General features: G+C 46.0%; 58 protein-coding genes and 5 tRNA genes. 42 read left to right on the top strand and 21 right to left on the bottom strand.

Translation table 11 applies throughout. The annotated features are described in order from the left end of the window. On the top strand, positions 1–396 hold a 396-nt coding region (locus JWV37_RS09095; protein WP_205459479.1), incomplete at its 5' end, for a response regulator transcription factor. Beyond that, positions 377–1,552, top strand: coding sequence for a sensor histidine kinase (locus tag JWV37_RS09090; RefSeq protein ID WP_240332134.1), 1,176 nt, complete (start codon positions 377–379; stop codon positions 1,550–1,552). The genes JWV37_RS09095 and JWV37_RS09090, both read left to right, overlap by 20 nt. A 3-nt stretch (positions 1,553–1,555) precedes the next feature. On the opposite strand, the gene JWV37_RS09085 is transcribed toward JWV37_RS09090, so the two are convergent. From JWV37_RS09085 to folE, 5 genes are all read right to left on the bottom strand, one after another. Then, positions 1,556–2,404, bottom strand: a complete 849-nt coding sequence (locus tag JWV37_RS09085) for a cache domain-containing protein (protein WP_205459478.1) — start codon at positions 2,402–2,404, stop codon at positions 1,556–1,558. A gap of 21 nt (positions 2,405–2,425) precedes the next feature. Beyond that, positions 2,426–3,415 (bottom strand): iron-sulfur cluster assembly scaffold protein, encoded by a 990-nt coding sequence (locus JWV37_RS09080; RefSeq protein ID WP_205459477.1) that lies wholly within the window; start codon positions 3,413–3,415, stop codon positions 2,426–2,428. A gap of 12 nt (positions 3,416–3,427) precedes the next feature. Then, positions 3,428–4,618 (bottom strand): NifS family cysteine desulfurase, encoded by a 1,191-nt coding sequence (locus JWV37_RS09075; RefSeq protein ID WP_205459476.1) that lies wholly within the window; start codon positions 4,616–4,618, stop codon positions 3,428–3,430. Positions 4,619–4,712: 94 nt separating this feature from the next. Further along, complete coding sequence (gene fliI, locus JWV37_RS09070) at positions 4,713–6,038, bottom strand: flagellar protein export ATPase FliI (RefSeq protein ID WP_205459475.1); 1,326 nt, start codon at positions 6,036–6,038, stop codon at positions 4,713–4,715. Further along, positions 6,039–6,617, bottom strand: coding sequence for a GTP cyclohydrolase I FolE (folE, locus tag JWV37_RS09065; RefSeq protein WP_205459474.1), 579 nt, complete (start codon positions 6,615–6,617; stop codon positions 6,039–6,041). It lies immediately after the preceding gene. A 109-nt stretch (positions 6,618–6,726) separates the two neighbouring features. On the opposite strand from folE, the gene cytX reads away from it, so the two are divergent. The 11 genes from cytX (at position 6,727) to JWV37_RS09010 (ending at position 18,500) form a co-directional block, all read left to right on the top strand. Next, a complete protein-coding gene (gene cytX, locus JWV37_RS09060) occupies positions 6,727–7,950 on the top strand; it encodes a putative hydroxymethylpyrimidine transporter CytX (RefSeq protein ID WP_205459473.1) in 1,224 nt (407 codons plus the stop codon). A gap of 69 nt (positions 7,951–8,019) precedes the next feature. Continuing rightward, positions 8,020–9,324: a trigger factor gene (tig, locus tag JWV37_RS09055; RefSeq protein ID WP_205459472.1), complete on the top strand. Its 1,305-nt coding sequence runs from the start codon at positions 8,020–8,022 to the stop codon at positions 9,322–9,324. Then, positions 9,324–9,911 carry an ATP-dependent Clp endopeptidase proteolytic subunit ClpP gene (gene clpP / locus JWV37_RS09050; RefSeq protein WP_205459471.1) on the top strand — a complete coding sequence of 196 codons (588 nt, stop codon included), beginning with the start codon at positions 9,324–9,326 and terminating at the stop codon, positions 9,909–9,911. Before tig ends, clpP begins: the two co-directional genes overlap by 1 nt. 20 nt (positions 9,912–9,931) lie before the next feature. Further along, a complete protein-coding gene (locus JWV37_RS09045; RefSeq protein ID WP_205459470.1) occupies positions 9,932–10,990 on the top strand; it encodes a GGDEF domain-containing protein in 1,059 nt (352 codons plus the stop codon). A gap of 10 nt (positions 10,991–11,000) precedes the next feature. After that, positions 11,001–11,516 (top strand): peptide deformylase, encoded by a 516-nt coding sequence (def, locus tag JWV37_RS09040; RefSeq protein ID WP_205459469.1) that lies wholly within the window; start codon positions 11,001–11,003, stop codon positions 11,514–11,516. Positions 11,517–11,518: 2 nt separating this feature from the next. After that, a complete protein-coding gene (locus JWV37_RS09035; protein ID WP_205459468.1) occupies positions 11,519–13,027 on the top strand; it encodes a YifB family Mg chelatase-like AAA ATPase in 1,509 nt (502 codons plus the stop codon). Positions 13,028–13,037: 10 nt separating this feature from the next. Beyond that, on the top strand, positions 13,038–14,417 hold the full coding sequence (locus tag JWV37_RS09030) for an NAD(P)H-hydrate dehydratase (protein WP_205459467.1): 1,380 nt from the start codon (positions 13,038–13,040) through the stop codon (positions 14,415–14,417). Further along, on the top strand, positions 14,399–14,971 hold the full coding sequence (gene purN, locus JWV37_RS09025) for a phosphoribosylglycinamide formyltransferase (protein WP_205459466.1): 573 nt from the start codon (positions 14,399–14,401) through the stop codon (positions 14,969–14,971). Before JWV37_RS09030 ends, purN begins: the two co-directional genes overlap by 19 nt. 42 nt (positions 14,972–15,013) lie before the next feature. Continuing rightward, the gene (locus tag JWV37_RS09020; RefSeq protein WP_205459465.1) at positions 15,014–16,309 is read left to right on the top strand and encodes a KAP family P-loop NTPase fold protein; all 1,296 of its coding nucleotides are present in this window, start codon (positions 15,014–15,016) and stop codon (positions 16,307–16,309) included. 20 nt (positions 16,310–16,329) lie between these two features. Next, positions 16,330–17,673: an MATE family efflux transporter gene (locus JWV37_RS09015; RefSeq protein ID WP_205459464.1), complete on the top strand. Its 1,344-nt coding sequence runs from the start codon at positions 16,330–16,332 to the stop codon at positions 17,671–17,673. A gap of 38 nt (positions 17,674–17,711) precedes the next feature. Further along, positions 17,712–18,500, top strand: coding sequence for a thiazole synthase (locus JWV37_RS09010; RefSeq protein WP_205459463.1), 789 nt, complete (start codon positions 17,712–17,714; stop codon positions 18,498–18,500). A 66-nt stretch (positions 18,501–18,566) separates the two neighbouring features. Here JWV37_RS09010 and nrfD read toward each other — a convergent pair whose 3' ends face one another. Genes nrfD through phsA form a run of 3 tightly spaced genes read right to left on the bottom strand, consistent with a single transcriptional unit; the run spans position 18,567 to position 22,395 of the window. Next, positions 18,567–19,520, bottom strand: a complete 954-nt coding sequence (gene nrfD / locus JWV37_RS09005; protein ID WP_205459462.1) for an NrfD/PsrC family molybdoenzyme membrane anchor subunit — start codon at positions 19,518–19,520, stop codon at positions 18,567–18,569. Then, on the bottom strand, positions 19,517–20,092 hold the full coding sequence (locus tag JWV37_RS09000) for a 4Fe-4S dicluster domain-containing protein (RefSeq protein ID WP_205459461.1): 576 nt from the start codon (positions 20,090–20,092) through the stop codon (positions 19,517–19,519). Before JWV37_RS09000 ends, nrfD begins: the two co-directional genes overlap by 4 nt. Positions 20,093–20,106: 14 nt before the next feature. After that, on the bottom strand, positions 20,107–22,395 hold the full coding sequence (gene phsA / locus JWV37_RS08995; protein ID WP_205459460.1) for a thiosulfate reductase PhsA: 2,289 nt from the start codon (positions 22,393–22,395) through the stop codon (positions 20,107–20,109). 240 nt (positions 22,396–22,635) lie between these two features. On the opposite strand from phsA, the gene JWV37_RS08990 reads away from it, so the two are divergent. The 5 genes from JWV37_RS08990 (at position 22,636) to JWV37_RS08970 (ending at position 23,116) form a co-directional block, all read left to right on the top strand. After that, positions 22,636–22,713 (top strand) — tRNA-Pro (locus JWV37_RS08990). Between the two features lie 22 nt (positions 22,714–22,735). Further along, positions 22,736–22,812, top strand: a tRNA-His gene (locus JWV37_RS08985). A 19-nt stretch (positions 22,813–22,831) separates the two neighbouring features. Then, positions 22,832–22,908, top strand: a tRNA-Arg gene (locus tag JWV37_RS08980). A 24-nt stretch (positions 22,909–22,932) separates the two neighbouring features. Then, positions 22,933–23,009 (top strand) — tRNA-Arg (locus JWV37_RS08975). A 22-nt stretch (positions 23,010–23,031) separates the two neighbouring features. Next, a tRNA-Leu gene (locus JWV37_RS08970) sits at positions 23,032–23,116 on the top strand. Positions 23,117–23,225: 109 nt separating this feature from the next. Here JWV37_RS08970 and JWV37_RS08965 read toward each other — a convergent pair. Continuing rightward, positions 23,226–23,720 carry a bacterioferritin gene (locus JWV37_RS08965; RefSeq protein ID WP_205459459.1) on the bottom strand — a complete coding sequence of 165 codons (495 nt, stop codon included), beginning with the start codon at positions 23,718–23,720 and terminating at the stop codon, positions 23,226–23,228. 102 nt (positions 23,721–23,822) lie between these two features. Here JWV37_RS08965 and JWV37_RS08960 point away from each other — a divergent pair, with 102 nt between their 5' ends. After that, positions 23,823–24,269 (top strand): bacteriohemerythrin, encoded by a 447-nt coding sequence (locus JWV37_RS08960; RefSeq protein ID WP_205459458.1) that lies wholly within the window; start codon positions 23,823–23,825, stop codon positions 24,267–24,269. Here JWV37_RS08960 and msrA read toward each other — a convergent pair. Further along, positions 24,266–24,793: a peptide-methionine (S)-S-oxide reductase MsrA gene (gene msrA, locus JWV37_RS08955; protein WP_205459457.1), complete on the bottom strand. Its 528-nt coding sequence runs from the start codon at positions 24,791–24,793 to the stop codon at positions 24,266–24,268. The genes JWV37_RS08960 and msrA overlap by 4 nt on opposite strands. A 121-nt stretch (positions 24,794–24,914) precedes the next feature. Between msrA and JWV37_RS08950 the strand changes: the two genes are divergently transcribed. The 11 genes from JWV37_RS08950 (at position 24,915) to JWV37_RS08900 (ending at position 32,620) form a co-directional block, all read left to right on the top strand. Beyond that, on the top strand, positions 24,915–26,033 hold the full coding sequence (locus JWV37_RS08950; RefSeq protein WP_205459456.1) for an ABC transporter permease: 1,119 nt from the start codon (positions 24,915–24,917) through the stop codon (positions 26,031–26,033). Then, a complete protein-coding gene (locus JWV37_RS08945) occupies positions 26,030–26,752 on the top strand; it encodes an ABC transporter ATP-binding protein (protein WP_205459455.1) in 723 nt (240 codons plus the stop codon). The genes JWV37_RS08950 and JWV37_RS08945 overlap by 4 nt, the downstream gene beginning before the upstream one ends. A gap of 2 nt (positions 26,753–26,754) precedes the next feature. Continuing rightward, a complete protein-coding gene (locus JWV37_RS08940; RefSeq protein WP_205459454.1) occupies positions 26,755–27,747 on the top strand; it encodes an MlaD family protein in 993 nt (330 codons plus the stop codon). Between the two features lie 2 nt (positions 27,748–27,749). Next, the gene (locus JWV37_RS08935) at positions 27,750–28,343 is read left to right on the top strand and encodes an ABC-type transport auxiliary lipoprotein family protein (protein WP_205459453.1); all 594 of its coding nucleotides are present in this window, start codon (positions 27,750–27,752) and stop codon (positions 28,341–28,343) included. Beyond that, entirely contained in the window at positions 28,333–29,406 is a 1,074-nt protein-coding gene (locus JWV37_RS08930; protein WP_240332132.1) for an AI-2E family transporter, read from the top strand. Before JWV37_RS08935 ends, JWV37_RS08930 begins: the two co-directional genes overlap by 11 nt. After that, positions 29,399–29,614, top strand: a complete 216-nt coding sequence (locus tag JWV37_RS08925; protein WP_205459452.1) for a DUF1104 domain-containing protein — start codon at positions 29,399–29,401, stop codon at positions 29,612–29,614. The genes JWV37_RS08930 and JWV37_RS08925 overlap by 8 nt, the downstream gene beginning before the upstream one ends. Then, on the top strand, positions 29,614–30,282 hold the full coding sequence (locus JWV37_RS08920; RefSeq protein WP_369407673.1) for a response regulator transcription factor: 669 nt from the start codon (positions 29,614–29,616) through the stop codon (positions 30,280–30,282). The genes JWV37_RS08925 and JWV37_RS08920 overlap by 1 nt, the downstream gene beginning before the upstream one ends. Continuing rightward, positions 30,239–31,420 carry a sensor histidine kinase gene (locus JWV37_RS08915; protein WP_205459451.1) on the top strand — a complete coding sequence of 394 codons (1,182 nt, stop codon included), beginning with the start codon at positions 30,239–30,241 and terminating at the stop codon, positions 31,418–31,420. Before JWV37_RS08920 ends, JWV37_RS08915 begins: the two co-directional genes overlap by 44 nt. After that, a complete protein-coding gene (locus tag JWV37_RS08910) occupies positions 31,399–31,734 on the top strand; it encodes a hypothetical protein (protein WP_205459450.1) in 336 nt (111 codons plus the stop codon). The genes JWV37_RS08915 and JWV37_RS08910 overlap by 22 nt, the downstream gene beginning before the upstream one ends. Positions 31,735–31,968: 234 nt before the next feature. After that, a complete protein-coding gene (locus JWV37_RS08905) occupies positions 31,969–32,310 on the top strand; it encodes a hypothetical protein (RefSeq protein ID WP_205459449.1) in 342 nt (113 codons plus the stop codon). A 10-nt stretch (positions 32,311–32,320) separates the two neighbouring features. Next, complete coding sequence (locus JWV37_RS08900) at positions 32,321–32,620, top strand: c-type cytochrome (protein ID WP_205459448.1); 300 nt, start codon at positions 32,321–32,323, stop codon at positions 32,618–32,620. A 23-nt stretch (positions 32,621–32,643) separates the two neighbouring features. On the opposite strand, the gene JWV37_RS08895 is transcribed toward JWV37_RS08900, so the two are convergent. Beyond that, positions 32,644–33,144, bottom strand: coding sequence for a ferritin family protein (locus tag JWV37_RS08895; protein ID WP_205459447.1), 501 nt, complete (start codon positions 33,142–33,144; stop codon positions 32,644–32,646). Positions 33,145–33,325: 181 nt separating this feature from the next. Between JWV37_RS08895 and JWV37_RS08890 the strand changes: the two genes are divergently transcribed. Beyond that, complete coding sequence (locus JWV37_RS08890; RefSeq protein ID WP_205459446.1) at positions 33,326–33,772, top strand: rhodanese-like domain-containing protein; 447 nt, start codon at positions 33,326–33,328, stop codon at positions 33,770–33,772. Here JWV37_RS08890 and JWV37_RS08885 read toward each other — a convergent pair. From JWV37_RS08885 to JWV37_RS08875, 3 genes are all read right to left on the bottom strand, one after another. Then, positions 33,769–35,892 (bottom strand): malate synthase G, encoded by a 2,124-nt coding sequence (locus JWV37_RS08885; protein ID WP_205459445.1) that lies wholly within the window; start codon positions 35,890–35,892, stop codon positions 33,769–33,771. The two genes, JWV37_RS08890 and JWV37_RS08885, sit on opposite strands and share 4 nt — an antisense overlap. An 85-nt stretch (positions 35,893–35,977) precedes the next feature. Then, positions 35,978–36,601 carry a class I SAM-dependent methyltransferase gene (locus JWV37_RS08880; RefSeq protein WP_205459444.1) on the bottom strand — a complete coding sequence of 208 codons (624 nt, stop codon included), beginning with the start codon at positions 36,599–36,601 and terminating at the stop codon, positions 35,978–35,980. Next, entirely contained in the window at positions 36,591–37,352 is a 762-nt protein-coding gene (locus tag JWV37_RS08875) for an exodeoxyribonuclease III (RefSeq protein WP_205459443.1), read from the bottom strand. Before JWV37_RS08875 ends, JWV37_RS08880 begins: the two co-directional genes overlap by 11 nt. A gap of 55 nt (positions 37,353–37,407) precedes the next feature. Between JWV37_RS08875 and JWV37_RS08870 the strand changes: the two genes are divergently transcribed. The 9 genes from JWV37_RS08870 to JWV37_RS08830 all read left to right on the top strand — a co-directional run bounded on the left by JWV37_RS08870 (position 37,408) and on the right by JWV37_RS08830 (position 45,143). Continuing rightward, a complete protein-coding gene (locus JWV37_RS08870; protein ID WP_205459442.1) occupies positions 37,408–38,544 on the top strand; it encodes an ABC transporter substrate-binding protein in 1,137 nt (378 codons plus the stop codon). Further along, the gene (locus tag JWV37_RS08865; protein ID WP_205459441.1) at positions 38,537–40,144 is read left to right on the top strand and encodes a sensor histidine kinase; all 1,608 of its coding nucleotides are present in this window, start codon (positions 38,537–38,539) and stop codon (positions 40,142–40,144) included. The genes JWV37_RS08870 and JWV37_RS08865 overlap by 8 nt, the downstream gene beginning before the upstream one ends. Next, positions 40,144–40,809, top strand: a complete 666-nt coding sequence (locus JWV37_RS08860) for a response regulator (protein ID WP_205459440.1) — start codon at positions 40,144–40,146, stop codon at positions 40,807–40,809. The genes JWV37_RS08865 and JWV37_RS08860 overlap by 1 nt, the downstream gene beginning before the upstream one ends. Next, positions 40,806–41,327, top strand: coding sequence for a peptidylprolyl isomerase (locus JWV37_RS08855; protein ID WP_205459439.1), 522 nt, complete (start codon positions 40,806–40,808; stop codon positions 41,325–41,327). Before JWV37_RS08860 ends, JWV37_RS08855 begins: the two co-directional genes overlap by 4 nt. Before the next feature lie 78 nt (positions 41,328–41,405). After that, positions 41,406–41,744, top strand: coding sequence for a P-II family nitrogen regulator (locus JWV37_RS08850; RefSeq protein ID WP_205459438.1), 339 nt, complete (start codon positions 41,406–41,408; stop codon positions 41,742–41,744). A gap of 8 nt (positions 41,745–41,752) precedes the next feature. Continuing rightward, positions 41,753–42,520, top strand: a complete 768-nt coding sequence (locus JWV37_RS08845; protein WP_205459437.1) for an alpha/beta hydrolase — start codon at positions 41,753–41,755, stop codon at positions 42,518–42,520. Positions 42,521–42,529: 9 nt separating this feature from the next. Continuing rightward, positions 42,530–43,192, top strand: coding sequence for a response regulator transcription factor (locus JWV37_RS08840; RefSeq protein WP_205459436.1), 663 nt, complete (start codon positions 42,530–42,532; stop codon positions 43,190–43,192). After that, the gene (locus JWV37_RS08835) at positions 43,170–44,027 is read left to right on the top strand and encodes a sensor histidine kinase (protein ID WP_205459435.1); all 858 of its coding nucleotides are present in this window, start codon (positions 43,170–43,172) and stop codon (positions 44,025–44,027) included. Before JWV37_RS08840 ends, JWV37_RS08835 begins: the two co-directional genes overlap by 23 nt. Before the next feature lie 48 nt (positions 44,028–44,075). Beyond that, entirely contained in the window at positions 44,076–45,143 is a 1,068-nt protein-coding gene (locus JWV37_RS08830) for a PilZ domain-containing protein (protein WP_205459434.1), read from the top strand. A gap of 29 nt (positions 45,144–45,172) precedes the next feature. Here the strand turns inward: JWV37_RS08830 and JWV37_RS08825 are convergent, their stop codons facing one another. The 3 genes from JWV37_RS08825 to JWV37_RS08815 are packed head-to-tail and all read right to left on the bottom strand — an operon-like array spanning position 45,173 to position 47,704. Beyond that, positions 45,173–46,138 carry an amino acid ABC transporter permease gene (locus JWV37_RS08825; protein ID WP_205459433.1) on the bottom strand — a complete coding sequence of 322 codons (966 nt, stop codon included), beginning with the start codon at positions 46,136–46,138 and terminating at the stop codon, positions 45,173–45,175. Between the two features lie 3 nt (positions 46,139–46,141). After that, on the bottom strand, positions 46,142–46,942 hold the full coding sequence (locus tag JWV37_RS08820) for a transporter substrate-binding domain-containing protein (RefSeq protein WP_205459432.1): 801 nt from the start codon (positions 46,940–46,942) through the stop codon (positions 46,142–46,144). 33 nt (positions 46,943–46,975) lie between these two features. Beyond that, positions 46,976–47,704: an amino acid ABC transporter ATP-binding protein gene (locus tag JWV37_RS08815; RefSeq protein ID WP_205459480.1), complete on the bottom strand. Its 729-nt coding sequence runs from the start codon at positions 47,702–47,704 to the stop codon at positions 46,976–46,978. Positions 47,705–47,924: 220 nt separating this feature from the next. Between JWV37_RS08815 and JWV37_RS08810 the strand changes: the two genes are divergently transcribed. Together JWV37_RS08810 and JWV37_RS08805 are read left to right on the top strand one after the other, a co-directional pair. Then, positions 47,925–48,539 carry an acetate uptake transporter gene (locus tag JWV37_RS08810; protein ID WP_205459431.1) on the top strand — a complete coding sequence of 205 codons (615 nt, stop codon included), beginning with the start codon at positions 47,925–47,927 and terminating at the stop codon, positions 48,537–48,539. Positions 48,540–48,704: 165 nt separating this feature from the next. After that, a complete protein-coding gene (locus JWV37_RS08805) occupies positions 48,705–49,604 on the top strand; it encodes a DMT family transporter (RefSeq protein ID WP_205459430.1) in 900 nt (299 codons plus the stop codon). On the opposite strand, the gene JWV37_RS08800 is transcribed toward JWV37_RS08805, so the two are convergent. The 4 genes from JWV37_RS08800 to JWV37_RS08785 form a co-directional block, all read right to left on the bottom strand. Continuing rightward, positions 49,594–50,397, bottom strand: a complete 804-nt coding sequence (locus JWV37_RS08800) for a metal ABC transporter permease (protein ID WP_205459429.1) — start codon at positions 50,395–50,397, stop codon at positions 49,594–49,596. The two genes, JWV37_RS08805 and JWV37_RS08800, sit on opposite strands and share 11 nt — an antisense overlap. Beyond that, complete coding sequence (locus JWV37_RS08795) at positions 50,390–51,163, bottom strand: metal ABC transporter ATP-binding protein (RefSeq protein WP_205459428.1); 774 nt, start codon at positions 51,161–51,163, stop codon at positions 50,390–50,392. The genes JWV37_RS08800 and JWV37_RS08795 overlap by 8 nt, the downstream gene beginning before the upstream one ends. A gap of 58 nt (positions 51,164–51,221) precedes the next feature. After that, positions 51,222–52,466, bottom strand: coding sequence for a nickel/cobalt transporter (locus tag JWV37_RS08790; RefSeq protein ID WP_205459427.1), 1,245 nt, complete (start codon positions 52,464–52,466; stop codon positions 51,222–51,224). Between the two features lie 89 nt (positions 52,467–52,555). Next, on the bottom strand, positions 52,556–53,378 hold an 823-nt coding region (locus tag JWV37_RS08785), incomplete at its 5' end, for an EAL domain-containing protein (protein ID WP_205459426.1).

Raw genomic sequence — 53,378 nt, 5'->3', positions numbered from 1 at the left:
CTTGGCTGTAATGAATACCTCAAAAAACCCTTTGATTTAGTGGAGTTAAAGTACCGTGTGTTGGAGCTGGTTAATACTTTTTATTCCACTAACAATAAAAATTGTGTGGTGATTGATGAGGTGTACCGTTTTGATATTGTTGAAGGACTACTGTATAAAGAGAGTAAAGAAATAGCCCTTACGGCCAAAGAAAAAGAGCTTATCTTGTACCTTGTCCGCAATAAAAACGCATATGCAAGTATCGAAATGCTACGCGAGGAAGTGTGGGAAGGAAAAGCTATCCACCATGCAGATATTCGCATGCATGTGCGAAAAATTCGCCAAAAAACAAGCCCAGATTTTATTGAGTCATTTCGAGGGTTAGGGTATAAAATTAATGTTAAAACAGAGCCTTAAGTCCCCCATTATTTACACCCTCATTATTGGATTGTTATTTTGCATTCCTGGGTTTCAGGTCTTGCAACTCACACTCAAGGAGCAACACACAAATAACAGCCTTGAGCTGATGCAGTGGTCTGCTTTGGCAAAAGAAGCTGTAGCTACTTCGAAGGATAAAGAAGCTTTACATGTAAAGCTTCCAAGTTCTGTGGTGTATACCTTTGGGTTGTATGATAGTGCGCGCAACATTCTCTATTCAACCCTTACACAAGAGCCTTCGACCTTCGCCTTTAGTGCACGGGGGGAAAATGGATATTTTTATTACCAAACCGTACTTGATTCCAACCCGTTAAACGCTTTGTATTTGGTTGTGGCAATGCCTGTAAGCAATACAAAAATTATTCTCATGGGAACAGTTATTTTGTTGCTCACCTTGTGTGTGGTGTATGTTACTGCCCATTTTATGATTATGCACAGCATTAAACCCTACCAGCAAACGCAAGATTATATGAATACGTTTTTTAATGACGCCATGCACGAGCTTAAAACCCCACTAGGAGTCATTCACATTAACCTAGAACTCTTGGAAGCGACCCAGTCTGAATCAAAATACATTGGGCGCATGAAGGCCGCCACAAAGCAAATGCAAATGACCTACGAAGACGTGGAGTACTACATCAAGCACACTCGCTCTAGTTTTAACTCGGAAATAGTGGATTTGTCTCACTACTTGGGCGAAAGAGTGCGGTTTTTTGAAGATATTGCCCGTGCAAAGCAAATTTTGCTCAAACCAACGATTGCGCCAAAACTCATTGTATTTATGAATAAAATTGAGCTTCAGCGCATTATTGACAATACAATTTCTAATGCGATTAAGTACTCCAATCCTGCTTCAAGCGTCATTGTGGAGTTGGTAGAAAAAGACGGTCAAGCCTCTTTTCGTGTAGAAGATTTTGGCAAAGGCATCAAAGACACAAAACGCATTTTCGAGCGTTTCGAGCGAGAAGACTTAATCCAAGGAGGCTTTGGTTTGGGGCTTAATATTGTGAAAAACATTTGCCAAAAATACGGCATCAGCTACCATGTTAGTTCAGTGTTAGCCAGAGGAAGCACGTTTGTTTACCTTATTCCTTTGTATGAAGAGCGCTGGCTTGATAAATTAGAGGACGCCTAAGCATCAAAAGCGTTGCACCACTTTTCCCCATTGGGCCTTTTTTTGAGTATCAACAACAAGCACGTAGTAGCCTATCTCTTCTCCTGAAATATCACGAATAGGTAAAGAGGCAAAAAAATGGTTTTCTTTATGCAGAGTTGTTTTGTGTGTAAAATCAAGAGAGGAGAGCAGGTAAGCTTTGTCGAAATCTGCCTCTTTGTTAACGATAATATGGCTTTCTAAAAGGTCTATTTGGTGGGGCTTGAAAGTATCGGAGATGGTGGAGAGCTTTTTGTCTAGTAAGACATAAAGTGCTACCCCTTGATGCGAGAGCAGATTGGTAATGTGCTTGTAATCAAAAATAACTTCTAAAGAACCAATATATGTATTTTGATCAAAAACAGGAGAAACGCCCCGCAAAAAAAGCCCCTCTCTTCCTGCTTCTACTCCCGAAAGGGGTGTTTTGGTGTTTTTTACTTGCACTAAAGAGTGGCGAAAAGACTCCAAGCTATCGCCGCTGCGTTCTAAATTCCACGCGCGCAAGAGGCTTTTAAAATCTGCTGTGTGCATGTGAATGCGAATGGCGTAATGGGTAAGGGGAGACAAGGAGTGAAGAGTATCGTTTGCAATCGTAAGGCAGCCTTCTTTGTCTTTGGTGTGAATACACTGAGCCACAAGGGGGTTTTGAGAGAGCAGCACGGCCATGGAGAGGGCTAAGCTTTTTTCTTCCTCTAGGGTTTTGGTGAAGAGAAAAATTTGATGGTTTAAATAGCGCTTGGCGTCATTATGAAGAAGTTCTTGTTGGTACCGATGCCCCATATACAATACCAACAAGAGAATAAAAATAGCACTACATGTAAAGAAAAAACGCACTAAAGGCTTAATGGTGCATCCTTAAATGGGCAAAACACGAATAGCGCGGGAAAGCTTTTCTTGTAGCACCGATTCGATAGCATACAGTGTTCCTGTAGAGCTGCTAGCACATCCGCTACAAGCGCCCAAATAGCGAATATAGATATCGATATTGCCCTCGGAAGGCTTGATGTCAATAATCTCTAAATTTCCCCCGTCCATGATAAGCATGGGTCGAATATCTGCATCAATAATTGTCTCTACGGCTTTGAGTTGTCCAACAACAGTTAGGTCTTCAAAAGGGACCATGTCACCAGAGCCTGTAATTTTTGCATCCGCTTGGGCTTTGAGTTTTTCTTGTTCCATTTCGGCACGCACATCTTTGAGGATGTCCACAAGGTAGTATTCTCTGTCTTCATGTCCGCCGGGCTTGATGCAAGATTTACAAAAAGCGCCCGCTTTGGTGTAGTTAGTAATCTCTTCAACGCTCTTTAAATCGTTGATTTTGATAACATCTTTGATGGTACCTAAGCTTACGCGCGCGCATTCGCACACGATGATTTCATCTTCAAAATCTTCAGGATTGACACCCTTGTAGGAAGCAGCAGCTGCTTTGATGACGTCGTACGCCATGACCGAACAGTGCATCTTTTGAGGGGGAACAGCAGGGGTGTCGGGGTGATCGCGCATCGCTTTTTCCACATCAATGTTGGTGATTTTAACTGCCTCATCGACAGTTTTTCCCTTGCACAGTTCTGCCATGGTGTCGGAACTGGCTATGGCGGTGCCACACCCAAAGCTTTTAAACTTTGCATCCATGATAACATTGGTCTCTTCGTTGACAACCCAGTAAAGGCGCACAGCATCCCCGCAGGATTCTGCACCAAAGTCTGCCACGATGAGTTTACCGCCCATAGCTTTAGCTTCTTCTTCGGTGATTTGGCCCATGTTTTTAGGGTTGTTCATTAAATCTTGTACTTTTTGACTGTATTCTTCCCAGATAGAGCCGCCGATTAAACTATTTTTTGCCATGATAAATCCTTTTTATAATCCGCTTTTATGCCATGAAGGCGCGTAAGAATAGGTGCTAGAAATTGCTCTAAGTCGCACTACTGCTGTGTTTAATGCATCGATGGTGTAGTCGATTTCTTCTTGGGTAGTAAACCGTGATAGGGAGAGGCGCAATGCCGTGTGAGCCAAATCTGCTTCTGCTCCAATGGCCTCCATGACAGGGTTAGATTCCAAGTCTTCACTTGCACATGCACTTCCCGTGCTTGCAGCGATGCCTTTTTGATTTAAATCCCACAACATGGCTTCACCTTCAATGCCTTTGACACTGACAAGGATGGTATTGGGGGTGCGCTCGTCTCTTTTGCCCACGACAAAAACATCAGGAATTTTTAAAATAGCATCCTCAAGCTTATCGCGCAACTGACGCACGGTACTGTTTTCCATATCCAAGTGGGCGTTGGCAAGCTCCATGGCTTTGCCCATGCCGACAATGCCAGGCACATTAAGGGTGCCACTTCGGCGTCCACCCATGTGTTCGCCTCCGTGCATCAAGCTTGTGAGGGGTTGGCCGTTTTTGAGGTAAAGGCCACCTACACCTTTTGGGCCGTGAAATTTATGAGCAGAGAAGCTCAAAAAATCCACATTGGCGTCTTGAACGTCTACAGGCACCTTGCCAATGGCTTGTACGCCGTCAGTATGAAAAAAGGCTCCGTATTCATGAGCGATGGCCGCCATCTCTTTCATAGGAAATAGCATTCCTGTTTCATTGTTGGCCCACATGATAGAAACCAGAGCTGTTGTGTCGGTGATGTGCTCTCTTAGTGTGTTGGTTTCGACAATACCTTGATCGTTGACGGGCAGATAAATAACACGAGCCCCTAAACTTTCTAAGAATTTACAGGCTGAAATTACCGCAGGATGCTCTACTTCGCTAGTGATAATGGTATCTTTTGGGCCGTTGAGTATAGAGTCATAATAAATGCCCTTGATAACCCAGTTAATGCTTTCGGTGGCGCAAGAAGTGACAACTACGTCGTCATTGTCCTTGGCGTTGATACCCGCATAAAGTTGGTCCATTGCCTTGCGCAAGGCAGGATGGGAATCGCTTCCAAAGGCATGGAGGGAGTTTGGATTGCCGTAAATGTCGCAAAAATAAGGCTTCATCGCGTCAAAAACGAGCGGGTCAACCATGGTGGTGGCGTTGTTGTCAAGATAGACTCTCATTAAAATTACTCCTAAAAACCTATTTGTTTAAATAGGATATTTTTTATCTTATTAATCTTTTCCGAATGGTAGAATACTCTTCATTAAAAACTCTTTAAGTGGGGCCACTAGCCTGAGGAGCAATCTTTTGGAGTTCTTGAATCATTGCACTAAAAGGAATGGCATCTTTGGGATTTTGTTGCATAAATTGTTCCATAAATGTGCGTTTTTCAATGGCGCTGTCAAGGTCTTTGTCTGCCCCTTTTTGATAAGCCCCGATACGTAATAAAATTTCATTTTCTTTAATGAGGGAGTTGAGGCGTCGAAACCGCATAGCATAACGTTGGTGTTCAGGCGTAATGACATCCCCCATTACCCTCGAGGCACTGTTTTGGATGTTAATGGGTGGATAAATCCCAAGATCTGCGAGGTCGCGGCTAAGCACAATGTGCCCATCTAAAATACTTCGACTTTGATCTGCAATCGGGTCACTCATGTCATCACCCTCCACAAGGACGGTAAAAAATGCGGTAATAGACCCCTTGCCTTCTTCTTTGCCTGCCCGCTCCATGAGCTGGGGGAGAAGGGTGAGCACGGAGGGCGGATAGCCTTTGGAGGTAGGGGGTTCGCCAAGAGCAAGGCCGATTTCCCGTTGTGCCATAGCAAAGCGGGTCACAGAATCCATCAAAAAAAGCACGTCCTGCCCTTGGTCTTTAAAATACTCTGCGATGGTCATGGCAGAAAAGGCCCCGTATTTGCGCATAAGCGGCGAATCATCGCTGGTAGCCACGACAATCACAGTATTGGTAAGGTCACCGCCAAGGTTTTTTTGGATAAATTCTGGTACCTCACGCCCGCGCTCGCCGATAAGGGCGACCACTTTAACAGGGGCTTTGGAGCCACGCACAATCATGCCCATAAGGGTTGATTTGCCTACGCCACTGCCAGCAAAAATGCCTACTTTTTGGCCTTTTCCGCAGGTCAAAAGCCCATCGATGGTTTTCACACCCACTTCAAAAGGTTCATCGATAAGACCCCGTTTCATGGCTTCCAGTGGAGGCTTGATAATGGAAGCATAAGTGGCACTGTTAAGGGGCCCTTTGCCATCTTTTGGGTTAACAAAGGGATCAACCACGCGCCCCAAAAGGGTTTCTCCCACAGGAATCATCATGCCTTGTTCGCTAATGAAAACTTTGTCTCCTGTTTTAAACCCTTCCACAAAACCAAATGGCGAGATAAAAAAACGGTTGCTTTTAATCTCTGTAACCATCCCAAGCTCCCTGCGCAAACCATCCCGTGAGACGAGACGTACAATGTCACCAATGCTAGGCCGCAACCCCGAAACTTCGATAGTGGTAGCGCTTATGTTGGTAATAGTACCAAAGATAGGTGAAAGGGAAGCGCAATTTTGAAGTTTAGACTTGAGATGCAAAAGGCTCATTTAGTAGCGCATTCCTTGTGGCGAATTAATAAGAGAAAAAAATTCGCGCCGGGTGTCGGGGTTTTTTAAAAAAGAACCCCGTAATGCTGAAGTGGTGGTGGTGGAGTTGATTTTTTCCACCCCACGCATTTCCATGCACATGTGGCGTGCTTGAAGCACCACACCAACCCCCTTGGGCTTGATGACATCATGAATAGCTTCGGCGATTTGTTCGGTGAGTTGTTCTTGAATTTGAAGGCGTCTGGCAAAGACATTAACCATACGGGGAATTTTAGAAAGCCCTACGACTTTACTGTTGGGAATGTACGCCACATGGGCTCGTCCGATGATGGGCAGAAGGTGGTGTTCACACATGGAATAAAATTCGATATCACGGATGAGTACCATTTCGTCATTGGTGCTTTCAAAAAGTGCGTCACCAAGGACTTGTTTGGGGTCTTGGGTGTAGCCTTGCGTCATAAACTCAAAGGCTTTAAAAACGCGCGCAGGGGTTTTTTCCAACCCTTCACGGGTGACATCTTCGCCAATAAGGGTTAAAATCGTGCGAACAGCTTCTTCAAATTTGGCTTGTGTGTCCATGAAAGTCCTTGGAATGAAAAGAGCATTATTGTAGCGGATGGTTCCTTTTTAGTTTCTAAAAAGAGTATAATTCTCCCTTTTACATGTAAGCCCTTTAGTAAGGAGATAGATGGAACCCAAAAGCGGTACATTTGGCAATATGACGTTGGTTGTTTTATGGTTTGGCGCATCGGTATCTATTGCAGAGATTATGACAGGGGGATTGCTAGCACCTATGGGATTTTCACCCGCGCTTGTGGGGATTATGGTGGGCCATCTTTTGGGGGCTGTGTTGCTCTATTTGGGTGGCACCATTGGTGCGCAAAGCGGCCTGCCTTCGATGGTGAGCACACGTTTGAGCTTTGGCTTGGTGGGGTCTCGTTTGTTTGCGGTGCTCAATATTTTACAGCTTATTGGCTGGACAGCCATTATGATTATCAGCGGGGCAAACGCAGCCAATGAGATTAGTCAGTTGGTCATGGGTGTGAGTAGCCATTTGGCGTGGGCGTTGGCTCTTGGTATTGCTATCATGGCGTGGATTTGGCTGGGAGCAGAGGGATTTACAAAGCTCAATGTTGTTGCTGTTGTTTTGCTTTTTGCATTGACGTTGGTACTGGCTTATGTGGTCTTTGATACGGGGGCGCATCACACTAAAGCTACCTCTGGGGCTTCTTTTTCGATGGGGTTGGCGTTGGAGCTTAGTATCATCATGCCGCTCTCTTGGCTTCCGTTGATTGGGGATTATACCCGTTTTGCTAAAAATAAAACTGCCGGGGTCTGGGGTGCTACAACGGGGTATTTTTTAGGAAGTACGCTGATGTATATTATTGGGCTTGGGGCTGCTTTGCACTCAGGAAGTGCCGACCCTTCTCAGATGATGCTCGCGGCCAATTTAGGATTGTTTGCTTTGAGTATTGTGGTACTCTCAACAGTGACCACAACGTTTTTAGATGCCTATTCTGCAGGGGTGAGCACCACGGCAATTTTCCCCAAAATAAAAGAACGTCATGCGGCAGTAGGGATGGCATTTGTGGGCTTATGTTTGGCTCTTTGGGTTCCAATGCACCAGTACGAACACTTTCTATACGCTATTGGATCGGTTTTTGGTCCCTTGTTTGCGATTGTGTTGTGTGATTATTTTTTCTTTCAAAACCGTGCGTTAAATCCAAAATTACTCTTACATGTAAACGCTTTGGTGGTTTGGATTATAGGGGTTGGAGCGTATTATGCGTTTAAAGGGATGGATTTAGAAATAGGGGCTGTGTTGCCCACGATGGCTTTTACTGCCTTGGTATTTACAGTGATAAAAAAGAGCACAAAGAGCTGGAAGTTTGAAAGAGAAAATGTGGCGTAACTGGAATTATCCAGTGATAAGCAAAAATCTGCTATATTATAAAAAATTTTTTTGAAAAAAAGGGACTCTATGGAAGTTACAGCGAAAATGACAGACGGTGCAAATGCAACTGCATCAGCCAAAATAAGCCAAGAGGATCTTGCAAAAAAGCAAGAAAAAATCGCTAAATCGGTAGCAAAAGACGCAAAGGTCGATGGATTTAGGGCTGGGAAAGTGCCTATGGCTGTCATTATGAAACGCTTTGGGGATAAAATCAAACAAGACGCGGAGCAAGAAGCTTTGCAAGCACTTTTGGATGAAGGTGTAAAAGCAGTAGGAAAAGAGACGAAAAATATCGTAGGCGAGCCTCAGGTGAGCAAATTTGACCGTACTGATGCAGGGTTGGACGTAGAAGTTAAAATCTCTTTTAGGCCCGAGGTTTCGGTAGAAGGCTATGAAGCATGTATTCCTGAGTACGCCACTCCTAAAGTTACTAAGAAAGAGATTGGTGAGCGCATGGAGAAATTGCTTGAAATGGCTGCACCTTTGCAAAAAATCGAAGAAGACCGTGCTCTTCAAACAGGCGATACTGCATTGTTCGACTTTGAAGGTTTTATCGACGGTGAGCCTTTTGAAGGTGGAAAAGCAGAAAAATACCTTCTTGATATTGGAAGCAATCAGTTTATCCCTGGTTTTGAAGAAGGCATGGTGGGACTCAAAGCGGGCGAAGAGCGCGACGTGAAGGTAAATTTTCCTGAAGAATACGGCGCGAAACACCTTGCGGGAAAAGAAGCCATATTTAAAGTAAAACTCCATGAAATTCAAGGCAAAGTTATCGCTAAAACCCCTGATGAAGAGACGCTAAAGCGCTTGCTTCCAGGCGAAGAAAACGCAACCGCAGAGCTGCTCGAACAACGCATCAAAGAGCAAATCAAAAATGAAAAAGTTTCCAAATTGATGAACGATGAGTTAAAACCCAAGTTCATTGATGCAGTAGTTGAGAAGCTTACGTTTGACTTGCCTGAAAACATTGTTGAGCAAGAAATTGATATGCAATTTAGAAACCAATGGCAAAACTTTACCGAAGAAGAGACAGAAGAGTTCCGTGCCAACCCAGACAAAGTACAAGAAAAACGTGAAACTTTCCGTGAAGAAGCGGTAAAAAGCGTCAAATTAACCTTTATTGTAGATGAGCTTGCTAAGGTTAATGAAATTACTGTAGCAGACCAAGAGGTGCTTCAAACTCTGTACTACGAAGCAATGCAACAAGGCCAAGACCCCAAGCAGTATGTGGAAATGTACAAAAACCAAGGCGTGCTTCCCGCGGTAAAAATGGCGTTGATTGAAGACAAACTGTTTACAAAACTTTTTGACAAAGAGAGTAAGGCGAAGTAATGAGCTACATTCCTTATGTTGTTGAAAAAACAGGACGCGGAGAACGCAGTTACGATATCTATTCGCGGCTCTTGAAAGACCGCATTATCATGCTTAGTGGCGAAATCAATGATCCTGTAGCTTCCAGCATTGTGGCGCAACTTCTTTTTTTGGAAGCAGAGGATCCTGATAAGGATATTTATTTGTACATCAACTCTCCTGGTGGCGTTGTCACTAGCGGGTTTAGTATCTACGATACGATGAATTACATCAAGCCTGACATCTGCACCATCTGCATTGGTCAGGCGGCCTCCATGGGCGCGTTTTTGCTTAGTTGTGGTACACAAGGCAAGCGCTATGCTCTTCCTAATGCACGCATTATGATTCATCAGCCTTTGGGTGGTGCTCAAGGGCAAGCGACAGACATTGAGATTCAAACTCGCGAGATTTTGCGTCTCAAAAGTACACTTAATGATATTTTGGCAAAAAACACAGGCCAGCGTGTGGCAAAAATTGCCAAAGATACTGATCGTGATTTTTTTATGAGTGCTAAAGAAGCCAAAGAGTATGGATTGATTGATAAGGTGCTAGAAAAAAGTTTCAAATAGGTTCCAAGGAGAGAGAAGCAATGGTGCGATTGGATAAAAACAAAATTCGTGGAACGCTCACGAGGGCCGCAGTTAAGGATCCTGAACCTGCAAAACCACCCACCGAAGCACCCGCTTCTCCTCCTCCAGAAGGGAGCGACCTTGAAAAGTTTTCACATTATGTGCTTAAGCAGCTGATTGAAGAGAATGTTCCACCAACCCCTGTTAATTTTCAAATATATTTTGAAAAACTTCTCGAACAAAAACCTCTCTCTTTTCGCAAACGCATTAATGAACTGCTTGAAGTAGACACGGCCAACGACGATGAGCAACGGGCCAAAATTGAACGGGAAATCAAAGAAGGGTTTACGCAAATAAAAACCATGTTGCAAGGAATTGCGACAATTTATAAAAACCTAACCGTCATGAAAGGGTTGGCAAAAAAGCGGCAAGATGAGCTAAATGTTAACACCAGTCAACTGGCTGTTCAAAATGTCATCACTGCTTTTAGTGGAGATTTGGGTAAGCTAAGCGCTTTAATGGAGCGGCAACTTGCGGGCCTTAAAGAGGGATATGAAAGAGCAGGCGCAACTCTAAAATCCATTGAGCAAGAGGCAATTTTTGATACGCGTTATGGCATTTACAATAAGCGCTATTTGATTAAAACAATAGAAAGTGAAAAAGAGAGCATTAAAAAATACGGCTACTCTAGCACATTGATGTTGCTAAAGGTTAAAGATGCTGCTTTGAGCCGCATTGTTAATTCAAAAGACCGTGCAGTATTACTGCGTAACATCTCAAAGCTCTTGCTCAAAACCTCTAGGCGAAGTGACGTTGTGGCGCACTATGGCGAGGGTGTTTTTGCGATGGCGATGAAGCATACAAACATTGAAAGTGCCAAAAAAGCATGTGAGCGGATTGCAGAGCTTATTTATGCGACAAGTTTTTTTATTGGAGAAATGGAATTGGATATTGATATTGAACTTGCTATTGTGGAGCTTCAAGGAGACAAAGGGGTTGAAGAAAGCCTTATTGCTGCCCTTGATGCGCTTCCTTTGAGTGGACGCGAACAAGAAGCGTATGCTGTGGGTACGCTTTAAGGATGGTATAGTGGTTTTAGAAATTATTACTTATCCTGATAAGCGCTTGTGGGAAGTCTCTAAGCCCGTGGAAGTGTTTGATGGTTCTTTGCATGCGTTACTTGATAATATGTATGAAACCATGTTGGCACGAGATGGCATCGGTCTTGCGGCCATCCAAGTAGCGGTGCCGTTGAATGTGCTCATTATTAACCTTGTCAACGAAGAGGGCTTTCAAGACAAAGCCGAGCTTAAAGAGGTCATTAATCCAGTGATTTTAGAAAAAAATGGCACCACAGTCTATAAAGAAGGGTGCTTGAGTGTGCCTGAGTTTTATGAGGAAGTGGAGCGTGCTAAGGCGATTACCGTGCGCTACCAAGACCGCTTTGGTAAGGTGATTGAAGAAAGACTGGAAGATTTGTGGGCCATTGCGATGCAACATGAGATGGACCATTTGGCGGGTAAATTGTTTATTGAAAAGATTTCCTATCTCAAGCGTAAAAAATTTGACAAAGAGTTTAAAAAACGCCAACGCGAAAAGGCGTAAACGTGAAACGCCTTGGGTGTGCCACGCTAGACGCCAACACTGCCCATGTGGTGGAGGTGGAATCTGCTTTCGTGCGCGCCCTGCCTGGGTTTTCCATCGTAGGGCTTCCTTCCCAAGCCATTCAAGAGAGTAAAGACCGCATCAAATCCGCGCTTTTGGGTGTGGGCTTTGCCTTCCCCGCACAAAAAATTACCATCAACCTTTCGCCTTCGGATTTGCGCAAAGAAGGGAGCCATTTTGACTTAGGCGTGGCCTTGCTGATTGCTTTGCAAAAAGAGCGGGTTGATTTTGGCGCGTTTTTTGTCTTTGGAGAGCTGGGGCTCGATGGCGCGGTAAAATCTACAGCAACCTTGTTTTCATTGCTACTTTCTCTCGCGTCTGTGGTGGAAAATGCAAAGGTCTTGGTGCCTTTAAGCATCGCTTCACGCGCTTCACAAATCCCAGGACTCCATGTGTACGGCGTAGAAACCTTACACGAGGCTCTGGTGTTTTTTCAAGACCCAAGCACTCAAGAAAATGCCTTACATGTAAACACCCATCCGCTTTTTGGCGCGCCCGTGTGGATCGCAGGAGCGCCTTATGTGCACAACACTCATTACCCCTTGGACTTTGCAGACATCAAAGGGCAAGAGCGCGCCAAACGTGCCGCACTGATCGCCGCAGCAGGGATGCACAATATCTTGTTTGAAGGAAGCCCGGGGTGTGGTAAAAGCATGAGTGCCAAGCGGTTACGTTACATCTTGCCGCCCATGAGTGTGGCTGAGGTGCTTGAGACAACAGCGCACCGTTCTTTGGATGGAGAAGACGCGGAGTTTGAACCGTTGCGCCCTTTTAGAAGCCCCCACCACACGTCCTCGCGCCCTTCGATTTTTGGGGGTGGAAGTGGTCAAGCCAAGATAGGCGAAGTGGCGTTGGCGCATCATGGGATTTTGTTTTTTGACGAATTTCCCCATTTTACGAAACAGGTACTAGAAAGTTTGCGTGAACCTTTAGAGGATGCAAAAGTACTAATTTCACGGGTTAATACCAAGGTGACTTATCCTACAAAGTTTGTGTTTGTGGCGGCCCAAAATCCCTGCCCATGTGGGCATCGCTTTAGTTTGGCAAAGCCGTGCCGATGCTCGGAAGTCGAAATAGCCCGCTATAAAGCACGCCTTTCTGGTCCACTTTTGGACCGCATTGACTTATACGTGCAAATGGACGAAGAACGTGGAAGTGCGTCGGTTTCTTCAGAAACCTTACACCAAAGCGTGCTCGAAGCATTTATACGGCAAAAAGAGCGTGGACAACAAGAACTTAACGGTAAACTTAACGATCAAGAATTGACGCGTGTGTGTACGCTTGCTCCGGAGGCCAAAGTGGTCTTGGAAAAAGCAGCTTCGCGCTACGGGCTTAGCCACCGCGCCATCAACAAAACCCTCAAAGTCGCCCGTACGATTGCAGATTTAGAGGGAAGTGGGGAGCTCATGGAAGCGCATATTTTAGAGGCGCTTAGCTTTCGTCAACGCTAAAGGAAACCCTATGCACCCTCTCTATAAACAGGTCGAAACGCTAGATAAGCGGTGTTGCGAAGTGTTTGGATTAAGCGAAGAAATACTCATGGAACACGCTGCCCTTGCCCTTTGTAAAGCGGTCTTGGAAAAACCACTCATCTCTGTCCTCATCGTGTGTGGCCCTGGAAATAACGGCGCCGATGGCTTGGCGTGTGCGAGGCTTTTGTGCGGCGTGTGCGAGGTTAAGGTGTTGCTTCCTTTGGGGGTGAAATCCCCTTTGGCAACACTTCAATATGCGCGTGCCATTGCCTTACATGTAAAGATTGTTAAGGCGGTAGAAAAAGCAGATGCGGTGGTGGACGCGCTCTTTGGAAGTGGTCAAACCCGTCCGCTAGAGGCACCCATGGTTGCATTAATAGAAACCCTGAATGCACAAGATGCGCGCAAGATTGCTTGTGATATTCCCACGGGACTAGGTACGGGTACAACTGTGTTTCAAGCGGATGTGACAGTAGTCATGGGCGCGCTCAAGGAAGTATTGTTCTTGGAAAACGCCAAAAGCGTGGTAGGCAAGATAGAGGTAGCCGAACTTGGTGTGCCCCGTTGCATGTACGAAGTACCAAGTCAAACGCAGGTCTTAAGCGTTCAAGACATGCGTTTGCCCCATCGTGCCAACCCCGTATCTCACAAAGGAGATTTTGGCCACGTGTTGGTCGTAGGGGGCGAAAAAGAAGGGGCGGGCATCTTGGCCGCCATGGCTGCATTTTCTTTTGGGGCGGGGTTGGTGAGTTATTTGGGGGAAGCCTTCTTGCCACCGCACCTCATGAAAACGGCTTCTTTACCTCCTAAAACCACTGCTGTTGTTGCGGGAATGGGGCTTGGAAATACCCATAAAGAGACCACACTCAAAGCGTTGCTTGTGGAGAGTGCGTGTGCCGTGGTAGCGGATGCGGATGTGTGCGACATGCCTCTAGCGCAGATGTTGTATGCCCACGAAAAGCCTGTGGTCTTTACACCTCATCCCAAGGAATTTTGCGCGCTCATGAAACGCGTGGGACTAGGGGAGGTGGACGTGGAAACAGTACAGGCTAATCGCCTCGCTCTTGCACGCCAGTTTTCCCTTGGAAGCAAGAGCGTGTTAGTGTTTAAAGGGGTGCATACGTTAGTCGCCCATAAGGGGGAAGTTTACCTCTGTCCTTTTGGCTCTCCTGCCCTTTCTAAAGGGGGAAGTGGCGATGTGCTAGCGGGCATGATAGGGGCACTTTTGGCACAAGGTTATGCGCCCAAAGAAGCCGCTATCACTGCAGTGTTAGCCCATGCGTTAGCCGCGGAAGCCTATGAGGGAAATACATACGCGCTCACCCCTGAGCGTTTGATTGAAGGAGTGGCATGCCTGAAAAACGCCTAGCGGTGTTGTTTAGTGGAAAGGGGAGCAATCTTGAGTCGTTGCTTAGAACCTTGCACGGGCATAATTTTAGTGGCACAACGTTAAAGGTTGTGCTCACACTAACAAACAAACCTAATGCGGGGGGTATTGAAAAATCTCGCCACTACGGCATCGAACCTGTGGTGATTGACCATACCCAATTTGAAAGCCGCGAGGCTTTTGATGGAGCGGTGGTGGAGGTGATTCAAAACGCACATGTAGATTTGGTGGTGTTAGCAGGGTTTATGCGCATATTGACGCCTGTGTTTACACAGCAAGTTAGCGCCATCAACTTGCACCCTTCGTTGTTGCCGTTGTTTAAGGGCGCCAATGCCATCAAAGAAAGCTACGAAGCAAAGGTTAAAGAAGCGGGCGTGAGTGTGCATTGTGTGAGTGAAGAGCTAGATGGAGGTGCGATTGTCCTGCAAGAAGCGTTTGTCAAAGAGGCAAACATGTCTTACGAGGCCTTTGAAGCTAAAATCCGCGCTATCGAGCATCAATTACTGCCAAAAGCGGTGATTAAACTCTTGTGCTAACTTCTTTACATGTAAAGAGGCTTTGTGTAAATAAGGAGCTTTATGAGACTAGTATTGCCAGCTTTGGACATTAATCCAAGCAATCCCTATGAAAAAGATGTTTTGAAAGGTCGCCAAGAACTTGGTGAAACATTAATAAGCCTCGTGAAAAATTTTGAAGACCCACTGACTATCAGTATCAATGCAGGTTGGGGCGAAGGGAAAAGTACTTTTTTAAGAATGTGGGAAGCGGATTTAAAAAACGAAAGTGCAAAGGTGGTTATGTTTGATGCCTTTTTGCATGATTATCAAGAAGATATTTTTACGAGTTTTATTGGAGCAATCAGTGCTGAACTGGAACCACTCACGCGCTTATCTAAAGAAAAGAAGAGTTTTGTTGTAGCAGGTAAAAAAGTTCTGAAAGTTGCCACAAAGATAGGCCTTGGCGTAGGACTTAGGGTTTTATCAGCAAATGCAGTGGGCTCTGAGTGTATGCAAAGTGCTATAGAAGAAGCAAAGATAAACTCAGGAGAATTGGTCGACCATTTTATAAATGAGTCGCTTGAAAATTATAAAACTTCCGACCAAGCTATAAAGCATTTTAAAGAGGCACTAAAAAAACTTTCAGAAAAATTAAAGTCTGAGACTGGCTATCCTTTGGTGGTTATTGTAGATGAGCTTGACCGTTGTCGCCCGAACTACGCAGTTGAATTATTGGAAAAAATAAAACACTTTTTTGATGTGGATAATGTTGTATTCGTTTTGGGTGTTAATAAACAACAACTCAAACACTCCATCTGTTCAGTTTATGGAAATATTGATGCGAATGAATATTTGCAAAAATTTATTTCTTTGGAGTTTGGGCTTACTAAAACCAAGAAAGATTTTTCAGGAAAGGGGTATGACGCATACGTAGCATATTTGTTTAATGGACATGGCTTCAAGGGGGAACATCATGATAGTTTAAAAGAACTATGCGCGTCAGCGGGTCTAACTCCAAGAGAAATGAACCATCTTTTTATGCAATTGGCTTTATGCGTAGTAGGAAGGGGAGAAAACGAGGAGTTTATGTGGCTGTACTCATTGTTGTGTGTTTTGAAAATAAAAGATTTTGAACTTTATCAAAAAGCACAAAGTGAAAATTTAACACTTTCGGATTTGGAAAAAAACAGCAATATATTATGCTATTTGCAGAAAAACAAGAGAGTTTATGAATTTTGGAAATATGTTCTCTCGGGAGAAGTAGCTGAGGGGACTGATTACAGTAGCTTGTGCAATAGAATAGGTATTTGGAGTAGCGATGAAGTTGTTCCTCAATTTTGTGAATGGATAGATAAATTTGTATTGCCTAGCAAATAAAACTTTACATGTAAGCCCTCATGCGCGATAATCGTCTTGTTACCCAGCCTATTCCCCAGCTTTTAAAAGAGCTTGCTATTCCTGCGAGTACGGGGATTTTGTTTAACACCCTCTATAATGTAGTAGACACTTTTTATGCGGGGCTTATTTCCACGGAGGCGGTGGCGGGGCTTTCGGTGAGTTTTTTTCTTTACTTTGCAGTGGTGGGTGTGGGTTTTGGGTTTGGTTCAGCCATCACGGCGCTCATTGGCAATGCGTTAGGAAAAAAACGCCCCTTTTTAGCCACCCTTTATGCCCACAAAGGGTTAGTGTTTGTGGTGGTGTTAGGCTCCGTGTTAGCCCTTTTGGGGGCATGGAGTGCGCCGTGGGTGTTGCGTGCTTTAGGGGCACAAGAGAACTATTTACCCTTGGCACTTGCGTATATTCAAACCATTTTGGTGGCGACACCGTTGTTTATGGGAACCTACGCACTTAATGCCATCTTAGTAGCTCTTGGTGATACCAAAACCTACCGCAACATGCTCATTGTGGGGTTTTTCCTCAACCTTATGCTGAACCCACTGTTCATCTACGGCTTTGGCCCCTTGCCTGCCCTTGGGATTAGAGGAATTGCGCTAGCGACGGTGTGTATTCAAGGCGTGAGTGTGGTCTATTTGGCGCTAAAAGTCCGTCAAGCGGGGATGCTCCAGTGGCAATGCCCGCGGCTATTTTTGCCAGATTTTCGCATCTACCGCACTTTTTTATCCCAAGGACTTCCGCCAAGCCTTAATATGCTCACCATGTCTATGGGTTCGGTCATTACCATTTACTACGTGGCCCAGTACGGCTACCAAGCGGTCGCGGGGTATGGGATTGCCTTTCGGGTGGAACAAATCATGCTCTTACCCGCCCTTGGCATCAGTTCCGCGGTGCTTTCGTTGGTCTCCAATAACTTTGGTGCCAAGCAGTACGCGCGGGTCAAAGAAACCGTGGTATTGGCCTTAAAATACGGCTTTGCCATCTGTGCCCTTGGGGTGGTATTAGGTTACACCGTGGGCGAGTGGGTGGTTTCCCGCTTTGATGCCACGCCAGCGGTAGTGGAGTATGCCATGACCTACTTGTATATCGAAGTGTTTATCTTCTTTGGGTATGTCATTTTGTTTATCTGTGTTTCGACCATGCAAGGCATCAAGCAGCCAAAAGTCATCGTCGCGGTGGGACTTTACCGCCAAATCTTTGCTAAAATCGCCCTTTTTTCCATCATCGTTACGTGGCTACAGATGCCCTATGTGGCCATTTGGATTGGGTTCTTTTTTATTGTCTATTCGGCGGCTGGGTTTATGGGGTGGGTGACATATAGGGCTTTAAGTGGCCGTGTGGTATAAAAATCCCTTACATGTAAAGATAACACAAAGGATGTAAAATGAACGATACTTTAATTGTTGGAAAGGTAACGCTAGGTAGCCGGTTAATCGTAGGCAGTGGCAAATACCCCGACTTTCAAACCACGCGAGACGCGACGATTGAGAGTGGGTCTGAACTCATCACCGTAGCGGTGCGCCGTGTGAATATCACTAACCCCAATGAAGAGAATTTGTTAGATTATTTTAAAGACACCAACATTAAGCTCTTGCCAAACTCCGCAGGATGCACTACCGCTGAAGAAGCCATCACCCTGTTTCGCATGGTGCGCGAAGCCACGGGCATCGACCTTATTAAACTCGAAGTCATCGGCGACACGGCCAAAACCCTCTACCCCGATGTCATGGAAACCCTCAAAGCGTGCGAAGTCTTAGCGCGCGATGGTTTTACTATCATGACCTACACCAACGACGACCCTATTATGGCCAAACGCCTTGAAGATGCAGGCTCTCACGCGGTCATGCCATTGGCCGCACCCATCGGAAGCGGTTTGGGCATCCAAAACAGGTATAACGTGTTGTTTATCAAAGAAGCGGTCAAGGTGCCTGTGATTGTGGATGCAGGGATTGGGTGTGCGAGTGACGCTGCGATTGCGATGGAGATTGGCGCGGATGGTGTGCTCACTAACACGGCCATCGCCCAAGCCGGGGACCCTATTCGTATGGCGCGCGCCATGAAACACGCGGTTATTGCAGGGCGCGAAAGCTTTTTGGCCGGGCGCATTTTGAAAAAACCCTTCGCTACGGCAAGTTCGCCCACAGAAGGCCTCATTGAATTTGGAAGAAGTTAAAAAGTTTTGATTTTAAAAGAAGCTTAAAAGAGGAAAAAGGAGCCTCGCTTGGAGGCTCCTAAGAAGCTAGCCGACGAACGTTTGGCCAGCGTAGAGGATGTAAAAACGTAGTGCCATAACACCCGCAAGCACCAAGAAAGCGTTGAAGATGATGAAGGCAGTAGAGTGTTTCACGCTGTGAGGCATGACGATATTTAAGCCTACTGGAGCCGCAAGACCAACCCCAAAAACACCTACCCAAAACAAGGTTGCAAAGCCACCTGTAGTGAGTGCCGCTGCGGCAACACTAGCTGCTGCACCACCTTGGTAGTACATGCCGCTAAAAAGGGCAACCAAGATGAACATTTCGGCTAGAATGACTTTAAAGTCAAGGCCGTGCAAGTAGCTGACATTTTCTTCACCGGTAGTGCTTTTAAAGAATACAAGCCCTACGATAAGGTTGGCAGAAATGCCCGCTGAAATACCAGAAGCCAAGAAAAGCAATGGCAAGGTTGGTGTGTTAAGTAGTGGATACGAATTCATTGCGGAAAGCAAGAAGCCAGTGTATGCACCAACACCTACTGCTAAGACAAGGGTAATTACTTCAAGAAGCTTGGCTTGGTTTTTAGCAATGTCTGCCAAAGGCGCCAAGAAGCCAAAAGGACCCTCGTCGATGAGTGGTTTGCGAAAAATGCCCAAGAAAAAGATAATAATGACTGGGAAGTAAGCAAACAAAGCCAATACACCGATAGTCATCATCGAGCCAAAGTTATAGTTAATAAGCAACTTCCAAAAATGAAGCGGACGGGTAAGGTCAACAATCAAAAGCAACAAACCCGCACCAATAGTCACGGGTGCAAGAATCGCACCTGCTTTAATAATGCCATCCCAAGGAGAACTGTCATTCCCTTTCATCCACTTAATCACGATTGCTGAAATAATCGCACCTGCTGAAAGACCTGCTAAAAAGAGGTACACTGCGATTGGCCAAGGCCAAACGATACCGCCGTATTGTACGGTAGATCCCCACATTGGACTCATGACTGAACTCCTCCCTTCTTGTTAGGTACGATAAACATTTTTGGCTCTGTGCCAAGGTGTGCTTTTTGGCGGTATGTGACACGCTGGGAAAGCACTTTGCTAATTTTGCTTTTTGGATCGTTAATGTCTCCAAAGACAAGTGCATCCGTAGGACATACGGTCACACACGCAGGCTCTTCCCCGCGTCCTAGACGTGACTCTTTACAGAAAGTACATTTATCTGGTGCTTTGTGCTCAGGATGCACATAGCGCGCATCGTAAGGACATGCTGCATTACAGTAGAGACAACCTACACACAGGTCAACGTTAACCAAAGAAATGCCATTTTCATCAATATAAGATGCCTTGGTAGGACATACTTTTACACAAGGTGTGTCGTCGCAGTGGACGCAAGATTGGCGGTGGTATTCAAAAACCATGTTCCCATCAGCAAGCTTTTTAGGGCCATTAACCCATACTTGGAGGCGATAAACGCTTTCAGGGATGTCGTTTTCAGACCGACACGCAATGTTACATGCTTGGCAACCGATGCACAGATTTTCATCGTGAATCATTCCATATTTTTTAGCCATGATTGATCCCTTCCTTATACTTTTCTAATTTTAACGCCAACAACATGCAAATCCATACCGGAGTTTTGTCCAGTGAATGATGGGTATAGCGCATTGCTATTAATCCCATTGCCGTGGTAGCGTAATTTTTTACTAATGTGTCCAAAGCCCATATAAGCAAAGATAGTATCTTCACGAATTCCTTCTGTAACAACCGCTGTGCCGCGCTCAGTGGCATACTTGTTGTATACTTCAACGGTATCGCCGTTTTTAATACCTAGTTTCTTGGCTGTATTTGGATGAATCCACGCGCCGCCATCAGTTTGAAGGTTGTTAAGCCATTCGTTATTGGCGCCAGCACCATTGGTGCGTACTGCAGATTTTCCGTTAACAAAATAGAGCTCATCTGCTTCTTTATACTTAAATGGGTTGTATTTTAAGCCACCTGTTCCAGAAACTTTTTCAAGCTTAGGGCTAAACAGTTGAATTTTCTTTGGCAAATCAAACACGCCATCTTCGTTAACATTTGCGGCAGCACCTGGGAATTGCTTTACAAATTTAGCTACACTGGCTTTCTCTTGAAGCATGAGAGGCACCCCGTAGCCTTTTAAACCTTTGAGTTTAAGTTCTGCTAAAAGGCTGACATCACCACCCACTTGTTGCAAGCGGTAATCCTCAACATCTTTCCATGGGAAATATTCATCAAGACCCATTTTCGAAGCCAATTCTTTAGCGATTCTCCAGCCCGGACGCGAATCACCGATAGGATCAACCACTTTTTGACGTCCAATGCTGTAGCTTGGATTCTTGCCCCCACCAGCAGTAAGCTCTTGATCACGCTCAAGATACGTTGTGTCTGGTAGTACAATATCAGCATACCAAGCAGTATCTGAAACTTGATAATCCACAACAACAACAAGATCCATCTCTTTCATGCCATTGATGACTGTTTCTGTATTAGAATAGGTCATTACAGGATTGTTACGTGCAATAAACCAACCGTGAATTTTGTAAGGCACGCCTGGAAGCTCATTAAGTGCAGCTTTTGGCACGAGTGTTGTAATGCCTTGGCCTTTGCTAGCTAGGAAAAATTCACAATCTTCTTCTCCGATGCGGTCAATGCGTGGCACTTCTACTTTAGGGTATGCAGGGGTTTTTGGTTTTTTAAGCCCTGGAGCTTTAGCGTCCTCTTCACCCATGAAAGAGTTGTAAAGTTTTGCATTTTTTGGCAAATAGTAGCCACCATCTTTTTCTACGGCACCTACAAGGGCATTACACATCATGATGGCACGGCGTAGTTCAAGCTCTTGGGATGAAAGGGTAACGCGGTGACCATAATCAAAGATAGCTTTAGGGGCCGCTGCAGCAAATTCGCGTGCAACACGGCGGATGGTATCTGCTGGAATGTCGCACTCTGGGGCCATTTTTTCTGGAGTGTATTCGGCTACAGAGGCTTTAAGCTCTTCAAATCCTTCGCAGTTTTTCTCAACGAATTTTTTATCGTAAAGGTTTTCATTAATAAGAACATTTAAGAAAGCCAGTACAAACGGGTAATCATGCCCTGGTTTAATCGGATGCCATTCGCCTGCTTTGGAAGCCATAACAGAAAGGCGTGGTTCAAAAGTAACAACTTTGGCACCATTTTGCAATGCGCTCATGTATTGGCGTGCATAGGAGATAACAATGCCCTCAAAAACATTGTGCCCCATATTGATGATGTATTTTGCTTTGGCAAAATCGCGTCCGATACTGCTACCGTATACATCTTTTCCTGACATACCATAAGAGAGAGGACAAGTAGCTTCGTGACCAAAGATATTGGGCGAACCATACGCTTGTGCAAGATGGTGAAACCATACTTTATTCCATCCACTGCGCGCTGTAAATGCCATAGTGTGCGCACCATGCTTTTGCTTTATTTCGTCCATTTTTTTGGCAATAAAAGTGTAAGCTTCGTCCCAACTGACTTCCTTCCACTTTCCTTCGCCTCGCTCACCCGTGCGCATGATAGGTTTAATCAAGCGGTTTGGATCGTACATTTGGTTAAAGCCAGAGCCCCCTCTTGCACACACTCTTCCGCCGCGACCTTTGTCGTTAGGGTTACCGCGAATAAAGACGCCTTTACCGTCTTCTACACGAGCTTCAATAGTACAGGAGCTCGTACACATTTCACATACACTAGGAACAAATTTGGCGCTACCAGAAATCGCCTGTGGCTTGTTGCCTAATGCGCCTAGCGTCCCTGGAATGGTCGAAAGACCAACCGCAGCCGCTGCTCCGGAAGAGAGCTTTAAAAAGCTTCTTCTACTAAGCGTTTGAGTCATTTTTCATCCTTTTTCTAAGATATGATGAGCGCATAGTAGACTAGCTGCGTAAACTGAGCGTAAATTCTTAATCAAAAAAGTTAATTCGTCAAAAAAATCTCTACTTTTGGCGCAATAACTATTAAAAAGAAATATTATTATCGTCAGAGCCCAAAAAGAACAAATTTTCCTTGACAAAAAAAGTAAATTTGTCTAAAATTACGTCCTCAAAACGTCTGTGGGAAATGTTACCCGAAATTTCGGGGTGTAGCGCAGCCTGGTTAGCGCACTTGGTTTGGGACCAAGGGGCCGAAGGTTCGAATCCTTTCACCCCGACCACTGATTAAGGCTTTTTGAGATGGTGGGTGTAGCTCAGTCGGTTAGAGCATCAGGTTGTGGTTCTGAGGGCCGTGGGTTCGATTCCCATCACTCACCCCATTTTTTCTAAAGCGCGTTTGCGTTCGTAGCTCAATTGGATAGAGCAACAGACTTCGGATCTGTAGGTTATAGGTTCGACTCCTATCGGGCGCACCATTATTTACAGTTCAGTTAAGAGATGCGCTCGTAGCTCAGTTGGATAGAGCAACGGCCTTCTAAGCCGTAGGTCTCAGGTTCGAATCCTGACGGGCGTACCACTGAAATGTTCTTCTTTACTATGCGGATGTGGTGAAATTGGTAGACACGCCAGACTTAGGATCTGGTGCCTGACGGTGTGGAGGTTCGAGTCCTCTCATCCGCACCACCTTTTTTAAAAGGTGACCACAAAACTTCTTTTTATAACCAATCTTTTTTATGTTACATTTGTGTTCGAGTCTTTTTTGGGTGCTTTACATGTAAAGCACCCAAGAGGCTTATTGTGGGCGACCTGTAGGAGCTTCGGCACCACCACCCATGGATTGAAGGGCAAGGTATTTGTCGCCAAAACGTTTAAGATTGTCAAGCTCACGGTCATAAGCGTCATAGTGGCGCTCTTCGTCTGCTACGAGTTCTTCAAAAATCTTTTTAGATACCGAGTCAGCATTGGCAGAGCACTCTAAGGCCATTTTATTGTAGTCTTTAGCGCTTGCTTCTTCCATGCTACATGCCATTTCAAGCATCTCTTTAACGTCTTTAACGCGTTTTACAGGGTCTTGGGGCTCCATGTTTACATCCCCGCCCAAGAACAAGATGCGGTCTGCTAGCTTTTCCACATGAATCATCTCTTCAATGGCGGTGCGTTTAAAGAGGCTTGAGAGCAGGTTGTAGCCTTGGTCGTCACAGTGAAAATGGAAATACATGTACTGGTGTACGGCACTTAGCTCATCCGCCACAGCGGCGTTGAGTAATTCAATACTTTTTTTATGCATAGAAATCTCCTTTGAGGTATATTTGAGCAAGTGTAGCATAATCTCTCTAAGGCGAAATTTACCCACAATAGTTTAGGATACCTCACCAAAAAAAGGAATCGCATGTTGCCTACATGGAAGCCCCAATACAGTGTTAACCATTCGCTTCTTGATGCCCAGCACCAAGAGTTATTTCGTTTGGCTCTAGAAGTATACACCCTTAGCCCGCAGCGTGCCACCAAAGAAAAAGTACGCACCTTGCTGAAAAACTTTTACATGTACATGAAAGAGCACTTTAAAGAAGAAGAGGCGTACATGGAAGAGATTGGCTATGAAAATCGCGAGGAACACGGTGCTTTGCACGCAGATATTATCGAAGCCATGAACGGTATCTTGCAGCAAAGCCACTCGTTTTTAGAGATTCAAGCTGCCCTGCGCAAAATCGTTCGGGTGTGGCTTATGGAGCATATTTTAGTCCATGACATGCAGTACGAAAAATGGCGCAAGGCAAAACGCCGTGAAGAGGCGCAGGCTAAACCCATTGCGCCAGATGAAATCACTGACCTTTAGCGCCGTAAATCAGGGTAGGTTTGCTGAAATTTTTTTACTTTTGGAGCAACAACTGCTTGGCAATATCCTGCTTCAGGATTGTTTTTAAAATAGTGCCGATGGTACGCTTCGGCCTCGTAAAAAATAGAAGCAGGAACAATTTGGGTAACAATGGGCGCACTAAATCTTTTTTGGGCTTCAGCTTTGGCGTGTTGGGCACATTGGAACTGGGCGTCATTGGAGTAAAATATAACAGAGCGGTACTGCGGACCTTTATCATGACCTTGTTGGTTTGGCGTGGTGGGATCGTGAATATTCCAAAAAATAGCCAAAAGTTTCTCAAGAGAAACAACTTTAGGATTAAAAGAGAGGTGCACCACTTCTGCGTGTCCCGTTTGGCCTGTACACACTTGGGTGTAAGTGGCCTCTTCTTGGGTGCCACCCATGTAGCCACTGAGGGCTTCACGAACACCTATGACTTCTTCATAAACTGCTTCTAAGCACCAAAAACAACCGCCTCCAAGGACGATAGTGTCGTGGTCCATAATGTGTCCTTTTTGTGTAAAATTACCCCAGTTCAAAAAAGCACCTCTGTACATTTCGCATCATAGTATGAGGGGATTTAAAATATGCTAAAATACTTTCAAATCCCAAAAAAGAGGGCCTATGCAAAAGCTTTTTGTGCTAGATGTCACACCTTCTTGTTGTCGCATTGTGTGTCAAGGAGAGTGGACGCATGCCTTTGTGAGCTCAGTGCTTGGGGCTAAAGCGTGGGGAGAGGTTAAGCAAAAAGCGGTTTTTGATTTTTCGCAAGTTTTGTCTATGGATACAGCTGGAGCATTGGCGTGGCTTCGTATAAAAAAAGAGCTTGAAGTAAGAGGCGTGAGTGTTGAAAAGGTGGGAATCCCAAAAAAAATGGAAAAATTAATTTCCCTGTGCCAAATCCACTCCCGCCATTCCCTCAAAACAACCCCTCCCTCTTTTGGCTTTAGTGAAGGGTTTGTGGTTTTAGGAAAACAAACCGAAGCGTTATGGCGCGCTTTTTTGTCGTTTGTGTCCTTTGCGGGGGGCGCGATGTACGCTTTACTTAAAACCCTTACAAGGCCTCACAAGATACGGTTTCGTGCAACCTTGTACCATTTGGAACAAAGCGGTCTAAACGCCCTTCCCATCATCATCATTACCGCATTACTTATTGGTGTGGTGATTGCCTACCAAGGCGCGGTGCAGTTGGAAAAATTTGGGGCCAATATTTTCATCGTGGAGATGGTTGGAATTGCGGCTACGCGGGAGCTTGCGCCTATGATAGTTGCTATTGTCATCGCAGGGCGGAGCGCTTCGGCCTTTGCGGCGCAAATTGGGGTCATGAAAATCACCGATGAGGTGGATGCCATGAAGACCATGGGTTTTGGGCCGTGGGAATTTTTGGTCTTGCCGCGTGTGGTGGCGCTGGTGGTGGCGATGCCTCTTTTAGTGCTACTGGGTGATGGGGTGGCTATTTTTGGGGGAATGTTGGTAGCGCGAGGAGAGTTAGGAATAAGTTTTGTGGAGTTTATAGACCGCTTCCAAGAGACTGTCGCGCTTAAGCACATTGTAATTGGTCTGGTTAAGGCTCCTATTTTTGGTATTATTATTGCACTCATTGGGTGTTATCGTGGGTTTCAGATTAGCTCTTCTACTGAAAGCGTGGGTAAATACACGACTATTAGTGTCGTTAACGCTATTTTTTGGGTCATCGCCTTTAATGCTTTATTTTCGGTTCTTTTAACGGAGCTTGGGATATGATGGTCGTTGTTGATAATGTGGTCACGGCCTTTGGGAGCCACGTGGTGCACAACGGTGTAAGCTTACATGTAAACAAAGGAGAGATTTTTGGACTCCTGGGGGGAAGTGGTAGCGGAAAAACCGTATTGATGCGAGAAATGATTTTGCTCAATCAGCCCAGAAGTGGTCGCATTGAAGTGCTTGGGTGCTCCTTGGCAACATTGGATGAAGCAGCCAAACAGGCTTTGCGTCTTCAGTGGGGCGTGTTGTTTCAATTTGGCGCCTTGTTTAGTTCATTGACGGTGTTGGAAAACGTGATGATTCCTTTACAAGAATACACCGCGCTTCCCCGTGGGTTCATTGAAGAGATGGCGCGGATGAAGCTTAAAATGGTTGGTCTGCCCGAACATGCCGCATCTTTGTGGCCCTCAGAACTTAGCGGTGGGATGAAAAAACGCGCAGGGCTTGCACGTGCATTGGCACTAGACCCAAAACTTCTCTTTTTAGATGAGCCAACTTCGGGATTAGACCCTGCAAGTGCAAGGGGATTTGATACGCTCATATTGGAACTTCGAGAGCTTTTGGGGATAACGATTGTGATGGTAACCCACGATAAAGATACCATTAGGGATGTGTTAGACAGGTTTGTGATTTTGGGTGAGGGAAAAGTGCAAGCACAAGGGTCGTATACCGAGCTTATGGGTACGCACTCTGAGTTGATGAAACGCTTTATGGAGTAATAATGGAACACCGTGTACGCTATTTGCTGTTGGGTTTGTTTGTTTTTGGGGTAGGGATTGCTGGGGTGTGGTTTATCTTATGGCAAGGGAAATATGCCCAAAATGACGTGTATGATTATTATAAAGTCAATACAACCGAATCTGTTGCTGGGCTTAACGACAAAGCACCTGTGAAACTTCGGGGTGTGAATGTGGGTGAGGTGGAGCGGTTATTTATTAACCCTCAAAATAGCGAAGAAGTGAGTATTATCATCAAAATTAAATCCGATACCCCTATTAAAACAGACACTTATGCGCTCATTGAGCCCCAAGGAATTACGGGACTTAGCTATTTGCAATTAGAAGGAGGCACCCGTGATGCACCAATTTTGGCAACAAGCTATGAGGAAAAATCCATGGGAATCATTCTCACAAAACCCTCACTCTTCTCACGGGTAGACCAGTCGTTTAGCCATGCCATGGAAAAAGTAGAAAGGATTTTAGAGCACGCTACAGGCGTGGCAGAAAAAACCCATCTTCTGCTGGATGAGACCAACATACACCACATTCAAGTTTTACTAGAAAACAGTGCTAAAACCACTCAGTCACTAGCACTTATTGCCCAAGAAGTAGCCAAAGAACGTGAGCATTTGGGGACACTGATTCGTCAAGGTGTAGTGCTTGAAGAGGAGGTTATTGATGCGGCTAAGAGCGTTAAAGTAGCAGCAGAAGCTCTCTCGCAAGTGGTTGAGCACCAAGGGGTCGCGATGATGGATAAGGTAAAAACCTCAGCCCAAAGCGTACAAGGGGTGATGCAAAAAATTGACCAAAAAGTAGATGAGGGGATGTTTGATGTGGCGCGTATTGCTGAGGATGCGTTGATGCCAGCCCAGCACACTTTGTATGAGCTTGAGATACTTATGACGCAGTTGCGCCAATTGGCACAGCGCCTTGAGGAGAGCCCCTCAGATATCTTATACCGTTCTACCCCCAAACCCTTAGGACCAGGAGAGTGAGTATGCGTTGGATTGTTCTGTTGAGTACTGCCCTTGTGATGATGGGCTGTACAGTAAAACCCACCCTTTCGCAGCCTATGGCACAATTTCGCCTCGGGGAAGTTGGACTAATGCCTGTGTTTGCGCAGCGTTTTTCGTATGTTTTGCAAGTGCGCCCCGTGGCGGGTAATGTAGACTCTACTAAGCTTGTGTACCAAACCCCAGAAGGATTGCGCCGTGCCTATGCTCACCACCAGTGGGAAAAACCGCTTTCTAGGCAAATGCAACACCTAGTAGTGCTAGCATTAGCCCAAAGCGAAATGTTCGAAGATGTTACAAGCACTACAAGCAAGGTGCGCCCACAGCGTGTGTTGGAAAACAGTGTGTCCGCCTTTGAGCAGTATTTGTTGCAAGATAGCACGTCTGTGGTGCGCTTACATGTAAGGACGCGGGTGGTGGACGTTGCAGAGAATACTTCGGTTGCCCATCGGGTGTTTCGCATTGAAATCCCTGTGCTTGTCCAAACACCTACGGGCGCACTAGAGGCCTATAACCGTGCCTTTGAGGCTTGGGTGAGAGAACTTACTCTGTGGCTAGGAGAACCTGATGCGTCCTAGTGCTTTGATGGCGTTGGCGGCATTTGTGATTGTGATTGCAGGCGTGAGGGCGGCGCAGGTGATTATGGTGCCGTTTTTATTAGCGGTGTTTATTGCCATTATCAGCGCGCCTTTGTTGCTTTTGCTCGAAAAACTTGGCATGCCGCGCATCTTGTCTTTTTTGATTGTCCTTGCGGGTGTGGTGGGGATTATGATGGGAGTGGGCATCATTGTGGGTAACTCCATGAACGGCTTTTTAAGTTCGTTGCCCGAAATTCAGCGCAAGCTCTCTTTTGTGGTCAATGATGGGATAATGTGGCTCAAAGAGATGGGTGTTCCTATTGATATGAGTGCGCCACCCCAAGGGTTTGACCCTTCCAGTGCCATCACGACAGCGGGAGCCTTTTTGCGCTCTATGAGCCAGATTCTTTCCAACTCTTTTTTGATTTTTTTGATGGTCACCTTTATGTTGTTTGAAACAGTAAGTATGCGTGCGAAGGTGGGTTTTTTTGCCCAAAAAAATCCTGAAAATTTGCACATTGCTGAGACGTTTATTCAAAACCTCAAACGCTATCTTGCTATTAAAACCATGGCAAGTTTTGTTACAGGAGTGCTCATTGGTGCGGCACTTTCTGTGATGGGAGTGAAATACGCACTGTTGTGGGGCTTGCTGGCCTTTTTGCTCAACTACATTCCCACCATTGGGTCGATTTTAGCAGCGATTCCTGCGGTGTTGGTGACATTGGTAGAATTGGACGTGGGCGCGGCATTGTGGGTACTTTCGGTATTTGTGGTGGTCAATATCGCCATTGGCAATTTTATCGAACCGCGTTTTTTAGGGCGCGGCCTTGGGATTTCTACCTTGGTGGTCGTGATGTCGTTGCTCTTTTGGGGATGGGTTTTGGGGCCAGCGGGAATGTTTTTAGCTGTTCCTTTGACCATGAGCGTGAAAATTGCCCTTGATGCCAACCCGCGTACGCGGTGGATTGCAATGATTTTGAGCGATTACCGTGGGGAAACGGCGGCGTCTAAAGCCGAAGAGAGTTCGGTGATTCCCCTTAAAAAGTTAAAAAACGATGCATAAAATCCTCTTGGTGCTCTTGTTGGCACTAGGATGCCTTGTGGCGCGGACGGATTTTTCAGCCCTAAGCAACCAAGAGCTCATCGCCCTCATTGGGTACGTGAAACCAAACGAACGCCCTTTGCTTCTAAAAGAACTCGAAAGCCGCAAGCCCACCTTTTCGCCCAACGAGCGCCAACAATTTGAACGCGCCATCAAAGAGAAGCGCTAGTGGCACGGCTATTGTTGCTAGAAGATGACATGAACCTCTCTCAAACCTTGTGTGAATTTTTGGAGGATGAGGGGTTTGAAGTGGTGTGTGTGTACGAGGGTGAAGCAGCCCAAGAGGCCTTGTATGAAAAGCAGTTCGATCTGCTACTGCTGGATGTAAATGTGCCCAATATTAACGGCTTTGCCCTCCTAAAGGAAGCCAGAAAGGCCGCGGTGGCTACCCCTGCGATTTTCATCACCTCGCGGGATGGGTTGGCGGATGTGGAGAGTGGGTTTGCTAGCGGGTGTGATGATTACATTCGCAAACCCTTTGCTCTTAAGGAGTTATTGCTTCGTGTTCGCAGTTTGTTGCGCCGTGAGTTTGGGCATGTGGGCAGTGCGGTGGTGGCTTTGGGCGAGGAAGTGGCTTTTGACACGGTGGGCAATGCCTTACATGTAAAGGGCCAGACCCATCCCCTTGGGCGCAAAGAGGCCCAATTGTTGGCCTATTTTTTAAAACGCCGCGGGGAAGTGCTAAGCCATGAAGCCCTGCAAGAAGCCCTGTGGTCGTACGAGGAAACGCCTAGTGAGACGGCCCTTCGCACCTACATCAAAAACCTGCGAAAATTGATTGGAAAAGAAAAAATTGTCAGTTTCAAAAAACTGGGATACAAACTTACAACGGCGTGAAAGACGCACGCTTGTGGCGTTTTTGGCACTGTATTTAACCCTCTCGTGTACGATTTTGGGCTTGTTTGGCGCAGGGTATTATGCCCTCCAAAAAGAAGCGATGCTAAGCCTCAAACGGGGCGAGCTTAATGCACTGGCAAATGAGCACGTCAAAGCCTTGCGCGCCTTGCACGTCGCCTTTGATAAAACCCAAGAATACCCGCGCCATGAAGCTTTTCGCTCAGGGATTTTTGATGGAGCGGCGGTGGAGATTTTTTCCCTCTTACATGTAAGCCCCTTGCTCTCGCGTATCATCTACCTCAAAGAGGGCATGATTCACTACATTAAAGAGCCCGAAGCCCACTATTTGGGGACGCAATACTTGGTCTTGGAAGTGGAAGATGATGGGGCGTGGCACCACGAAGCCTTGCGAAACATGGCGTGGTTTGGCGGGGGGATTTTTCTCTTTTTGGCGGTTGGGGGGTATTTTTTATTGCGCTTGTTGTTGCGTCCTATGCGGGAAGCCATCGCGCTTTTGGACCGTTTTATCAAAGACACCACCCATGAGCTTAATACCCCAATTCACGCCATTTTATCAAACATCGAGATGATTCCCCTGCAGACCCTAGAGCCTAAAACCGCGCGCAAACTTGAACGCATTCGCTTGGGCGCGCAGAGTGTATCGCACCTGTATAAAGACTTGACCTATTTGACCCTTGGACGCCATCAAGCGCGCCATGAGAGCGAGGTGCAAGTAGACGTGGTAGCGCAAGAGCGGGTGGAGTATTTTGCCCTTAGTTTGGAGGCGAAAAAAATCACTTGGGAGGTGGACACAGCCCCTGCTGCGTTGTGGATTGACCAAGGGGCATTGACGCGTTTAGTGGACAACTTGCTTTCAAATGCTATCAAATATAACCGCGTGGGCGGAAGTTTACATGTAAAGGTTGCGCCAGGTGTGTTGGAAATCAAAGACACGGGTATCGGGATTGACGCGTCCAAACTAGCGCGCGTGTTTGACCGTTACGTGCGGTGCCATGAGAGTGCGGGCGGGTTTGGCATCGGGCTAAACATCGTGGGGATGATTGCTAAAGAGTATGGGCTTAAGCTTGCCCTTGAATCCACCAAAGGAGAGGGAACATGCGTACGCGTTTTGTGGTAGGCCTTATGTTGGCCTTACATGTAAGCCTTGGGGCGACCGTGTATGAAAAAGAGTGCGTGGGGTGTCATCAGGACTTGGACGTGGGGATTGACAAATTTTTCTACCGTTACGTCTTGGTATTTAGTTCCGAAGTGTCAGTGAAAGCAGCGCTGAAAGATTATCTCATGCACCCCATGAAGGAAAAAACCCTTTTGCCCGAAGGCTTGGTGGAGAAATACGGCATCAAAGCCCCGTGGACCCTTGGCGAAGCAGCCCTAGAAGAGGCGATTGATACCTATTGGGAAACCTATACCTTTATGGGACGGTTAAAATAACGTAAGAGCAGTCGCGGCACTAATCATCAAAAGACCAAGGCCTGCCAAAAAGCGTTGACCAACCACAAGTCCTGCAAAACCCCCTGAATACAATCCAATAATAAGCTCCATTTTCACTCCTTACATGTAAAGTGACAGTACTCTATCTAATCTGCGTAAATTTTACGTAACCACTTCACAATGGCTTCACAATCGGCTGTTAGACTACTGCTATCAAATCTAAAGGAGGAAGCGATGAAGCTCTTCAAGCCCGCGTTAGCGATGTTGTTAGTGAGCTCTTTGGCGGTTGTGAACGCCAATGCCATTGGAAAACGCGAACAAGGAGCCCTTATGGGTGCTGGGATTTTACTGCTTTTGCCAACACTTAGTCAAAATATGGGGAACTTGTTTGGCGCGCAAAATACTCAGCCCGTCGTGGTGCATCACGAGCCTGTGGTGCGCAAAGAGATTGTGTATGTGGAGCGCGCGCCGCAAAAACGCCGTTATGCTAACGACCGTTACAATGACCGCCGCTATGATCGCCACTACGACCGTTATGAGCCCTACACGCGCAAAACGATTATCATTGAACGCTAAGGAGAAAAAAATGAAACGATGGATAATGACACTAGGACTTTTGGCAAGCGCTTCTTTAATGGCGGCCGATGGCGCGGCGTTGTATCAAAAATGCCTCTCTTGCCACGGGGCAAATGCAGAAAAGAAAGCCTTGGGAAAAAGTGAAGTGATTGCAAATTGGAGTGTTGAGAAAAACGTAGCCGCCTTGAAAGGCTACAAAGACGGCACGTACGGTGGCCCCATGAAAGCCCTTATGAAAGGCCAAGTAGCTAACTATTCAGATCAAGAAATCCAAGCAGTGTCTGAATACATAACAGGGCTAAAAAACTAACACGGGGTTTCCCGTGTTAGTACCTACAGGCGCGCACGGGTTTCATCCAAGCGGTTAAATTCCGCATCTTCAATCCAGCGCTCTGGATAAGTGATATAGTCAATGAGGTTTTCAAGCAAGGCCGCGTGTTGTTTTTCTTCTTCAGCAATGCGCAAAAATGCCGCTTTTTCTTCCGCGTTTTCTAAAAGCGCTGCTTTTTCAACATACAAAGCGTAACTTTTTTCTTCCAAGGCTAATGCATGTGAATAAAAATCGGTTTGTTCTTTTGTGAAAGAAGCCGTGGGATTAGTCACTTTCATTTTTTGAAAAATAGTTTTTGCCCCTTTGAAAATATCTACTGTAGGCTGCGTTGGCAAGGACGCCCCTTTTAGCATGGCTTCAAAAGTCGCATAATGCTTCACTTCTTCATCAGCAAGCATCGTCAAAACTTGCTTAAGGCCAGCATCGTCTGTTTTTTGGGCCAAATCTCGGTAGTACTTCTCTCCCTCTTCTTCAACCTTCATGGCGTATTCGTAAACATTCATCGTGGTCCCCCTTTAGCATGATATTGTTGATTGTATAAAAAAACCATGACAAGCACCTGATAAACCACCTAGGTGTCCGATAAATTCTAAAAAATGAGTGATATATACGCAACTCAAAACATTTTAACCTCTTTTTAGGGAGGGTTGACTACCATAGGGCATTCTAGTGTAAGGAGTGCATATGCGTAAAATGATAATAGCACTGACGCTCTTGCTAGCGGCTGGTAGTGCATTGGCTGATGATGTGGCCTTTGATCGCATTTTTCAAACCAAACTCAAAGAGGCGCGGGCTCAAGCAACACTTCTTCTAGTGGATGCGCTGTTTCAAAAAATACAACGTAAAGAGTCCTTTGTATTGTTAGATATACGTGATAAAGAAGAGGTGGAGCACACAGGTGCACCTGTGTGGGAAAAGTATTTACATGTAAGCCGCGGGAGATTGGAATTGTCCCTTGTGGGACTTGGTCTTGATGTGGAAGAAGAGGTGGTGGTGATGTGTCGCAATAGTATCCGTTCTTTTTTGGCGGCACAAACGCTCAGGGAGTACGGCTTTAAACGTGTGTTGGTGCTCGATAAAGGGATGGACGGTTGGGTTGGAAGAGGGTATCCAACCCACAAGCCCTTTTAGGCGCCTTTGGCCCGTTTTCGCCACGCGTGCAAGATAAACTCAGTATAACCGTTGGGCTGGGTAGCGCCCTCGTACACCAAGGCTTTGGCCGCGTGCATGGCAAAGGCGTTGGACCGAAGCAATGAGCGGTACTTGGGGTCATCCGCGTTTTGTGCGTCCACGACGACTGCCATTTTCTCAAAGGCTTCTTCGGTTTGGGGTTTGGAAATAAGCCCATGATGGAGCCAGTTGGCAAGAAGTTGGGAGCTGATGCGCAAGGTGGCGCGGTCTTCCATGAGGGCTTCGTTGTTGCGGTCAAGGACTTTGGAACACCCGATACCCTGATCCACCCACCGCACCACGTAACCTAGGATGCTTTGAACGGCATTTTCTAACTCATGTTGTTTAACCTCCTCGCTTAAAGGACTCTCCAGCAGGGGCGGTGTAAGCAAGGCTTCTAAAAAGTCTCCACCGTGTTTGTGGGTTTTTTGCACGTGCGATACATCTACGGCGTGGTAATGGAGCGCGTGTAAACAAGCCGCCACAGGGGAAGGCACCCACGCGGTGGAGGCCCCGCTTTGGACATGGGCAATCTTCTCCTCCACCATACGTCGCATTTTTTCAGTCAACGTCCACATGCCTTTGCCAATTTGCGCCCGTCCTCCAAAGCCGCTAGCAAGGCCTATGGCGACATTTTGCGCTTCATAGGCACCTAGCCAAGAGGCTTTTTTTAGCCCTTCTTTGGAAAGCACAGGGCCGCGTTTCATGCAGGTGTGGATTTCATCGCCTGTGCGGTCAAGGAAGCCTGTGTTGATGAAAAAGACCCGTTCTTTGGCTGCGTTGATGCAGTGGGCTAGGTTGACGCTGGTGCGCCGTTCTTCGTCCATGATGCCTAGTTTGACCGTATGAAGAGGGAGGTTAAATGCCTTTTCAACTGCTTCAAAGAAATCACACACCAAGGCAATCTCTTTGGGCCCATGACACTTTGGCTTGACGATATAGATGCTCCCTTGGGTGCTGTTGCGGTTTTGTGTTCGGTCGTGTAAGGCACACGCTACGCACAAATACCCATCTAGCATCCCCTCAAAAATAGGCTTTCCTTCAAACAACACCGCGTCTGTTTCCATGTGTAACCCTACATTACGCACCAACAAAAGTGCGCGTCCCTTGAGAAAAGTCGATGTGCCCTCAGGTGTTGTGAGGGGAAAATCAGGCGCCAATGTGCGCGTAATGTGTTTGCCCTTGGCTTCAAAAGAGGCCGATAAATCCCCGCGCATGAGCCCCAAATAATTGCGGTAGAGGTGGGTTTTGTCTTGGGCATCCACTGCAGCCACAGAATCTTCAAAATCTACAATGGCACTGAGTGCAGCTTCAAGTAGCACATCACAAATTCCCGCAGCGTTGGTTTTGCCAATGGGGTGTGTGGGGTCTAGGCGAAGCATGACATGCAAACCATGGTGGCACAAATACACAGCACTTGGGGTTTCTTGACTACCTTGGTAGCCTGCAAACCCAGCGTTGTTTTGCAAACAAGTATGTTTCCCTTCAGCCAAAGCAAGATGAAGCGTACCCTCGCGGATAAAAATCCCACTTACTTGGCTAAATGTTCCTTTTTCAAGGGGAAAATGAGTGTCCAAAAACCCAAAGACTTCCTCAAAAACAGCTTCACCACGTAAGGGATTATAGGTCTTTTGCGGTGCCAAATCGCCCGTGCTTGATACCATATCTGTGCCATAAAGAGCATCGAGCAAACTGCTCCATCTGGCATTAGCGGCGTTAAGAATATAGCGCGCGTTATCTCCTGGGACGACAAGTTGAGGGCCGTACAAAACAGAAACCTCGGGGTCAAGGTGTTGGGTTTGGATAGAAAAGGGAGCAGGGGGCGGGAGTAAATAACCAAGGTCTTGCAAAAACGCTTTTTGGGTTTTTGGGTTGGGATTAGAAAGGTGCCATTGGTCGATTTGTGTTTGCAAAGTGTCGCGTTCTTTTAGAGCTAGGGCGTTGGCGTCCGTAAAACGGTGCAAAAGCACTTCAAAATTTCCCCAAAAACAGGCACTAGTAATGCCAAGTTTTGGCAGAAGTTCGTGTTCGGCAAAGGCGTAAAGAAGAGGATCGATGGTTAACTTTCCAACAGTATGCATGAAAACTCCTTGGGCAATAAATACCAAAAGCCTAGCACAGTTTCATGACAAGAAGTTGATATTTTGTAAAAAATCGACGTTTTGTCTAATTTTTTGTCAAAACGATTACATTTTTACCGTTGTGGCCCTTTACATGTAAGCCCGTTTTTGCTCCCATCACTTCAAAAGTGTAGGGCGTGTAAAAGGTGATATGGGTAGGGTCTTTGGGGTACCACCACGCGGCAAAACGTTCAGGGTCATCGTAGTGAAAATGGGTCATCAAGGCAAGGTGGCCCTTGGGGGCAAGTAAACTGGCAAGGTGGGCTAACACAGCATTAGGGTTAGCGAGATGTTCAAACACTTCTGTGGAGGTGATGAGGTCGTATTGGTGGGAAGTATAGGCAGTATCTGGAAAAAAATAGGGGTCAAAATAGCGGACGGTGTTAGCGGATGTTTGGAGCAAGTGGGCTAGCACAGGGCTGGGCCCACAGCCAAAATCCAACACGTGCTCGTCGTAAGGGTCAAAGCCGTCCACAAAGGTTAAAAACTGCTCAAACATGCGCACATAGCCTTCGTTTTCAAGGCGATTTTCATGAAAGGCATAGTGGGTTTTTTCAGCTTCAAAGGAGAGGTGATGGCTTGGGTGAAGAAAAATGGCTTTACATGTAAGGCAGCGAAAATAGTCTCCGTAAAATGCTTTTGTATTTGCCCCGCAGCACTTACAAGTCAATGGAAATCCCCACAGGGCAGTGGTCGGACCCTGTGATGTGGTCGAGGATAAAGGCATCTTCAAGGGCGTCTTTTAAATCTTCAGAAACAAAAAAATAATCAATCCGCCACCCGATGTTTTTCATCCGCGCGCCAAAACGGTACGACCACCACGAGTAGACCTCTTTCACTTCCCCATGCACGTGCCGAAAGGTGTCGATGTAGCCAAGGCCAAGTAGCGCGTCAATCCACGCCCGTTCAATGGGCAAAAAGCCAGACGTGCCCGCATTTGCTTTTGGGTTGGTAAGGTCGATTTCGCGGTGGGCTGTGTTCACATCGCCACAGATGATGATGCTTTTTCCTTGTGCGCGTAAGGCTTCGCAGTAGGCGAGAAAATCTTTATAAAATTTTAGCTTGTGGGCGAGGCGTTCTTCGCTTTGTTGGCCGTTGGGGAAGTAGACATTAAACAGCGCCACATCGTCAAAATGGTGCTCTAAAATGCGCCCTTCGTGGGTGTGGTCGATGTGCAAGGCGGTATCGGTTTTGGTAAAGGCGCGGTTGCTGAGCGTCATGGTGCCCGAGTACCCTTTTTTGAGCGCGGGGTTAATGTGGGTTTCTAAAAAAGCGGTGGAGAACAGCGGCGGTATTTGCTCTTTTTCCGCCTTAATTTCTTGAAAACAGAGGATATCTGGCTCCAAAGCCTCTACATGTAAAAGGGCATCTTTTTTTGCAATAGCGCGGATTCCGTTGACATTCCATGAAAAAAGTTTCATTTTGCTTTACCTATTAAGTCATTTTATACGTTTTGGGTGCTATTATACCATCATCATGAAACAGCTTATTTTCGTCCTCAGCCTTGCCTTTTTTTCGTTATGGTTGGTATTTCGCCACTACGATACCTACCAAGAAAATGAAATACGCCTAGGCATGTCTGCGGCCCTCTCGGGCGACCTTGGTGGGCTTGGCCAAAGCTTTTACCAAGGGGCAGACGCTTATTTTAAAGACCTTAATGCCAAAGGTGGCGTGCATGGACGAACCATTAGACTCATTGCTAAAGATGACCAGTATGAACCAAAAATTACCCTTGAAAACGTAGAAGATTTAATCAAAAATGAGCACGTATTTGCCTTGTTTGGAGTGGTGGGAACGCCTACTGTTGAGTCAATTTTGCCTTTAGTACACGCTTATGAGACCCCGCTTATTGCCCCTGTTACTGGGGCTTCATTTTTGCGCAACCCGTATGACCCTTTGATTTTAAATGTACGCAAAGGGTACCATCAGGAAATTAAAGCATTGCTCTCTCATTTGATTGATGAAAAGGGTTTTGGGCGCATCGCCGTGTTTTACCAAAACGACAGCTTTGGACATGGGGGATTGCATTCGGTGAAAGAGTTGCTCAAAGAGCGCGGAATGCGCTTGGTGGGAGAGGGGAGTTACAAACGCAACACACTGGCCGTGGGCCATGCCATCTATGAGCTTGAAGCCACTCACCCTGATGCGGTGATTATGATTGGCGCAGCGCGACCGGTGGTTGAATTCATTCGGCGTTCTGTGACCACATCATTGAGCCGCGCTACCAAGGCAATCGTCTCTTTTGCTTCGGCTCAGACGATTATGATTGATTTGCAGTGCGTGGCCTCTAATTTGATTTTTTCTCAAGTCGTACCCTTGCCATGGAATGAAGGGGAAGCATTGGAGCGTTACCGTCAAAGCATGGAGCGCCACTACTCTAAAGCGTCTGTTGGATTTGCCTCTTTGGAAGGGTATCTTGCGGCACAAGAAACAGCACAGCTGTTTGCCTCTCTTGGTCCACGTTTTAGCAAAAAAGCCTTTATAAAAGCCATGGCAACACAGGTGTCAAAACAGCGTAATTTAAAGAAGGAAGAAAGCCATTGCGGATGTTTAGAAAAAGTCTACATTACCCAATACCGCAACGAAGCTTTTGAGGTGGTGAGTAATGAGTAAATGGTATATGAGCGTATTATCCTCTTTTCAAGCCATGAGTGTACCGCGCAAAACAACCCTTTTGTTTATGATTTTGGTGAGTGGGATGTTGCTTGTAGGGAGTTTTGCTCACTTAGGGCTTAGTCGCATGAAGTACGAATTTGACATTTTATACAGCAAATACACCTTGCCCATGATTCAGCTTGAAAACCTTAAAGACGTCTACACGGTCAACATCCTTGACACCTTGCGCGAGATTGAAGCCAATGAAGTTGGTGTGCGGGACGGTAAGCGGGTAATAGAACTGGCCCAAGAGTTGGTGCACCGCAGTTGGCGGGAATACAAGGGAAGTTTAGAGGCGGACGAGGGCGATTGGATGGTACGTGTGTTTCGTAATTTGGGGTTAACCTCTGATGAGGGTAGAGAAGCCATCCCTTTAGCGCTTAAGCAAGATTTAGTGTTTCGCACAGAAGAGCGCATCGCGCGCGTTAACGGAATCTTGGAGGCTATGTTTGAGCACTTTGAAAAGTATGAAACACAAAAAGCTTTTATGCTGTTACGTGAATCCCTTTATCCTGCGATTCATTCGGTCAACATCCACCTTACCCAACTCATCGATTTTTCCCTAGAAGCGGCCAATGGGGGTAAGCGACGTACTGAACAAGTTTACACCACCACTTTTGAATGGATTATTGCAGGAGTTGTGCTCGCGATTATTGTAGCAGCTTTGTTTGCCGCGGTTATCTTGCAACACATACGTGCCTTGTATGCCAATTTGGAAAAAACTGTCGAAGAAAAAACAAAAGAATTGGTGAAGCTAAACGAGGGTCTTGAAAAACGCATCGCCGAAGAAATTGAGCAAAGCCGCCAAAAAGATGAGATTATGTACCGTCAGTCACGCCTTGCGGCCATGGGTGAAATGATAGGCAACATTGCCCACCAATGGCGCCAGCCTCTTAATGCCTTGGCCTTGCTTGTCCAAAGTTTTCAAACCAAGCAGATGCATGGGAAGTTGGATGAAGCTTTTGTGGATGCACAAGTGGCCCAGGGGGTCATGCTTGCCAACAGCATGTCAAAAACGATTGATGATTTTCGCAACTATTTTCACACCGGCAGAGAAAAAGGGGTTTTTAACCTTTGTGAAAACATCAACCATACTGTCGCAATGATGCGTGATTTTTATGCTAAAGATGCCATTGAAATTTCCCTTACATGTAAAGGTGCCTGCCAAGCATTTGGATACGCTAATGAATTTTCGCAAGTTATCATGAACCTCTTTTCTAACGCCAAAGACGCTCTTGAAAAAAGAGAAGGCAAGCGGTGGATTGTGGTGGAGATTACCCAGGAAGAGGCGTACAGTTGCGTTGGAATTATCGACAATGGCGGAGGAATTCCCCTTGAAGTGTTAGAGCGCATGTTTGATCCTTATTTTACCACCAAGCACCAAGCTAGTGGCACGGGAATTGGATTGTACATGTCTAAACAAATCATTGAAAACCAGATGCAAGGCACCATTCGTGCCTCAAATACAACCTATTTTTTTAAGGGAAAAGAGTATCCATCGTGCGCAAAGATAGAGATAAAAATTCCAACAGGTGAAATACCAATAAAAGGACAATAATGGATTTAGATAGCCTAAAAGAGTGCGTGGTGCTATACGTGGAAGACGAAGCTAGCGCACGGGAGCAAACGTGCTTGATTTTGGCAGATTTTGTCAAAGAGGTCGTGGTTGCAAAGGACGGCAAAGAGGGTCTTGAAAAAGCCTTAGAGCGCGAGTTTGATGTGATTATTACTGACATTATGATGCCCCAGCTTGATGGTATTGCGATGGTGCGTGCTTTGCGTGAAGAGCACCACCAAACAACACCCGTGATTATCACCACTGCCTTTACAGAAACCGCGTATTTGATAGAGGCCATTCGGTTGAGAGTGGAAGGATTTATCACAAAACCTCTGAATATCAAAGAGCTCATCAACGCTCTTTATTCGGCTGTTTTGCCTAAAATTCAAGATAAAAAGCTTCAAGGGTGTGCTCACGTAGTAGAAGCACTTTCAGCACTCATTGGTGGAAAAAAAATAGCCATTTTACGCTACATGATTGACCGTCGGGATCAAAACAACGTCTTTCACGGCGCGTACCATGAGATTATGGAAGAAGTGGGGGTGAGTAAGCCTACGGTGGTAAATATGTTTAAACAAATGATAGCAGCAGGAATTTTGGAAAAAGTGAAAAACAAAGTGTACCGTTTTAAGCAAAGTGAACTTATAGGAAAGGAAGAGGCATGAAAGTAATGAAAATAGCCTTTTTGATAGTGGCATTGGCATTGGGCGCGTGGGCGCGCACGGCGGTACTTCACACAAGCCAAGGAGACATTGTGGTCGAATTGTTTCCGCAGATTGCACCCAAAGCGGTAGAGAATTTTGTGGGTTTGGCGCAAAAGAACTATTATGACAATACTGTATTTCACCGTGTGATTAAAGGGTTTATGATTCAAGGTGGCGACCCAACCGCATCAGGTCGTGGTGGTGTTTCCCTATGGGGAGAGCCTTTTGAAGATGAGTTTCGTCCTAATGTTGTCTTTGATCGTCCGGGTATTTTAGCCATGGCAAATGCGGGCCCTAACAGCAATGGAAGCCAGTTTTTCATCACCACCGTTCCCACCCCATGGCTCAACGGCCGCCACACGCTTTTTGGGGAAGTGGTTGAGGGGATGGATGTGGTGCGCAAAATCGAACGTACTGCCGTAGGTCAAAGGGACCGCCCTGTTGAAAACCAAACAATTCTTAGTATTACAATTAAATAGACTTCTCCTAAAGAAGTTTTGCAAGAAGTCTATTACATAAAACGTGCTACAATCACCCCAAAATGCGCAGGAGTTTACGTGAAAAAAATTGAAGCCATTATTAAACCTTTTAAACTAGAAGAGGTTAAAGATGCTCTAACACAGTTGGAAGTTACGGGCATGACTGTTAGTGAAGTTAAGGGCTATGGCAGACAACAAGGGCACTCTGAATTGTACCGTGGTGCAGAGTACGTGGTCGATTTTTTACCTAAAGTAAAAATCGAAGTCGTGGTTAAAGACACAGACGTTCAAGCGGCGGTCGATGCCATAACGGAAGCAGCACGCACAGGAAAGATTGGTGATGGAAAAATCTTTGTCAGTGCTGTTGAGCGTGTTGTGCGCATTCGCACAAGTGAAGAGGGCGAAGAGGCTGTCTAGTAACAGTGATGCTTAAATGGCTAATTCTTGGGTTGGTGGTATACCTTGGCGCGTTAGCCTATGTATACCTGACCCAAGAGCGTCAGATTTTTAACGCTTCGTCCATTCAAACCCCTCTTGATTTTCCCTGTTACCCTTGCGAAACACTGCGCCTTGAAGTTGCCTCTGATGTTGTGTTGGAGGGGTTGCATCGCCCTTTTAAAGAGGCGCCTGTGTTGCTCTACTTTGGCGGCAATGCAGACGACGCGACACGCATTTTGCTCCATCTAAACCCAGCCCTTGCTGTAGAGGTGGTGGCTTTTAACTACCGAGGGTATGGAAAATCTGGTGGCCAACCCTCTCAGGAAGCCCTTTTTGCCGATGCTTTAAAGATTTACGACACCTTTGCTAAGGGGCGTAATGTGATAGTCATGGGCCGCAGTTTGGGTACAGGAGTGGCGACCTACCTCGCAGCCAACCGTGCGGTGCAAAAGCTTGTATTGATTACCCCTTATGATTCTATTCGCGCTTTGGCAAAAGCCTCTTATCCTTATTTTCCCATTGATTGGTTGATTAAACACCCCTTTGAATCTACGCACTATATGTCCTATGTTACTGCACCTGTTTTTGTTGTAGAAGTGGAAAAAGACACTGTAACGCCCCACAAACACACCTTGGCGCTCATTGAAAAAATCTCCCATCTTGCTTTACATGTAACCCTTGATCAAACCACCCACGGCGAAGTGCTTCATGCCTTTGAAAAGGAAAGTATTATGAAAAAAGTTCTCACCTTTTAAAGGATTACAATGAATGCTAATGTCTTGGTGCTGGAAGATGACGTGCTTTTGGGCGAAACATTGCAGGATTTTTTAGAGTGTTGTGGGTACCAAGCGCATGTGTTTGACACAGGAGCAAAAGCCTTAGAGGCGAGCTACCGCACACGTTTTGATGTGTACCTTTTGGACATCAATTTGTCTGATATGAGTGGCCTTGAGTGCTTGCGTTTGTTGCGTGAAGGCGGCGATACGACGCCTGCCATGTTCATCACTTCTGCCAAAGACACACCCACATTGCTCAAAGGGTACGCCGTGGGAGCGGATGATTATGTCAAAAAACCTTTTGAGTTAGAGGAGTTACAGTGTCGCATTGACGCTTTGCTCCTGCGCAGCGGCTTTTCGCGCAATCCACTTTTTATTAATGAAACCTTTTGCCTTGATATGCGTCATAAACGGTTGTTAAAAGAGAGAAAAGAGGTGGATTTGAATCCAAAAGATATAGAGCTTTTGACTCTTTTGGTTCAACACCGTGGCAAAGTGGTAACCAAAGAGATGATCATAGAGCACTTATGGAGCGCGTCCAAAGAGCCAAGCGAAGGGGCTTTGCGGGTGTATGTTAATAACCTCAAAAAAATTTTTGGCAAAGAAGCCATTACAAACGTGCGGGGGCTTGGGTATCGCTTTGAAGCGTAGTATTTGGCGGGAGACAGGTGTGCTTTTTGGTGCCTTAGCAATAGTGACAAGCATAGGGTTTGGTGTAGCTTGGGCATGGGGGTTTTGGGCTGGATGGGGCGTGGCATTGGGGCTGGGAGCACTGATGAGCCCTTTTGTGACGTCTTACCTTCTCTCTCCTTTGTTTCAAACGAACCATCTTTTAGAGCGTCTTGTGCGCGAAACCTTGCACGAGCTCAATGCGCCACTAGCAACCATCAAGACCAATGTGCACCTGTTGGAAAAAACTACCCAAGAGCCAAAATCCCTCACGCGCCTTGGACGGATTACCCAAGCATGTACCAACCTTTATGCGCTGTATGAACAAATGGAGTATTATATTAAGCGTGAGATTCGCTTGGTGAAAGAAGAGATGTTTGATGCTAAAGAGGCAGTTGAAGCCTGTTTGGGTCGCTGTAGCGGAATGCAACAAGGAGTCAATGTGCATGTGGAGCTCACTTCAACATACGTGCACACAGACAGAATAGGGTTTGAACAAAGTGTTTCTAATTTGCTGAGCAATGCTTACAAGTACAACCACCCTAAGGGCTGGGTTGAGGTGTGCCTTGAAAAAGGTGTATTGTCTGTAAAAGACGGCGGTATCGGCATGGATGAAGAGACGCGGTTTCGTGTTTTTGACCGTTACTATCAGGCGCATCCACATAAAACGGGCTATGGCTTGGGCCTGAGTATGGTGAAGGCTTACTGTGACGGACATGGAATTTTTATTACGCTTATTTCAAAAAAACACACGGGCACACAGGTGTGTTTGCACCTTGAGCCCATTCTCGTTAAAAATGGAAAAGATGCGTTATAATCTCTAACCGTTATTCATTTTCTAACATGCGTACACCAAGGAATACCCATGCAAATCTCCCATCCTCTTCAGCGTCCTGAAGTGAAGTCTTTTTTTGAATCCCAAAAAGAAAGTTTTTTAGAACACTGTTTTGATGTTTTAGCGCATGAGCGAACTCCTGAAATAACAGAGGGGCTTTTGGGTTTCTATGAAGCAATTTACCTTCCCGTCGTTCCTTCAGGAGAAAAATTACTTGGTTCGCTTGGTGTGGTGGAGGCTTCGTTGGTTTTAGCACGCGGATGGCTGTATCTGATAAACCAAGCAAAATACGAACCTTGGGTGATAGAGCTCATCCAAACCCTTTCTTCGTCACGTTTTCATGTTGATGCCAATGAGACTTCTGTGGCACCTTTACATGTAAAGAGTTTTTCTTTTGGAGAAGAGGCGGGATTTTTTATCCATAATAATATTCTTGATGTGTTTACGGGCATTTATAATAAAAATGCCACCATTACTTTTTTGAATTTGTACGAAGGAGTACCCATTGCCTCGGAGGCAACGGTAGTGGAAGTGGGCGAGGATGAAGTGGTGTTTAGAATGGATCCACTTCAAGAATTGGCCATGAAAAATGACAACAAAGCGTACATCTTACAAAATGAATTTTTTAACAAACCAGTAAAAGCGGACGTTGTTGTTTGTAATATCCCTAAGCATGAAGTTACTCTTAAAAACTTTATGTATTTGCTAAACATGCCTGCAGCCATGCGTGATTCTGCGCGGGTTCATCCCAGGAAAGCAACACCTGCTGTGCTTGTGGATTTGGAAAAAAGAGTTGGGGTTGAGGGCATTATGTTTGACATTTCAACGGGAGGATTGGGCGTGCTTAGCAAAACAAATGAAGGGATAGTTGCTGGGGCACATGTGCGGGTTTTTTTGGATTTGAAAGAAGATGAAAATGTCTCCGTGGAAACAGAGGCAGAAGTGCTTGATGTTATCGAATACGAAGATGCGTACCGTTTTTGCATGCGCTTTTTGCCAAAAGATGCCTTGATGCATGAAGCTGTTGTGAAGTATGTGCGCGAACGTGAAAATGAAGCTATTGGAAAACTCAAAAAGCAATTAAAAGAGTACATGTAAGGAAAAAATCCTTACATGTAAAGAAGAGGCTACATGCCCCCTTGTTGTTTCATCTTTTTTTCAATGCGGTGTCCGATATACGAAAGAATTGCCGTAATTCCAAAATACATTCCCGCAATCACTAGCCATGTTTCAAAAGGTGAGAAGGTATTGGCGACAATCTCGCGCCCCACCTTAGTAAGGTCGGTAATGGAAATCACCGAGACCAAAGATGAGTCTTTGACTAGAGCAATCATTTCACCCACCAAAGTAGGAAGGGCACGCTTTAGGGCTTGAGGCATGATGATAAAGGCCATGGTTTGCCCGTAATTCATCCCCAAAGATTTGGCTGCTTCGTATTGGCCTTTGTCAATAGACTGAATGGCACCACGCAAAACTTCGGCAATGTACGCCCCAAAGAAAATCCCAAGGCTCAGCGCACCCGCCACAAAACGGTCAAGTTCGAAAATGGTTGCGATTATAAAGTAAAATATAAAAATCTGCACCAACAGTGGCGTGCCTCGAATCACCGTAATGTACACAGCAGCAATGTCGTTTAGGAATTGGTAGCTAGACATACGCATAAATGCCACAAACATACCGATAAACAGTGCTAGCAATGCTGAAATGACTGAGACTTTCAGGGTGACCCAAAGCCCAAGCAGAAGGGGTCCAGGTTCCCATTGGGTGGTGGAGGCAATGACATCGTACTCAAAAAGGGAAGCCCCATCAAAGACTTTAATGTCGTACCCATCTGGGATGACAATGGTCTGTTCACCATCGGACCCTTCAAGGGTGATTTTATTTTCCTTTACACTCACAACACCGTCAAAAGGTGCGTCAATAATCACGGTTTTTTCATGGGCAAAGTATTTAGGAATGCTATTCCACTTCCAAATGTAGTTCATATTGGAAGCGGAAATAAAAAAAGCATACCCAATCACCACAAAAAACAAAACGGCCACAACGTGGCCGAATGTTTTGTTTTTGAGCAAAGATTGATGCTGTTTAGCCATGGACTACAGTACTCGTTTTAACCAAGCGTCGTCGTTAAACCAACGGTCATAAATACGATCGTAGCGTCCGTCGCCCTTCATTTGAGTCAGGAAGTTGTCAAGCCAATTTAAAAAATCAGGATCACCCTTGCGCACTGCCCATCCAAGAGGTTCAAATGTTAAATCTTCGTCTAGGTGAATTAAGCGGTCTTTACCTTTTTCAGCCATAAAGATAGCGTTGTAGGGCTTGTCATACACAAACGCATCGGCGTTGCCGTTGAGAAGCTCTTGCGCAGCATCGGCTTCGGTTTCAAAGGTGCGGATGTTGGCACGCTTAAACATTCTGCGGGTTGCAATTTCGCCAGTAACACCAAGTTTGGTAACAATGGTGTGTTCTGGAGTGTCAAGGTCGCGCCATGTTTTACCCGCATGTTTTTTTGCCACAAGTAGGGTTTGGCCTACGCTAATGTAAGGTTTGGCAAAGTTAATTTTTAAATTGCGCTCTTGGGTGACGGTCATACCAGACATGATAATGTCGTATTTGCCTGCCAAAAGTCCTGCAATGATGCCATCCCATGCCGTTGGCACAAGAGTAAGCTTAACACCCATGGATTTAGCCATTTCGTTGGCCATATCGACGTCAAAACCAATGATATTCCCTTGTTTGTCTTTCATTTCAAAGGGCATATAGCCAGGCTCCAAGCCTACAATTAACTCGCCACGCTGAACAATTTGATTGAGAGTGGATTTTTTCCACAGCTCGATGTCGTCTGCCAAGCCATTGATGCCAATAAGCATCGCTAGGGCAACCAGTAATTTACGCATACAAACTCCTTATTAAAGTATTGGTAACAACAATTAGTGGACTAACACTTCTTGAATAAATTTCTTCGCACGGTCGGTTTTAGGGGAAGCAAAAAAGCTCTCCGGGTCGTTTTCTTCTAAAATCACCCCCTCATCCATAAACACCACGCGGTTACACACCTCTTTAGCAAAGCCCATTTCATGGGTCACGCATACGATGGTGTAGTTTTCTTTAGCCAATTCGCGCATCACGTCTAGTACCCCGCCAATCATTTCTGGATCCAAAGCAGAGGTAGGCTCATCAAAGAGTAAGATTTTGGGTTTCATGGCTAGCGTACGTGCGATGGCTACGCGCTGTTTTTGACCACCGGAGAGTTCGTTAGGGTAGCCATCTGCCTTGTGGGCGAGGCCAACGCGCTCTAGGAGTTTCATAGAGGTAGCCTTAGCTTCTTTTTTAGAGGTTTTTTTCACCTTCATTTGCGCGATGGAGATGTTTTCAATGATGGTTAAATGGGGAAACAAATTAAAATGTTGAAATACCATTCCCGCTTCTGCGCGGATTTGGTTGATGTTGCTTTTTTTGTCATAAATATCGTGCCCGTCTAGGGTAATTTCACCGCTGTCAATTTCTTCAAGGCGGTTGATGCAACGAATCAGCGTAGATTTTCCACTGCCACTTGGGCCGCAAACAACGACGATTTCACCTTGGTTAACATGAAAATCAATGTCTTTGAGGGCGTGAAAATCTCCGAAAAATTTTTGAACGTTTTTCATCTGAATGATGGGGTCACTCATGGCTACCTTTCCATAAAAAGTAGTTAATTCTAGCGAAAGTTTCTAAAATTTAGCCCTGCATACCGCCTATTTTTTCAACACGGCAGGGTGTGGTGCTGGTTTTGAAACAGATGAAAAAGGTAAAAAGCGTGTTGCGCCTTTTGTCACATGAATATTGGAAGTGCGCATTATAATACGCCATTTATTTTACTTCAAATTGGAGATTCTCGTGGCACAAGATATTCATTACACGAAAACAGTGGTTGCTGATCCAACGCCGTTGGGACTTTTTGGCTTGGCGATGGTCACATTGGTGGCCTCCTCTCAAAAATTAGGGCTCACAGAAGGGCTCTCATTGGTATTGCCATGGGCTATTTTTTTGGGTGCGTTTGTACAGCTGATTGCCTGTATTTTTGATTTTAAACACAACAACGTGTTTGGGGCGACGGCCTTTGGCGCCTACGCCTTTTTTTGGTTTGGGGTGGCGTTGTCGTGGTTGATAAAAATGGGAGCCTTTGGCGAGGTGTTGGCTTCCCAAGCGGACATCAAACAGCTAGGTTTTGCCTTTGTGGGATACCTTGTCTTTACCCTTTTTATGACCCTAGGTGCGGTGGAAACCAACAAGGTTTTGTTGGGGATTTTCATCCTCATTGACCTGCTTTTTTTGGGGCTCATCGGCGATGTTTTTGGTCTTTTTACAGGGGCGCATGCGCTTGCGGCGTGGGCGGAACTTGGCATTGCGCTGCTCTCTTTTTACGGCTCAGGCGCCATAGTGCTCAACCGCCATTTTGGAAAAGAGTTTTTACCCCTTGGCAAACCTCTGGGAATTTTTAAAACCCATTAACCCCTAAAACACTCTTTACATGTAAGGGTGTTGGCAATAGTGGCTGACATCCTCTACATGTAAAGCAGATAAAAGACAAAACACCGCGCGTTGCGTGCGTAAAAATAATCCTTTTTTTGAGTTTGTGCGCTACAATGTCGCTTTTAAAACACCCAGGAGTGGCGCGTGGAGAAGCTAAGAGAATTTGGTGCGGACTTTTCGTTGTTGTTGGTGGCCATTGCGTGGGGGTTGACTTTTGTGCCGGTGCAACAAGCGGTGGAAGAGACTCCGGTGTATGTGTTTTTGTTTTGGCGTTTTTTGTGCGCCACACTCTTGATGGCACTGCTGGCTGCAAAAAACCTACGTGTCCTTGATCGGGCTAGTGTGGTGGGCGGGATGGTGCTTGGGACGTTTTTATTTCTTGCTTTTGCCTTTCAAACCTTTGCTTTAACCTACACCTACTCTTCTACGGTTGCGTTTATCACGGGGTTGAATGTGGTAATTGTCCCTTTTTTGGTTTACGTACTTTTTAAAAAACGTACCACTGTTTATTCTGTATTTGGTGCGTTAGTTGCTGCGGTGGGGCTGTATCTGCTCTCGGCCCAAGGGGAGATTGGGTTGGGTATTGGCGAAGTGTACGCGCTTGTTTGTGCGGTGCTGTTTGCTCTTCAGATCTCCTGCACGGCGTATTATGTGAAGCATTGCAACATTTATGTGCTTGTGGTGGTGCAGTTTGCTGTTGTGACTTTTTTGTCGTTCGTGGGCGCCCTTGTCTTTGACGGACAACTGTTGCCTGCGGCTTTTGAGGGGATTTTCCTTGAAGCCATTATTATCACGGCCGTGTTTGCGACAGTATTCGCCTTTTTTGTCCAAACCGCTATGCAACGCTTTACCACGCCCGCAAAAACGGCCATCATCTTTACCATGGAGCCTGTGAGCGCGGGCATTGCGGGCTATTTGTGGGTCAATGAAGTGCTTAATGCCGCCCAACTTACTGGCGCGGCGTTGATTTTGGTGGGGATTTTAACAGCGGAACTTGGCACGTATCTGCGCACCAAGCGCGAAACTAAAAAGGCTATGTTTTAAAACGTTTTGCCCCAAGAGTAAGGAAAAAGGAGAGCGACGCCACAAGGATGATAGACGCGCCAGAGGTGAGGTCGTAAGCCACAGAAAGCCACAATCCCCCTAGGGTAAAAAAGGTCGCCATAAGGGCAGAAAGCACCATCATCACGCCTAGTTTTGAAGAAAACCCCTCGGCGATGTACGGGGGGATGGTCAGCAGGGCAATTACAAGCACCAAGCCCACTACGCGGATGGTTGCCACTACACACAAAGCCACTAACACCACTAACACATAATACAAAAGCTTCACCGGAACGCCCCGAAGTTGGGCAAATTCGGGGTCAAAACTCATGGCTTGAAGTTCTTTGTAAAAGGCGCTCACTACGCTAGCGACCAATAACGTGATACCACCCATGGCCCACACGTCGCTTTGTGGGACGCTTAAAATGCTCCCAAACAAATAACTCATCAAGTCCACATTGTACCCTTGGGTGAGGTCGATAAAAACAATCCCAACGGCCATCCCAAAGGCCCATAACGCTCCAATAACCGCGTCAATACGCTCTTTGTTTTTAAAGGTAATCGCCGCAATAATGAGTGCCAAAATAAAAGCAAATGCCCCCGCGCCAAGCAAGGGCGAAAGCCCCATAAAAAAGGCAATCCCAATACCTCCGTATGCACCATGGGCAATGCCCCCCGCGATAAACACCATGCGGTTGACCACCACTAGCGTGCCGATTACCCCACATAAAATACTCACAAACACCCCTGCTAGGAGGGCGTGTTGCATGAAGGTGAAAGAAAGCATCTCAAGCATGGGGTGCCTTGTGGTCAGGATGGGTGCATGTGTGCGCGCTGATAAGCTCCACGGGGCACAGGTGGCCTTGGGCATTGTGCAGGGTGGATAAAATGGCCTCTTTGGTGGCTTGCGAGGGTGCATCGTGCATGTAGAGTTGGCGGTTGATGTGGGCGATTTTAGTGGCATAGCCCAATACGACGTTGATGTCATGACTCACCACGATGACACCCATGGTGTTGTTGATGGTTTGCAAGAGTTCAAAAATATGCCGTTGGCCTTCGGTGTCCACGCTCGCTGTGGGTTCATCTAGGAGCAAGAGTTTTGCTTGGGCACACAAGGCGCGGGCGATAAAAACCCGTTGGCGTTGGCCGCCTGAGAGTTCACCGATTTTGGCGTTGCTAAAGGCACTCATCCCCACACGCGCTAGCGCATCAGCGGCTTTGTCTTTGTCGGCTTTGGAGAAAAACCCAAAACTGCGTGGTTTCAAGCATCCCATGAGGACCACTTCAAAGGCGGTGATGGGAAAGTGCAAGTTAGTGTTAGTGTTTTGGGGAACATAGGCAAGGTCACTTGTGGCGTCTTTGGGGGATTTGCCAAAGACTTGCAAGGTGCCACTTTGGGGTTCAATGAGTCCTAAAATGAGTTTAAGCAAAGTGCTCTTACCCCCGCCATTGGGGCCGATGATGGCTAGGAGGTCTTTACATGTATAGGTGAGTGAAACATGTTCTAAGACAGATTGTGTGCCATAAGCAAAGGAAAGGTCGGTTACATGTAAAGCATTCATGGATGGAAGTATACCAAAATGCAACTGGGTTGCAAAGTTGAACTTAGTGTTATCAAAACTAGAAGGAGGCAAGGAGCATTAAAATGCCTAGTCCCAAAAGCAACACAATCGCGGCCCATTCAAGAATTACAGAAAGGCCCTTCCATCTGGACGAGGTGTTGATGGATTGGCCCAACAGCGCCGCGGTAAAAATCACCGTACTCATACCCAGTGCCATGCTTAACGCCCCAAGAATCCCTGCGGTGTAACTCCCTAAGGTAAAGGTGAGGATGAAAATCACCACGGTTCCAGGACAAGGCACCATCCCCGCGGCTAGGACAATGCCCCAGCCAGATTTGGGGCGGCACGCCTGACAGCCACATGCGTGTTCGTGATCGCGCTTGACAAGCCGGGTGGCGAGCATCCAAAAGGCAATCAAGATGATAAAGGTTGCACTCAGGCGGGTGGTATAAAGGGTGACGTCGCTTAAGAGTTTGCTCACAAAGGTCTGAATCCCGTAAAAACTCACTAACACTAACAAAAACGCCCCCAACACATGCACCACGCCAATGCGTAAGCTTAGCCACAAGGCTTCCCGCCAGCGTCCCCCTTGGGCGACATAATAGCTTCCCACCAAGGTTTTGCCATGGCCTGGTCCAGCCGCATGAAAAAACCCGTATAAAAATGCGACTAACACCAAAGGGAAAAGCGTGCTAAGGCTTGGGCTTTGGGTTGCGTCTTTGAGCAAGGCTTTGAGTTGGTCGGTATAAGCAAGGAGTTTGGTTTCTAAAAACGTCAGATAGGACGAGCGTTCAGGGGTAACCTTTTCAGGAGATGGGGCGTAGGCATAGTGGGTGGGTGAGGTGTCAAATTTATAATAGCCTACAAAGTTATTAATATTTACTGAAACCCACAGGCTTGGGGTTATTTTATAGGGGCTTTGGGGGGCTATGCGAAAATCAAAAAACCCGCCCGCATCGTGAAATTCGCCTTTGATGACAAGGCCAGGATGCAAAGGAACAGAAGCGGGAACGCTATAGGCGTAAAAGAGTTTTTTGGCTTGAATGGTTAAGTTGTCATGCTTTACATGTAAAGGAATGCGCGTGTTGTGTTCGGTGCCGGTATAGTGAGAGAGTTCGGTCACGTAATTTTTACCTACGAGGTAGTCTAAAAGCACTCCTTTGACGGTTTCAAGCTCTGGCGGGTCGAAGGTTTCGTTGCCATTGGCGTCGTAATTTTGCAGGGTTTGTTGAGTAAACTCTTCGGAAAATTCCCACGTAATGCTAATTTCATTGATGGTGTTGTCACTTACGGAAAAAGCCATTGATACGTGGGTAGTGGGGGTATAAAGCGAGCATAAAGCGCACCCAAAAGCAAAAGAAACGCTGATTAAAAATAGACCCAAAAATCGCATTAAGATGTTTTGAGAGGCTCGTGAAGAGGCGGGCTGAAATAGTACCCTTGGGAATAATCAATGCCAAGTTTGACCACTTCGTTAAACGTGGCTTCGTCTTTGACAAATTCAGCGATGGTTTTAAGTCCAATGGATTTTGCAAAGCTTACAATGGCTTGGACAATCAAGCGGCTGTTGTTGTCTGTGGCAAGGTTTTCGATCATCGAGCCATCAATTTTGATGTAGTCTGCCTTTAAGCGGAGCAAGTAGGCAAAGTTAGAATACCCTGTGCCAAAATCATCGATGGCAATCTGACACCCAAGTGCCTTGGCGTCATCGATAAACGCAGTGACTTCTTCAAAGTTTTCAATACCCTCAGACTCTACAATCTCAAGCACCAACCGTTTGCCAACATTGTAGCGCTTGATGGTATCAAACAAGAAATTACGGGTGGAGGTGTCTAAAATATCGTCAATGGAAAGGTTAATAGAAAAATCTTCAAGGCGGTGACTAAAGGTTTCAAAGGTTTTTTCTACAACGGCGCGGGTGAGGGCTTTGTATTGTTTGGTTTGTTTGGCAATGTCTAAAAAGTAAAAAGGAGAATAGACCTTTCCCTCGTGCTCTACAAGGCGTACCAGGGCTTCGAATTTTTCCCATTGGAGGGTTTTGTTGTTTACAACAGGTTGATAATAAGGAACAATGCGGCCATGCCTCAATGCGTCATGCAGTTTTGCTCCCCAAGCAATGTTGGATTCGTACTCTTTTTGGCGCGAGTAGTCAATACTGTAAATAGCAATGTCTTCTCGCTGTGTTTTGGCTTCTTTCATGGCAATATTGGCCGTT

This window comes from Sulfurospirillum tamanense (genome assembly GCF_016937535.1).
Classification (GTDB): domain Bacteria; phylum Campylobacterota; class Campylobacteria; order Campylobacterales; family Campylobacteraceae; genus Sulfurospirillum_B; species Sulfurospirillum_B tamanense.
This window is presented reverse-complemented; position numbering and strand designations above follow the sequence as displayed.

Coding starts and splice junctions, on each gene's coding strand:
- JWV37_RS09090 (WP_240332134.1), top strand. CDS start 377: ATGTTAAAACAGAGCCTTAAGTCCCCCATTATTTACACCCTCATTATT.
- JWV37_RS09080 (WP_205459477.1), bottom strand. CDS start 3,415: ATGGCAAAAAATAGTTTAATCGGCGGCTCTATCTGGGAAGAATACAGT.
- JWV37_RS09075 (WP_205459476.1), bottom strand. CDS start 4,618: ATGAGAGTCTATCTTGACAACAACGCCACCACCATGGTTGACCCGCTC.
- fliI (WP_205459475.1), bottom strand. CDS start 6,038: ATGAGCCTTTTGCATCTCAAGTCTAAACTTCAAAATTGCGCTTCCCTT.
- folE (WP_205459474.1), bottom strand. CDS start 6,617: ATGGACACACAAGCCAAATTTGAAGAAGCTGTTCGCACGATTTTAACC.
- cytX (WP_205459473.1), top strand. CDS start 6,727: ATGGAACCCAAAAGCGGTACATTTGGCAATATGACGTTGGTTGTTTTA.
- tig (WP_205459472.1), top strand. CDS start 8,020: ATGGAAGTTACAGCGAAAATGACAGACGGTGCAAATGCAACTGCATCA.
- clpP (WP_205459471.1), top strand. CDS start 9,324: ATGAGCTACATTCCTTATGTTGTTGAAAAAACAGGACGCGGAGAACGC.
- JWV37_RS09045 (WP_205459470.1), top strand. CDS start 9,932: ATGGTGCGATTGGATAAAAACAAAATTCGTGGAACGCTCACGAGGGCC.
- JWV37_RS09030 (WP_205459467.1), top strand. CDS start 13,038: ATGCACCCTCTCTATAAACAGGTCGAAACGCTAGATAAGCGGTGTTGC.
- purN (WP_205459466.1), top strand. CDS start 14,399: ATGCCTGAAAAACGCCTAGCGGTGTTGTTTAGTGGAAAGGGGAGCAAT.
- JWV37_RS09020 (WP_205459465.1), top strand. CDS start 15,014: ATGAGACTAGTATTGCCAGCTTTGGACATTAATCCAAGCAATCCCTAT.
- JWV37_RS09015 (WP_205459464.1), top strand. CDS start 16,330: ATGCGCGATAATCGTCTTGTTACCCAGCCTATTCCCCAGCTTTTAAAA.
- JWV37_RS09010 (WP_205459463.1), top strand. CDS start 17,712: ATGAACGATACTTTAATTGTTGGAAAGGTAACGCTAGGTAGCCGGTTA.
- nrfD (WP_205459462.1), bottom strand. CDS start 19,520: ATGAGTCCAATGTGGGGATCTACCGTACAATACGGCGGTATCGTTTGG.
- JWV37_RS09000 (WP_205459461.1), bottom strand. CDS start 20,092: ATGGCTAAAAAATATGGAATGATTCACGATGAAAATCTGTGCATCGGT.
- phsA (WP_205459460.1), bottom strand. CDS start 22,395: ATGACTCAAACGCTTAGTAGAAGAAGCTTTTTAAAGCTCTCTTCCGGA.
- JWV37_RS08965 (WP_205459459.1), bottom strand. CDS start 23,720: ATGCATAAAAAAAGTATTGAATTACTCAACGCCGCTGTGGCGGATGAG.
- JWV37_RS08960 (WP_205459458.1), top strand. CDS start 23,823: ATGTTGCCTACATGGAAGCCCCAATACAGTGTTAACCATTCGCTTCTT.
- msrA (WP_205459457.1), bottom strand. CDS start 24,793: ATGGACCACGACACTATCGTCCTTGGAGGCGGTTGTTTTTGGTGCTTA.
- JWV37_RS08950 (WP_205459456.1), top strand. CDS start 24,915: ATGCAAAAGCTTTTTGTGCTAGATGTCACACCTTCTTGTTGTCGCATT.
- JWV37_RS08945 (WP_205459455.1), top strand. CDS start 26,030: ATGATGGTCGTTGTTGATAATGTGGTCACGGCCTTTGGGAGCCACGTG.
- JWV37_RS08940 (WP_205459454.1), top strand. CDS start 26,755: ATGGAACACCGTGTACGCTATTTGCTGTTGGGTTTGTTTGTTTTTGGG.
- JWV37_RS08935 (WP_205459453.1), top strand. CDS start 27,750: ATGCGTTGGATTGTTCTGTTGAGTACTGCCCTTGTGATGATGGGCTGT.
- JWV37_RS08930 (WP_240332132.1), top strand. CDS start 28,333: ATGCGTCCTAGTGCTTTGATGGCGTTGGCGGCATTTGTGATTGTGATT.
- JWV37_RS08925 (WP_205459452.1), top strand. CDS start 29,399: ATGCATAAAATCCTCTTGGTGCTCTTGTTGGCACTAGGATGCCTTGTG.
- JWV37_RS08910 (WP_205459450.1), top strand. CDS start 31,399: ATGCGTACGCGTTTTGTGGTAGGCCTTATGTTGGCCTTACATGTAAGC.
- JWV37_RS08905 (WP_205459449.1), top strand. CDS start 31,969: ATGAAGCTCTTCAAGCCCGCGTTAGCGATGTTGTTAGTGAGCTCTTTG.
- JWV37_RS08900 (WP_205459448.1), top strand. CDS start 32,321: ATGAAACGATGGATAATGACACTAGGACTTTTGGCAAGCGCTTCTTTA.
- JWV37_RS08895 (WP_205459447.1), bottom strand. CDS start 33,144: ATGAATGTTTACGAATACGCCATGAAGGTTGAAGAAGAGGGAGAGAAG.
- JWV37_RS08890 (WP_205459446.1), top strand. CDS start 33,326: ATGCGTAAAATGATAATAGCACTGACGCTCTTGCTAGCGGCTGGTAGT.
- JWV37_RS08885 (WP_205459445.1), bottom strand. CDS start 35,892: ATGCATACTGTTGGAAAGTTAACCATCGATCCTCTTCTTTACGCCTTT.
- JWV37_RS08875 (WP_205459443.1), bottom strand. CDS start 37,352: ATGAAACTTTTTTCATGGAATGTCAACGGAATCCGCGCTATTGCAAAA.
- JWV37_RS08870 (WP_205459442.1), top strand. CDS start 37,408: ATGAAACAGCTTATTTTCGTCCTCAGCCTTGCCTTTTTTTCGTTATGG.
- JWV37_RS08865 (WP_205459441.1), top strand. CDS start 38,537: ATGAGTAAATGGTATATGAGCGTATTATCCTCTTTTCAAGCCATGAGT.
- JWV37_RS08860 (WP_205459440.1), top strand. CDS start 40,144: ATGGATTTAGATAGCCTAAAAGAGTGCGTGGTGCTATACGTGGAAGAC.
- JWV37_RS08855 (WP_205459439.1), top strand. CDS start 40,806: ATGAAAGTAATGAAAATAGCCTTTTTGATAGTGGCATTGGCATTGGGC.
- JWV37_RS08845 (WP_205459437.1), top strand. CDS start 41,753: ATGCTTAAATGGCTAATTCTTGGGTTGGTGGTATACCTTGGCGCGTTA.
- JWV37_RS08840 (WP_205459436.1), top strand. CDS start 42,530: ATGAATGCTAATGTCTTGGTGCTGGAAGATGACGTGCTTTTGGGCGAA.
- JWV37_RS08830 (WP_205459434.1), top strand. CDS start 44,076: ATGCAAATCTCCCATCCTCTTCAGCGTCCTGAAGTGAAGTCTTTTTTT.
- JWV37_RS08825 (WP_205459433.1), bottom strand. CDS start 46,138: ATGGCTAAACAGCATCAATCTTTGCTCAAAAACAAAACATTCGGCCAC.
- JWV37_RS08820 (WP_205459432.1), bottom strand. CDS start 46,942: ATGCGTAAATTACTGGTTGCCCTAGCGATGCTTATTGGCATCAATGGC.
- JWV37_RS08800 (WP_205459429.1), bottom strand. CDS start 50,397: ATGCTTGAGATGCTTTCTTTCACCTTCATGCAACACGCCCTCCTAGCA.
- JWV37_RS08795 (WP_205459428.1), bottom strand. CDS start 51,163: ATGAATGCTTTACATGTAACCGACCTTTCCTTTGCTTATGGCACACAA.
- JWV37_RS08790 (WP_205459427.1), bottom strand. CDS start 52,466: ATGGCTTTTTCCGTAAGTGACAACACCATCAATGAAATTAGCATTACG.